Genomic DNA, 57267 nt, shown 5'->3' with positions numbered 1-57267 from the left:
CCCGGCCCGTCGGCTCGTAGAACGACCCCTTCACCTGCGCGGAGGCCGCCAGCGCCAGCGCGAAATCCTCCGCCAGCTGCGGGTCCACCGGCTCGGGCGCCGTCCAGAACCGCGCGAGCGGCCCCTGATGGGTCAGGCCCGGCATGTCATAGACCGCCGCCCCCAGCGCCAGCGTCGGGCGCAGCGCCCGGATGGCGTGCAGGCCCACGGTGGAGTTGACCGAGACCACCCCCTCCGCCTGCGCGATCAGCGCGTCCAGCGCGCCGCCGTCGATATGATCGACCCGGTCGCCCAGCCCGTGCGCCGCCGCCGCGCGGGCCACGGCGCGGGGCCAGTTCTCCAGCCCGTTGTCGAGCGGGTGCAGCTTGAACAGCAGCCGCTGCGCCGGCCCGGCATGGCGGGCGAAGGAGGCGACGATCTGGTCGATGGCCTCGCGCAGGCTGTCATAGGGGGCGTTGTCGCGAAGCTGGTAGTCCGATTCCACCTGCAGCGCGACCAGGTGGAACGGGGCCTCCCCGGACAGGTAACGCGCCTCGACCTTCTCCGCATGCCGGTCGCGGGCGCCGACCCGCAGCAGCTTGGGGATCCAGCCCACATAGTCGGTCAGCGCATGGTAGCGCTTGTCCATCTGGTAGAAGGGATAAGGCCAGCAGAACAAGGCGTTGGCCAGGTTGAACAGCAGCTCGTCGCGGGCCTCGCGCACAAAGCTGTGGCCGTGGCGGGTCTCCAGCTCGGCGTCGGTCTCCTGCGCGCGGGCCGCCGCGGCGATGGCGCGGATCGCGTCCGGGTCGTCCGGAAAATGCGAGAACGCCCCCATCCCGCGCCGCTCCAGCGTCAGCCAGTCGGGACGCAGATAGCCGAACTCGACCGCGTGGCAGGGGATGCCGAGCCGGTCGGCCTCCTCCGCCGCGATGACGTGATAGGGCAGGCGGTCGGCGTAATAGAGCACGTCTGTGATCCGCTCACGCTCCAGATGCGCGGCGATCCAGGCCCGCCAGCCCGACAGCGTGCCGCGGTAGTCGGCGGCCCCGGGGCGGCGCCACATCAGCCGGTCGGCGGTGGACAGGTTCACCCGCAGCGTGGCATGGCCCTGCGCCTCGAACTCGGCCGCAAGCTCGGTCCAGAACACCGTCGGCGGGCCCTGCAGGAACAACGCGCGGCGCGGCGCGCGCGGGGGCGTGCCGTCGGGCGGCCCGTCGGAGGGGCCTTCGGCGATCTGCGTCTCGGCCTGGCTGCCCACGGCGGCTGGTCCTCTCACGATGCGGATGATCGACAGGCGGGCTAGGCTGGGGGCCGGAGCATGTCAACCCGCCCCCCCGATCGCCCCCCCATCGCCTCTCCGGCCGCGGCCCCGGCTCGCGCCTGCGGCGGAGATTGTGTAGACCGGACGGGCGCCCGACCGCCGCTCCATCCGGACCCTGTATCCACCGTGACCCGCTTGCCCTCGCCCGCCCCGCAGACCCGCCCCGCGCGGCGGTTCCTGATGCTGCACGGGCCGTCCTCGCTGTTCTTCCCCCGCCTCGCCGCGGCGCTGGAGGCGCGGGGGGCCGAGGCGCATCGCATCCACCTTTGCCCCGGCGACGCGCTCTACTGGGGCCGCCGCCCCCGCGGCCGGTCCTATCGCGGCGACGCGGCGGGCTGGCCGGCGTTCCTGGCCGACATGATGGCGCGCGAGGGGATCACCGACCTCGCCCTGCTCGGCGACAACCGCCCCCGCCACCGGGAGGCCGTGGCCCTCGCGCGCGCCACCGGCGTCCGGGTCCACCATGTCGAGCTTGGCCTCGTGCGTCCCGACTGGCTGACCATCGAGCCCAACGGCGCCGGCCCCGCCCTGCCGCTGCCCGAGACGCCGGAGGCCATGGCCGCGCTGGCCCGCGCCGAGCCGCCCGAGGAACGTCGCCTCTTCCCCCCCAGCTTTCCCGAATACGCGGCGCTGGACGTGGTCTGGAACCTCTCCAACCTGCTGGTCTCCTGGGCGACGCATCCGCATTACGAACGTCACGCCACCTGGCACCCGACCGCCGAATGGGCGGGGTTCCTGTGGAAGCTGGTCCGCGCCCGGCGCGACCGGGCCCATGCGGCGGCGGTGTGGGAGGCGTGGGGCGCAGGCGACGCGCCGCTGTTCCTGCTGCCCCTGCAACTGCGCACCGATTTCCAGATCCGCGTCCACGGTCCCGACCCCGACCTGCGGGTGACCATGGCCGGCGTGATCCGCGACTTCGCCCGCAACGCCCCGCCCGAGGCCCGGCTGCTGGTCAAGGAGCATCCGGGCGACAACGGCATGACCCCCTGGCGCCGCCTGCTGCGCGCCGAGGCCGCCCGGCACGGGGTCGAGCCGCGGGTCGAGGTGATCGACGGCGGCGATCTCAACGCCATGCTGGACCGGGCCGCGGGGGTGGTGACGGTGAATTCCACCGTCGGCCTCTCCGCCCTGCGCCGCGGCGTGCCGGTCAAGGCGCTGGGCCGGGCCGTCTTCGCGCGGGAGGGGATGACCGACCCGCAGCCGCTCCGCGGGTTCTGGCGCGCGCCCATGGCCCCGGACGCGGCCCGGGTGGCGGACCTGCTGGGCGCGCTGGGCTGGGCCACGCAGGTCCGCGGCGGGTTCGAAGGCGCCGGCGTCACCGCCGGCGCCGCCGCCATGGCGGAACGGATGCTCGCCCCCGCCCGCCTGCCGGGGGAGGCGAGCCGGGCGGCCTGGCCCCGCCTCAGCGGCAAAGCTCGAACGTCATGTTGACCGAGGCCGAGAGCGTCTGCTCCCCCTCCGCGATCGGCATGTCCTCCATGGCCGAGGCGGCGCGGGCGAACATCGGGCGCGGCATCCCGCCCCCGCCGCCGTCCGACATCTCCAGCACTTCGCCCAGCCGCAGCCCCGCGGCCTCGGCCATGGCTGCGGCCCGGTCCATGGCGTCGCGCACCGCGCCGGCGCGGGCCTCCTCCATCAGCGCGTCGGGCTCCGAGACGTCGAGGCTGATGCCCGAAACCTCGGTCGCCCCCGCCGCCGCCGCCGCGTTGACCACCGCCCCGAAGCGCGAGACGTCGACCAGCGACACCCGCAGCCCGTTCGCCGCGCGCCAGGCCACGACCTTGGGGGCCTGGCCCTTCTGGGCGGGCTCGCGGACCGGGTGGAGCGAAACCTCCGAGGTCTGCACGTTCGCGCCCTCGATCCCCTCGGCCTTCAGCGCGTCGAGCATGGCCTGGGCCTGGGCGGCGGTCCCGCTCAGCGCCTCGGCGGGGGACGCGGCCTCGGTCTCGGTGCGCAGGTTCACCCGCAGCAGGTCCGGGGCGGCCGAGGCCTCCCCCTGGCCGGTGACCGACAGCCGCCCCGCGCAGGCCGACGCGGTGTTGGCGGCGGCGTTGGAGCCGGAGCCGTTCTGGGCGACGGCGAAGCCCGGCGCGGCGACGGCCGTCAGAGCGATCGCGGCGGCAAGCGGGCGGAGGAACGGGCGGGGCATGGATCGTCTCCTGCGAAGGATCTCGGAGCGGCGCAGCTAAGCCCCGATCCGCCCGGCCGCGCGGCGGCGGCGAGGCGATTTCGGGGCGCGGTCAGAGTGGCCCTCAACATGCCCCTCCTCCGCCCGCCGCGAAACCCCCGGAACGCGAACCGCCGCGCCCCGGGGGGGGCGCGGCGGTTGTCCGTCTTCAGGCGGCAAGAGCCGATCCGGCCCGGCGCCCGATCCCCCCTGCCGGAGGTCGTCAGCCGGTCATGCCGTCCCAGAAGGATTTGACGCGGCTGAAGAAATCCGAATGGCCGGGCGAGTTGTCCTTGCCCGCCTCCTCGAATTCCTTGAGCAGCTCCTTCTGGCGCGCGGTCAGGTTGACCGGGGTCTCCACCGCCAGTTCCAGGTAGAGGTCGCCGCGACGCCCGCCGCGCAGGCTGGGCATGCCCTTTTCGCGCAGGCGCAGCTGCTTGCCGGCCTGCACGCCGGCGGGAACCTTCACCCGCGACCGGCCGCCGTCGATCAGCGGCGCCTCGATCTCACCGCCAAGCGCGGCGGCGGTCATCGGCACCGGGATGCGGCAATGCAGGTCCACGCCCTCGCGCTCGAAGATGCTGTGGGCCTCGACCTCGATGAAGATGTAGAGATCGCCGTTCGGCCCCCCCATCACCCCGGCCTCGCCCTCGCCGGCCAGGCGGATGCGGGTTCCGGTCTCCACCCCCGCGGGGATGTTGACGGTAAGCCGGCGCTCCTTCGTCACGCGGGTCGCGCCGTTGCAGGTCTTGCACGGGTTCTTCACCACCTGGCCACGGCCGGCGCAGGTCGGGCAGGTCCGCTCGATGGTGAAAAAGCCCTGCTGCGCCCGCACCTTGCCCATGCCCGAACAGGTCGGGCAGGCGGCCGGCTGGGCGCCGCCCTCGGCGCCGGTGCCCGAACAGGCCTCGCACTGGACCGAGCCGGGGACGGTGATCGTCTCCTGCTTGCCCTGGAAGGCCTCCTCCAGCGTCACGCGCAGGTTGTAGCGCAGGTCCGACCCCCGCGAGGCCCCGCCGCGCCGGCGCTGGCCGCCGCGCTGGCCGCCCATGAACTCGCCGAACAGGTCCTCGAACACGTCCGAGAAGGCCGAGCCGAAGTTGGGATCGCCCTGGCCGCCATGGCCCGGACGGAAGCCGCCGCCGCCCCCCGGTCCGCCGTTCTCGAAGGCGGCGTGGCCGAACTGGTCGTAGGCCGCCTTCTTCTGCGGGTCCTTCAGGCAGTCATAGGCCTCGTTGACCAGCTTGAACTTGCCCTCGGCCTCCGGGTCATCCCGATTGCGGTCGGGATGGGTGGCCTTGGCCTGGGTGCGGTAGGCCTTCTTGATCTCTTCCTCGGAGGCGCCCTTGGCGATGCCGAGGACCTCGTAGAAATCGCGTTTCGACATGCGTCGCGTCACTCCCGTTTGGCCCGGCCCGTGTCGCGGGTCAGCGTCGCGTCCTGCGGAGGTGCCCGCCGGAGGTTCGGAAGGAGGGCCTGTCGACCGTCCCCCCGGCTCATTGCGGGGTCAACCGCCGCGCGGTCGCATTCGCCGCCCAGGGGCGGGGCGCGCCGGAAAAGGACCGGGGCCGGTCGCGACGCGGCCCCGCCCCCCGGATCGGGAGACGGGGCCGCGCATCCGCGACCGGTCCGGTCCGGACCGGCCGTCAGCGTCAGCCGGCCTTGCGGCCGTCGTCCTTCTCTTCGGTGAATTCGGCGTCGACGACGTCGTCCTCACCTTCGGCCTTGGCCGGACCGCCTTCGGGCGCTTCGGCGTCGGTCGGGCCTTCGGCCTCGGCCTGGGCCTTGTAGATCGCCTCGCCGAGCTTCATCGACGCTTCGGTCAGGGCCTGGGTCTTGGCCTTGATGTCCTCGGCGTCGGCTTCCTCGGCCTCGATCGAGGCCTTCAGCGCGGCGACCGCGGCGGTGATCTCGGCCTTCACCTCTTCGCCGGCCTTGTCGCCATGCTCTTCCAGCGACTTCTCGGCGCCGTGGATCAGGCTTTCGGCGTGGTTCTTCGCCTCGACCACTTCGCGGCGCTGCTTGTCGGCCTCGGCATTGGCCTCGGCGTCCTTGACCATCTGCTCGATGTCGTCATCCGACAGACCGCCCGAGGCCTGGATGGTGATCTTCTGCTCCTTGCCGGTCGCCTTGTCCTTGGCGCCGACCGACACGATGCCGTTGGCGTCGATGTCGAAGCTGACCTCGATCTGCGGCATCCCGCGGGGCGCCGGGGCGATCCCTTCGAGGTTGAACTGGCCGAGGGACTTGTTGTCCCGCGCCATCTCGCGCTCGCCCTGGAAGACGTTGATCGTCACCGCGGTCTGGTTGTCGTCGGCGGTGGAGAACACCTGGCTCTTCTTGGTCGGGATCGTGGTGTTGCGGTCGATCAGCCGGGTGAACACGCCGCCCAGCGTCTCGATCCCCAGGCTCAGGGGCGTCACGTCCAGCAGCACCACGTCCTTGACGTCGCCCTGCAGCACGCCGGCCTGGATGGCGGCGCCCATGGCCACGACCTCATCGGGGTTCACGCCCTTGTGGGGCTCCTTCCCGAAGAACTTGGTGACCTCTTCCATGACCTTGGGCATGCGGGTCATGCCGCCGACCAGCACCACTTCGTCGATCTCGGCCTTGGAGACGCCGGCGTCCTTCAGCGCGTCCGCGCAGGGCTTGAGCGTGCGGGCGATCAGGTCGCCCACGATCGACTCCAGCTTCGAGCGGCTCAGCTTCAGCACCAGGTGCAGCGGCTGCCGGGTCTCGGGGTCCATCGAGATGAAGGGCTGGTTGACCTCGGTCTGGGACGAGGACGACAGCTCGATCTTGGCCTTCTCGGCGGCTTCCTTCAGGCGCTGAAGCGCCAGGCGGTCCTTGGTCAGGTCCACGCCGGACTGCTTCTTGAACTCCTCGGCGAGGTATTCGACGATGCGCATGTCGAAGTCTTCGCCGCCCAGGAAGGTGTCGCCGTTGGTCGACTTCACCTCGAACAGGCCGTCGTCGATCTCGAGGATCGAGATGTCGAAGGTGCCGCCGCCGAGGTCATAGACCGCGATGGTCTTGCCCTCGGTCTTGTCCAGCCCGTAGGCCAGCGCGGCCGCGGTCGGCTCGTTGATGATGCGCAGCACTTCCAGGCCGGCGATCTTGCCGGCGTCCTTGGTGGCCTGACGCTGGGAGTCGTTGAAATAGGCCGGAACGGTGATCACGGCCTGGGTCACGGTCTCGCCCAGGTAGGACTCGGCCGTCTCCTTCATCTTCTGAAGGATGTAGGCGCTGACCTGGCTGGGCGAATACTTCTCGCCGCGGGCTTCCACCCAGGCGTCGCCGTTCTTGCCCTCGACGATGTGGTAGGGGACCATCCCCTTGTCCTTCTCCACCGCCTTGTCGGTGTACCGGCGCCCGATCAGGCGCTTGACGGCGAAGAGGGTGTTTTCCGGATTGGTGACCGCCTGGCGCTTGGCCGGCTGGCCGACGAGCCGCTCATCTTCGGTGAAGGCGACCATGGAGGGCGTGGTGCGCGCGCCCTCGGAGTTCTCGATGACCTTGGAACTGGTCCCATCCATGATGGCGACGCAGGAGTTCGTGGTCCCGAGGTCGATGCCAATGACTTTCGACATGCGTGTGTCTTCCTTTCGTTCGGCGATCCGCGAGGCCGGGTCCGTAAGCGGCCCCCGCCCTCCATCCCAAGGCGATGCGTCAGGCCGGGCCTTTCGCGTCGCTCGGGCGGGATATAGGCGCCGGGGGCGTGGGCTGCAAGCGATCCGGGCGCCGCTAAGGGTGATGGCGCGCAATGCGCCGCAGGTTTCTTCGAGGTTTTCGCAGGGGGAGCGGCGATGCGGCCGCCGGGCGGGGAAACGGGCGGGTCAGGGCGGCGCCGGCGTCCCCCCGCCCACCCCGTCGCCCAGCCCGTCGCCCATCCCGCCGCCGACCCCGGCGCGGACCTCGGCCAGCGTCGGAACCTCCAGCGCGCAGACCCGGGCCGCGGCCCGGTCGAGCATCGAGCCGTCCTCCGCCGAAGGGCCCGGCCCCGGCGACTCCGGCCGGAGCGCGGGATCCGGCCCCATGGCCTCGTCCAGCGCCCGCAGGTCCTCCATGGTGGCGCAGGCGTCGCGCAGGTCCATGGCGGTGAAGCCGACCACCGCCGCGGCGCCGAGCCAGGGCACGCTCTCGGCCAGCACGGCGCCGGCGTTGCGCGCCGCCCCCCGCGTCACCCGGGCCGAGACCCGCCGCGTCGCCGCGCGCACCGCCGCCCGCCGGGGCGCCGCCGCCGCCGCGCTCGCCGCCGCGCTCCGGGCCGCCACCGTGCCGACCCCCACCGCCGCCAGCGCCCCGTTGGCGGCCGCCGCCACGCCCGAAATCGTCAAGGTCGCCACGTTGAGTCCCAGCATCGCGAGGAACACGATCAGGGTGGAGAATCGCACGACGATGCGGAATACGCGGAACAACAGGGTCAAGGACGGGCTCCTTTCCGGCGCGCCGAGCGCGGCGCGGGCGTGGGGCGCAACATGGGGACGCGCATGACGGATGCAACCGCCGCCCGGCCGGCGCCGCTGGTGCTAAACGGGGCCGAGATCTGGAAATCCTGGCTCGACCGCCCGGCGCAGGAGGCGATGGTGGCGGACATCCGCGCCGTGGCCGAAGCCGCCCCCTTTCAGCGCTTCACCACCGTTGGGGGCAAGCCGATGTCGGTGCGCATGACCGCCGCCGGGCGGCTCGGCTGGGTGATCGAGCGGGGCCGCTACCGCTACGCCGACCGCCACCCCGAAGGCGGGGCCTGGCCGCCGATCCCGGCGTCGGTGCTCGCGGTCTGGCGCGCCGTCTCCGACTGGCCCGCGGACCCGGATTGCTGCCTGGTGAACTGGTATGGCGAGCGTGCGCGCATGGGCCTGCACCAGGACAAGGACGAGGGCGAGTTCGACGCCCCCGTGGTCTCGATCTCGCTGGGCGACCCGGCGACCTTCCGCGTCGGCGGGGTGCAACGCGGCGACCCCACCCGCTCCACGAAACTGGAGAGCGGGGACGTGGCCCGGCTCGCGGGCCCCGCGCGGCTCGCCTATCACGGGGTGGACCGGATCGCCTTCGGAGGCTCCACCCTGCTGCCGTCGGGCGGGCGCATCAACCTGACCCTGCGGGTGGTGCGGCCCTAGCCCCGGCCCCTACAGCGGCGCGCGCCCCGGATCGTAGGCGTAGACCGCATCGTTGATCCCCTGCGCCCGGTCCGGCAGCAGTTTCGAGAACAGGCCCAAAGCCGTCGCCTTCACCATCTGCTCGGGCGCCCAGCGGGAATGGAACCGCTTGCCGGTGCGCGCCGCGGCGGCCTGAAGCCAGGTCGCCCGCGGCTTGCGCGCCGCCTCCCAGGCCGTGAGGCCGGAGGTCAGCTCATGGCTCTGCAATGCGCGCGCCAGCACCACCGCATCCTCCAGCGCCAGCGCCGCGCCTTGCGCGAGGAAGGGCAGGGTCGGGTGCGCCGCGTCGCCTGTCACCGCGACGCGCCCCTCGCTCCACCGGCCCAGGGGGGCGTGGCGGAACAGGCCCCATTGATAGGTCTGGTCCACCGCGGCGAAGAGCTGCCCGACCTCCTCATGCCAGCCGTGGAAGCTCGCGCGCAGGGCGTCCGGGTCGCCGGGGGCGGACCAGCCCTCGGCGGTCCAGGCCTCGCGCTCCTCGATGGCGACGAAGTTCAGCATCCGCCCCTCGCGCAGCGGATAGGTCACCAGGTGCCGCCGCGGCCCCATCCAGACCGTCGCCCGCGGGGCCAGAAGGCCCGCCGGCAGCCGGTCGGCCGGCACGGTCCCGCGCCAGGCGACGAATCCCGAATAGCGCGGCCGCCCGCGATTGGTCAGCGCCTCGCGCACCACCGACCGGACGCCGTCCGCGCCGATCGCCAGGTCGGCCTCGATCCGCCCCGCATCCGTGTGCAGGGCGGCGCCGCCGCGGATGTCGCCGGCGCGCTCCACATGGATGCCGGTGCGGATCTCGGCCCCCGCCTCGCGGGCGGCGCGCTCCAGAATCGCCAGCAGGTCGGCGCGGTGGATATGCAGGTAAGGCGCGCCCCAGCGGGTCTCCGCCGCCCGACCGAGCGCGAGGCGGTAGACCTGCCGGCCCGAGCGGTGCAGCCGCAGCACCACCGCCTCGGGGCGCGAGGCGACGGCCTGCACCGCCTCCGCCACGCCGAGAAATTCCAGCGCGCGCATGGCGTTGGGCGAAAGCTGGAGCCCCGCTCCCACCTCGCCCAGCGCCGGGGCGCGTTCGATGACCGTGGCGCCGTGCCCGGCCCGGCCCAATGCGGTGGCCATGGCCAGCCCGCCGATGCCGGCCCCGGCCAGCGCCAGTTGCAGCCTGCGCCCCATGCGCGGGCCCCCCCTTCGTATTCGCTGCGCGACGCGGCCGGACGAGGCCCGCGCGTCGTGGTCCCCAATGCGGCGGCCGGCCCTTCGATCCGGGCGCGCGCCGCCGTCGCCGCCCTGCCGCGCCGTCGACCGCGCGCGCGGCCGGACCGGGGCGGGCGATCCTTCGTGAACCAACGATAACCGGAGGGGCGCGCGGCGAACAGGGGATGCGGCGAAGGAAACAGCGCCCGTGCCCGCCCCATCCCGCCCCGTGCCTGCCGCGTGCCTGCGCCGTTCCCGCCCCCTGTCCCGCCCCCCTTTCCCGCACCGACCCCACCCCGCGTCGCCTGCGCCGCGTTGACCCGGGCGGCCCGGCGCGGCTATCACGCGCTTGGCGGCCCCGTGGCTCAACTGGATAGAGCAGCCCCCTCCTAAGGGGCAGGTTACAGGTTCGAATCCTGTCGGGGTCACCACCCTCCTCCCGCCGACGCCGCGTTGATGCGGGCCTCGCGCCCCCAGCCCCAGACTTCCCGCCCCCCAGCCCCGACGCTTCGGTTCGGCTGGACCTGGAATGATGCGGAGCGCGCGAAACGCGGCGCCGGCGCCGCCGGGCGCCCGCTCCGACGCGCCGCGCGGGCGAGACCGGGCCCGGGGTGGAACGTTGGGCGCGCGGCTCCCGTCCGTTGCGCGAGGCGGTGGGGGAGGAGGCCGCGCGTTCGCCGTCCCGCCCCTGGCCCGGTCTCGCCCGCGCGGCGGTCGACCGGGGCGCGGGCGGCGCCGGGCGCGGGCTGCGGACCGCCGTCGCCACGAAAAAGGCCCCGCCCCGGGGTCGCCGGGACGGGGCCTTGCATCGTCTCAGGTCAGGCGCCCCCGCGAAGGGAGGCGCCGTCCGGCGCGACTCAGGCGGCCTTCTTGCGCTTCTTCACCCCGGCCCACAGCTTCTTGTTGGTCAGGTAGAGCAGCACCGCCAGCAGCGCCACGAACAGGAAGTTCCGCGCGCCCGCCCCCTTGCGGTCGGCCAGCTTGGGCTCGGCCGTCCACATCAGGAAGGCCGACACGTCCTTGGCCATCTGGTCCACCGTCGCCGGCGTCCCGTCGGCATATTCGACGATATCCGCCGACAGCGGCGCCGCCATCGAGATCCAGCCGCCTGGGAAGGTGTGGTTCCCGTAGAGCGTGGCGCCGGCCAACGACTGCTCCTCGCCGGTATAGCCGGTGAGCAGCGAGTAGATGTATTCCGGCCCGCCGATGCCGTTGACCATCTGGCTCAGACCGGTGCCGTTCGGCCCGTGGAAGCCGGCCCGGGCCTTGGCCATCAGGCTCAGGTCCGGCGCGCCCAGCGAGGTGTTGGCCGGGAACTTGTCCGAGGCCTTCGCCGTGCGGGTGTCGCCCGGCAGGGCGCCGTCGGAATCGTCGGCCACCTCGTAGAGCGCCGCGATGGCGTTCACCTGGTCCGGATCGTAACCCGGCCCGGTGTTCTCGCCGAGGCTGCGGAACGACACGAACTTCATGCCGTGACAGGCCGAGCAGACCTCGTTGTAGACCTGCAGGCCGCGCTGCAGCTGGTGCTGGTCGAAGGTCCCCAGGGGCCCTTCGAACGAGAAGCTCACGTCGGTGACGTGGCCCTCCGCCCCTGCCGCGAAGCTCGCGGCAGGGAGGGAGACGGCCAGCGCCGCGACGGCGAGGATGTTGCGGATGCGCATGGTCATCTTCTCCTTCGCCCCGCTCATTCGGCCGGGGTCGCGGCGGCGTCGCCGGACTTGGCGTATTTGGCGGCCACGATCCGATCGAAGTCTTCCTCGATCGTCGCCGGGATCGGCTTCGGCGTCTCGACCAGGCCGAGCACCGGCAGGATCACCAGGAAGTAGCCGAACCAGTAGATCGTGCCGATCAGCGAGATGGTCGGGATCATGCCCTCGGCCGGCTGGCCGCCGCACCACATGAGCACGAAGAAATTCAGCACGAAGATCCAGAACCAGATCTTGAACTTCGGCCGGTAGCGGCCCGAGCGCACCTTGGACGTGTCCAGCCACGGGGCGAACAGCAGCACCGCGATCGACCCGAACATGGCGAGCACGCCGCCCAGCTTGGAGTCGATGAACCAGATGTCGAAGGTGATGGCGCGCAGGATCGCGTAGAACGGCAGGAAGTACCATTCGGGCACGATATGGGCCGGGGTCGAGAGCGCGTTGGCCTCGATGTAGTTGTCGGGATGGCCCAGCCAGTTCGGCATGTAGAAGACCAGCACGACGAAGACCAGGAGGATCACCGCCAGGGCGAACAGGTCCTTGATCACGTAGTAGGGCCAGAAGGGCACGGTGTCCTTCTTGGCTTCCTCGATCGAGCCGCGGCGGACCTCGACGCCCGTCGGGTTGTTGTTGCCCGTCGAGTGGAAGGCCCAGATATGCACCGCCACCAGGCCCACGATCACGAAGGGCAGCAGGTAGTGCAGCGAGAAGAACCGGTTCAGCGTCGGGTTGTCGACGGCGAAGCCGCCCCAGAGCCAGTTCACGATGGGCTCGCCGACCAGCGGCAGCGCCGAGAACAGGTTGGTGATCACGGTGGCGCCCCAGAAGGACATCTGGCCCCAGGGCAGCACGTAGCCCATGAACGCCGTCGCCATCATGGCCAGGTAGATCAGCACGCCGATGATCCAGGTGATCTCGCGCGGGGCCTTGTAGGACCCGTAGTAGAGACCGCGGAAGATGTGGAAATACACGGCGATGAAGAACAGCGAGGCGCCGTTCATGTGCACGTAGCGGATCAGCCAGCCGCCGTTCACATCACGCATGATGTGCTCGACCGAGGCGAAGGCCAGCGACGTGTGCGGGGTGTAATGCATGACCAGCACGATGCCGGTCACGATCTGGATCACCAGGCAGACGGTGAGGATGATGCCCCAGATCCACATCCAGTTCAGATTCTTGGGCGTGGGGATCATCAGGGTGTCGTAGATCATTCCGCCGATGGGAAGGCGGGAATGCAGCCACTTCTCGAAACCGGAGTTCGGCTCGTAGGGCTCGTGCGGGATGCCGGCCATGCTCGTCTCCTCAGCCCAGCTTGATCTTGCCGTCGGCCATCACGGCCACCGGGACGGGCAGGTTGGTCGGCGCGGGACCCTTCCGGATCCGGCCCGCGGTGTCGTAGTGCGACCCGTGGCAGGGGCAGAACCAGCCGTCGAAATCGCCGGCCTCGCCCAGCGGCACGCAGCCCAGATGGGTGCAGACGCCCAGCATCACCAGCCACTCGCCGGCGTCGTCGAGGGTGCGGTCCTCGTCCGTCGCGGGCGCGTCGCCGGGCAGGTTGTCATTGCGGGCGATGGGATCCTTGAGATCCGAGAGCGGCACGTCGCGGCCCTCCGAAATCTCCTGTTCCGACCGGCGCCGGATGAACACGGGCTTGCCGCGCCATTTCACGGTCAGCTGCGAGCCGACCTCCACCGCGCTCACGTCCACCTCGATGGAGGCGAGCGCCAGCACGTCGGCGCTGGGGTTCATCTGGTCGACCAGGGGCCAGACCGCCGCGCCGGCCCCGACGGCGCCGGCGGCGGCCGTCGCGACGTAGAGGAAATCCCGGCGGGTCGGTTCGGCGTCCGATTCTGCGTGGGCCACGAGGCTGTCCCCCTTCGCGTGTTCGTCGCGTCCCCCGCCGTTCTCGCGGACGCCCGGCTGGCGCCTAGATCAGGCTGGCGGGACGAAATGCCGACGGTCCTCCCCGGAATGGGAAAGACCGATCCGGAGCCCGATTACCGCCCGCCAAGTTCAAGGTCCAGAGACAGGTAGACGCAGAGTCGCCGCATTTGGGTTTTTTCTCACGGCATTGACCCGGATGCATCGCCGCCGCCCGGGCGGTGGTCCGGCCGCTCGATTCGCCCGGCCCGTCGCGGAACGGCGCGCCGTCAGTCGGCGACCGGGGCGGAGGCGGGCGCCCCGTCCGCCGGGGGCCCGAACACCACGTCATGCATGATGCGGCCGGGCAGCAGGGTGAAGGCGCCGGGGATGACCAGCGCCAGCGTCGCCAGCAGGATCATCGCGCGCCGGTGCCCCGCGACGTCGCCCCGCCGGATCGCGCGCAGCCCGATGAACAGCGACCCGAACACCACCGGAACCAGCAGGTGAATCGGGCTGAAATATCCCCAGGTCCCGATGGTGGAGATGCCCAGCGCGCTCACCGCCGTCCAGGCCATCAGCGCGACGAAGATCCAGCCCAGGACCCGGTGCCGCCGCCCGCCCTTGCGCGCCAGAAGCTGCGCGATCGCCAGCCCCAGCGCGGCGATCGCGGCCAGCGCGTGCGACGGGATCGGCGATCCGGCGGCGAGCAGGATCTCGGGATGCGGGTCGATCAGCGTCATGCGGGCAGGGCCATGCGGACGGTTTCCGTTGCGGACGCGGGGGCGACGCACCCTCGGCCGAAACCGCCCGCCGGGCTATCCGGCAGGGCGTCACAGCCCGGCCGCCGCCCGCCGCCCGCCTATTCGGCCGCGTCCAGTCCCAGGAACCCGCCCGACTGCCGCGCCCAGAGGTCGGCGTAACGCCCGCCCCGCGCGATCAGGGCCTCATGCGTCCCCTCCTCGGCGATGCGGCCGTCCTCCATCACCACGATCCGGTCCATGCGGGCGATGGTCGACAGCCGGTGCGCGATGGCGACCACCGTGCGGCCCTCCATCAGCCGCTCCAGCGCCGCCTGCACTTCGGCCTCGGTCTCCGAATCCAGCGCGCTGGTCGCCTCGTCCAGCATCAGGATCGGCGCGTCCTTCAGGATCGCCCGCGCGATCGCCACCCGCTGGCGCTGCCCGCCCGACAGCTTCACGCCGCGTTCGCCCAGCCGGGCCTGATACCCGGCGCGGCCGCGGAAATCCTCCAGCTCCATGATGAACTCATGGGCCGAGGCCTGGCGGGCGGCCTCCATCGCCGCCGCCTCCCCCGCGTCGGGGCGCCCATAGAGGATGTTGTCCATCGCCGAGCGGTTGAACATCGCCGTGTCCTGCGTGACGAAGGCGATCTGCCGGCGCAGGTCGTCCTGCGCGAGCCCGCGGATATCCGCCCCGTCCAGCGCGATCCGCCCCTGCTCCACGTCGTAGAGCCGCAGCGCCAGCTTCATGGCGGTGGACTTGCCGGCCCCGGATCGCCCGACCAGCGCCACCTTCTCCCCGGGCTTCACGGTCAGGTCGAAACGGTCCAGCCCGCCGGCATGTTCGTCGTCCTCGTCGTCGCGGCCGTACTGGAAGGTGACGTTCTCGAAGGCCAGCCGCCCCTCGGCGCGCGCCAACGGGGCGGCGTCGGGCGCGTCGATCAGCGTATGCGGCGGGGTCAGGGTGCGGATCCCGTCCTCCACCACGCCGGCATTGGCGAACATGCCCATGGCGGTGAAGCTGATCCAGCCCGACATCTGCCCGATGCGCAGCGCCAGCAGCCCGGCCAGCGCCACCGCGCCGGGGCTGCCCGTGCCCGCCGACCACAGCCACAGCGCCGTGCCCAGCAGCGCCAGCGGCAGCGCGCCGGCCAGCACCGCGATCACCGTGCGATAGGTCCAGGCGAGCCGCCCGAAGGCGATCTTGGCCTCGCGCAGCCGGCCCAGCGCCTCCTGCGCGTGGTCCTCCTCCCGCCCCGCATGGGCGAAGAGCTTCACGGTTTCCATATGCGAGATCGTGTCGACCAGCTGCCCCGACAGCGCCGACTGCGCGTCCGCCCGTTCCCGCGCCCTGGCCCGCAGGCGGGGCAGCATCCACGCCACCCAGGCCAGGTAGACCACCAGCCAGGCCAGCAGCGCGATGGTCAGCCGCCAGTCCGCCGCCCCCAGCGCCACCAGCGCCGCCACCATCGAGGCCAGCGCGAAGCTCACCGCCTGCACGACCTCGGAGGCCAGCTCGGTCAGCGCCGTCCCCGTCTGCAGCTGCTTGGCCGAGATGCGCCCGGCGAAATCGTCCTCGAAATACTTCATCGGCTGGCCGAGCGTGTGCCGGTGCAGCCGGAACACGGTCAGCTGGAACATCCCCGGCTGCAACGAGAACTGCATGAGCCCGGAGGAGATCGCCACGCAGACCGGCCGCACCGCGAACACCGCGATGGCGGCGAGCGTCAGCAGCAACCCGTGTTCGCCCAGGAAGGCGGCGCGGGCGCCGGGCTCGGTCAGGGTCGGGCCGGCCTCGGCGATCAGGTCGACCGCCCAGGACACCGCCCAGGCCACGCCGACCTCGGCCCAGGCCAGCGCGATATTGGCCAGCATGGCGAGCATGAACACCGGCCCGGCCCCGCGCAAGGCCCAGCGGCAGAAGGCGTAAAAGCCCGTGGGCGGCGGCCCCTCCGCGGGGGCGGAGGGGTCGAAAAGATCGGCGGCCCGGCGGGTCCAGTCGCGGCCCGAGACGTCCTTTTCGGGCGCATCGGGGCGGGACTGGCGGGCGGTTGGATGGGTCACGAGCGGGCCTCCTGCGGCGTCTGGCCTGGGGGAGATAGGGTCTCGACCCGGCTTGAGGTCAAGGGCGCCGGTCGAATTGTCCTCCCGGCGCGCCTCGGGGGCGGGCCTGGCGGGGGCGGGGAAAGCGCCCCGTTCCGCTCCCCCCGTCCCGCCCCCGTCCCGCCCCCGTCCCGCCCCCGCTCCCCCCGTCCCGCCCCCGTCCCGCCCCCGCGCCCCCCGTTCAGCCGCCCCCGTTCAGCCGGCTCCGGGCGGCGCGCCTCGGCGTCGGGGTCGTCTCCATCGCGCCGGTCTCGATATTGCGCTTGATGTTGGCGAGCGCGATCTCCGCCTCCGCGTCCACCCCCGCTATCTGGGCGTCCGAGATCGGCCTGGGCCGGGCCGGGTTGGTGACGGTGCGGGTGAAGCGGGTCAGCCCGCCGACCCGCGCCACGTCGTAGCGCACGATGATCGGGCCGAGGAAATCCGCGCCGGTCTCGCCGATCCACATCTCGGCGGGGCGGTGATCGGTGACCCGCCAGCGCAGAACCGCGGGCCCGGTGCGGGTGCGCCATTCCTCGCGGAACACGTCGCCGGTCACCAGCGGCCGGTCGGGGCTGTCGAGTTCATGCGAGGCGGCCAGCCAGCGCGGCCAGGAATTGGGGTTGGACACGTAGTCGAGCACCACCGCCGGCGCGGCGTCGATGTCGACCGAGTGGCTGCGCTGGAAACTGTGGGTTTGGGTCTGGGTCTGGTCGTCGGTCATCCGGGCTCTCCCATTCTGTTCGAACCGGCGGTCTTGGCGCCTCCGGTCGGGCAGGATGGGCGCGGCGCCGCGGCGGAGGCAAGCCGCACGCCCCCGCCCCGCCTGCCTCCCTTCCCGCACGGGAAGGGAGGCCGGCGGAGAAAAGGGGTCCCCGGCCGCCTCGCTCCGCCCCGCCTATCGCGCCGCCGTCTCCGCCGGGTCCACCGCCAGGAACCCGCCCGACTGCCGCGCCCAGAACCCGGCGTAGAGGCCGCCGGCGGCGAGCAGTTCGTCATGGGTCCCGGTCTCCGCGATCCGGCCGGCGTCCAGCACCACGATCCGGTCCAGCCGCGCGATGGTGGACAGGCGGTGAGCGATGGCGATCACCGTCTTGCCCTCCATCATCCCGTAAAGCGCGTCCTGGATCGCCGCCTCGACCTCCGAATCCAGCGCCGAGGTCGCCTCGTCCAGCACCAGGATCGGCGCGTCCTTCAGCACCACGCGGGCCAGCGCGATCCGCTGACGCTGCCCGCCCGACAGCTTCACCCCCCGTTCGCCCACATGCGCCTCGTAGCCCGTGCGTCCCTGGGGGTCTTCCAGCGCGGGGATGAACTCCGCCGCCCGCACCCGCTCCGCCGCCGCGGCCATCTCCGCGTCCGAGGCGTCGGGCCGCCCGTAAAGGATGTTGTCGCGGACCGAGCGGTGCAGCAGCGACGTGTCCTGCGTCACCATCCCGATCGCGGTGCGCAGGCTGTCCTGGGTCACCTCGCGCACCGACTGGCCGTCGATCAGGATCCGCCCCTCCTCCATCTCATGGAAGCGCAGCAGCAGGTTCACCAGGCTCGACTTCCCGGCGCCCGAGCGGCCGACCAGCCCCACCCGCTCCCCCGGCCGGATCACCAGGTCCAGCCCGTCGAGCCCGCCGGTCTTCTTGCCGTAGCTGTGGCGCAGCCCCTCGAAGCGGATCTCCCCGCCCGAGACCTGCAAGGGCTTCGCCCCCTTCGCGTCGGTGATCTCGTGCGGGCGGGAGATCGTGGTCATGCCTTCCCGGATGATCCCGGCGAACTGGAACAGCTGCGAGGTCACCCACATGATCCAGCCCATCATCGCCGACAGCCGGATGGTCAGCGCCGTCGCGGCCGACACCGCCCCCGCCGTCGTCGCGCCCCCGGACCACAGGTAAACCGCCGTCCCCACCGTGCCCACGATCAGCGCGCCGCCCGCCACCGCCAGGCAGATCGACATGAGGGTCTGCAGCCGCATCTCCTCGCCGTCCCGCTCCCGCAGGTCGGCGATGGCCTCCTGCGCCAGGTCCAGCTCCTTCTCCGCATGGGCGAACAGCTTCACCGTCTCGATGTTGGAATAGCCGTCCACGATCTTGCCGGTCAGCGCCGAGCGCCCCTCCGACGACCGCTTCGCCGCCTCCGCCATCTTCGGGATCAGCAGCCGCAGCACCACGCCGTAGAACACCAACCACAGCGCGATGGGGATGGCGAGCCGCGCGTCCGCGTCGCTCAGCACCAGCACCGCGCCGACCACATAGGCGGAGAAATAGGCGATCGCCTCCAGCGCGCCATAGGCCGAATCCTCCACCGCCGGCGCCGTCTGCACGATGCGGTTGGCGATGCGCCCGGCGAAGTCGTTCTGGAAGAAGCCCACCGACTGTCCCAGCACATGCCGATGCGTGCGCCAGCGCACCAGCGCGATGGCGTTGACCCCGACCACCAGGTTCAGCGTCGCCATCTGCACCGCGATCGCCACCGGCCGCGCCAGCAGCACCAGCAGCGCCACGCCCGCCAGTTCCAGCCCGTGTCGGGACCACAGCGCCTCGGGCCCCTCGGCGTTGCGCGCCAGCAGGTCCACGATGCGCCCAGCGTAATAGATCATCCCGGTTTCCACCGCCGCCACCACCAGCCCCATGAAGGCGGCGAACACCATCGGCCGCTTCAGGGGCGCGAGATACATGCGCATGAAGGGCCAGTAGCGGTCCGGCGGCGTGCGCGCCGGGTAGGGCGCGAACGGGTCGAAAAGGTCTTTCAGGCGGCCGAGCATGACCAGCCCTCCATGTCTTTGCGGGCGAAGACCCCGCGCCGCCCGGATCGAGGGGGGCGCGCAGGCGGAAGGGTCGGGCGCGGTCCGCGGGCCTGGCCGGTCGAGGGCGGGGACGCGGGCGCGGAGGATGAAATGCGAGCTGGTCGCGCGTCGGGCGCCGGCGTCGCGCGGGGGCGAGGCCGGGGACGCAGAAAGAAGTGAACGCCGCCGCCGCGCGCGGTCGATGCCGGGCGGACCCTGACGGGCGACTCGGCTCCCACGCGCTTGCGCGAACCTAAGGGGAAATCGTAAGGGATCAACATCCAAAAGGAGGCCCCCGAAGGGGAGGCCCGGAAGGAGGACCAGCGTGGACGTGACCCCGGCGCCCGTGGGCGAACCCGAAAAGACTCGCGCGGCGGACTGGTTCTTCGCGCTGCGCGACCGCATCTGCGCCGCGTTCGAGGCGCTCGAGGACGCGCAGACCACCGGCCCCCACGCCGCCCTCCCCCCCGGCCGGTTCGAGCGGACCGACACCCGGCGCGCCGGCGAGGGAGACGCCGATCAGGGCGGCGGCGTCATGGCGGTGATGCGCGGCGGGCGGGTGTTCGAGAAAGTCGGCGTCAACGTCTCCACGGTCTACGGCGTGCTCGGCGCGCAGGCGCAGCGCAGCCTCACCGCGCGGCGTGAGATCGAGGGGCTGGCGGAGGATCCCCGCTTCTGGGCCTCCGGCATCTCCCTCGTCGCTCACATGCGCTCCCCCAAATGCCCGGCGGTCCACATGAACACCCGCATGTTCTGGACCCCGACGGCGTGGTGGTTCGGCGGCGGCGCCGACCTCAACCCGATGCGTGAGGAACCCGAGGACACCGAATTCTTCCACGGCGTGCTCAAGACCGCCTGCGACCGCCACGACCCGACCTATTACCCGCGCTACAAGGCCTGGGCGGACGAATACTTCTGGAACCGCCACCGCAAGGAGCCCCGCGGCGTCGGCGGCGTGTTCTGCGACGACCATTGCACCGGCGACTGGGAGGCGGATTTCGCCTTCATCCAGGATCTCGGCCGCGCCTTCCTCGACGCGTATCTCCCGATCACCGAGCGTCGGACCACCGAAAGCTGGACCACGGAGGACCGGGAGCACCAGCTTTTCCGCCGCGGCCGCTACGCCGAGTTCAACCTGGTCTACGACCGCGGCACCCGCTTCGGGCTGGAGACGGGGCACAATCCCGACGCCGTGCTGATGTCGCTGCCGCCCGAAGCGAAGTGGCCCTGAACGGAGCGGTCCCGACCGATTCCCCCGCGACATCCCGTGCGGCATCTCCGGCGGCGCCCGACCCCGCCGGAGCCGCCGCCTGACCGGTCCCGCACCCGCCGATGTCTCGATTGACCCTAAGTAACTCGGCTTGGTTTTCGCCGTTTGATGGCTGGACTTTCCAAATAGTGAAAAGATAGTCAGTATCCAGCTGATTTTTCATGCGGCCTGCTTTACGCGGGCCGGATGGCTCCGACTCAGGCGCGCGCCCGGCGCGCGTCGAGGACGAGCGCCGCCGACCGGCGCGGCCGGCGAATGCGGCGAAGCGGTTGTTTGGGTTGCAGGGGGCGCGGGGGCGCCGCCGGATGTGGGGGGACGGCATGCCGAAAAAGGTCACGGTCAAGGTCAAGGGCTACCTCAACGGCTGGGGCGGCATGGATGACCGGAACCCCGTCGAATGGGGCGGCGACTGGGCGCTTGCGCCGCTGCTCTCGGGCGAGCTTCTGCCCCGTTCCGGCCGCCGCAAGCTGGTGCTGGTCGACGACAGCTCCGGCATGAAGGCCGTGATCAAGGGCTGGTTCCGCTATGACGCCGCCGGCGACGTGGTCGGCGGCACGGTCCAGAAGATCTCCTATTCCTACGCCCATAACGGCATCGGCGCGGTCCAGGTCTGGAGCGGGCTGAAATGGAAGGTCCCCGAGATCAACGCGATTCTCGACAAGGTCGACGACCGCGACGACGACGCGCCCTTCTACAACTTCCTGTCCCGGCAGGCCTGGACCTACGACCTCGGCCGCGGCGGCGGGACCGTGGTCGGCTCGAACAAGGCCGAGAAGTTCAACGGCGGCGGCGGCCACGACACCGTCCATGGGCTCGGCGGCAAGGACAAGCTCTTCGGCAAGGGCGGCGAAGACGACCTGTTCGGCGAGGGCGGGCGCGACTCGCTCTACGGCAATGGCGGCGGCGATGAGCTCTATGGCGGCGCCGGGAACGACCTGCTCAAGGGCGGGTCTGGAGACGACCATCTCGAAGGCGGCGACCACAACGATCGGCTCTACGGCCAGGGCGGCGCCGATGTGCTGAACGGCGGTGCCGGCGACGACCGGCTGTGGGGCGGGGCGGGCGATGACCAGCTCTACGACCGCTCCGGCGACAACACCTTCTGGGGCGGGGCCGGGAACGACTTCATCCAGGGCGGCGACGGCGTGGACCTGATCCATGGCGGCGACGGCGATGACGAGATCATCTCCTCCGGCATTTCCGAGAACGGCGGCGACGACACCGTCTACGGCGACGCCGGCGACGACTACATCCGCACCAACGACTCCGTGGACACTGCCGACTACGTGGACGGCGGCGCCGATGACGACCGGATCGACACCTATGGCGGCCGCGACATCCTGATCGGCGGCGCCGGCGACGACACGCTCAACGGCGGCGACGGGCGCGACAGCCTGCATGGCGGGTCCGGCGACGACTGGCTCTACGGCGACGGCCAGGGCGCGGCGGAGCGCGACGTCTTCATCATGACCGGCGCCGACGAGGGCCGGGACATGTCCGACCTCGACATCGAGATCACGCAGGTCGCCGGCGATCCGTTCTATACCGGCGAAGGCCCCTATAACGGGGTGTGGTCGGCGACGATGGACGACGCGCTGATGATCTCGTCCGGCTCCACCGCCCAGGCGACGATCGGCGAGAGCTTCGACGGCGACGGTCTCCTCGCCCTTCAGATCGTCGTGCGCAACGCCGGCGGAGCGGTCACCGGGCGGATCGAGGCCTTCGGCGCCCGCGTTCCCTTCGACGCCGAGAATCACGACGTGGTGCGCGGCGTGGTGCTCGACGCGGTGCAGGACGCGCTCGACTTCAACATCCTCTACGACGACATGGCCTTTCTCTGAGCCCGGACGGGGGGCGGCGGGCGAGGCGGGGGCTCCGCTCTCCCGCGCCCCCCGGCTCACCCCGCCGCACCCCGTCGCGGCGGAGGTCTCTGGACGCGGCGCGCGGATCCTCTAGGCTCCGCGCGCCATGACCGATCCCGCCCCCGCGCCCTTTCCGACCGCCGCCGCCGCGCCCTCGATCGAGGATTTCGACCGCATGGCCGAGGCGGCCTTCGCGGCGCTGCCCGACTGGGTGCGCGCCGCCGCCGGCCGCATCGCCGTGCGGGTGGAGGACTTCGCCCCCGACGACCTGCTGGCCGAGCTGGGCATCGAGGACCCGTTCGAGCTCACCGGCCTTTATGACGGCGTGCCGCTGATCGACCGCCGGGCCGATGACCTTCCCGGCCCCCCGGACGCGATCCGGCTGTTCCGCCGGGCCATCCTCGAGGAATGGATCGACCGCGGCGACGTGGCGTTGGAGGCGCTGGTGGCGCATGTGCTGGTGCACGAGCTGGCGCATCATTTCGGCTGGTCCGACGACGACATCGCCGCCATCGACCCCTGGTGGGAATAGGCGCCTCCCCCGCGGGAACAGGCGCCCCCGGCGGAGGAAACGCCGCTCAGCCGATCGGGGGCAGGCGGGCGCTGCGGGAGGCCGTGCGCTCCAGCCCCAACTGGCGCTCGCGCCAGATGATCAGGATGCCGCCGCAGGTCACCAGCCCGGCCCCGGCCAGCACCAGCAGCGTCGGGACCTCGCCGAACACGAACCAGCCCACCGCCACCGCCAGGATCATCGAGGTGTATTCGAACGGCGCGATCACCCCCGCCTCGGCGTAGCGATAGGCGGCGGTCAGCATGATCTGCCCGACCCCGCCCGCCAGCCCGCCGGTGACCAGCAGCGCCAGCTGCCAGGGCGTCGGCACGATCCAGCCGAAGGGCAGGGTCAGCAGCGCCAGAACCGTGCTCGCCGTGGTGAACCAGAACACGATGGCGGCCGTGGTCTCCACCTTGCTCAGCCCGCGCACCTGGGTCTGCGCCAGCCCCATCATCACCGCCGCGCCCAGCGCGATCAGCGCCCCCAGCGCGTGGTCGGCCGGGGCCATGTCGTTCGCGCCCGCCGCGTCGCCCACGTCTCCGACCCCGCCCAGCAGGCTCAGCCGCGGCCACATCACCAGCAGCACGCCGGCGAAGCCGATCGCCACCGAGGTCATGCGGTAAAGCCGGATGCGCTCGCCCAGCAGCAGGGCTGCGAACAGCGTGATGAACAGGGGCGCCGCGTAGGTGATCGCCACCACCTCGGTCAGCGGCAGCAGCGACAGCGAGACGAACATCATCGACATCGCCCCGGTCCCGGCGAGCGAGCGCAGGGCGTGGCCTCCGGGCCGCTTCGTGGCCAGCGCGCGCGGGAAGTCGCCGCGGATCATCAGCCAGATCACGATCGGCGGCAGCGCCAGCAGCGAGCGGAAGAACACCACCTCGCCCGGCGGCACCTCCCCGTCCAGCGCCTTGACCGAGGCCGACAGCGCCATCAGCACCGCCACCGAAGCGACCTTCAGCGCGATGCCGGTGAGCGGGTTGGGCTCGGCCGACGCATCGGTCTTCTTGTGCGGGGCGGCGGGGCCGTCGGGGGCCTTGCGCTGGGTCATGCTCGGTCAGGTCTCCTTATTGATCGCAGGCTATGCCGGGCGCCCCTCCGGGTCGATGACGCGGGGAGCCGCACTTCCCCGCCGCAGTCTCCCGCCTCCGGCCCCCGCCCGCCGCAGTCTCCCGCCTCCGGCCCCCGCCCGCCTCCGGCCCCCGCCCGCCTCTGGCCCCCGCGCCGTGCCCCCGGCTCAAGCCGACGTCACGCGCCGCGCCGCAGGCGCGCGTCGGGGGGCCTTCGTCCCGATCTCCGGCGGGAGGCGGCGTCCCCCGCCGCGCCATGGCTTGAACCGCTCCGACCCGCCCCGCGCGCGCCTCCTTCGCGGCCCGCCCCCGCCAATTCCCGAGTCTTTCGCTTGGCATACGCCCGGTGCACGCCCGGCGCACGCAAGGCACCCCCCCGATTCCGGCCTCCCGCGGCCCCCTCTCCGCTGGCCCCCCCTCGCCACCCGGCGCCCGGCCCGCCCGCCGCGGCGGGCGCCCCGGCGCGACCGACGCGCGGGGGATCGCCGCGGCTCCCCCGGATGCCGCCCCGCGCCCGCCCCGCCCCCCCCCACGCGCGGGAAGGCCCGTCCCGACCCCCCGTGCGAAAAGGCCGGTGGCGCCCGGCCCGCGCCCGCGTTATCCAAACCGGACCGCGCGAAGGAGGCGCCTGCCCGTGACCGTCAAGCCCCACCCGACCCTGATCCCGCAGCCCGGCATTCTCGACATCGCCGCCTATGTGGGCGGCGAGAGCGCGATCCCCGGCGCCAACCGGGTCATCAAGCTGTCCTCCAACGAGAACCCGCTCGGCCCCTCGCCCCGCGCGACCGAGGCGATGACCGGGGCGCTGGGCAAGCTCGCCGCCTATCCCGATGGCGGCCACGCCGCCCTGCGCCGCGCTATCGGAGAGGTCCAGGGCCTTGATCCCGCGCGTATTCTCTGCGGCAACGGCTCGGACGAATGTCTCGCCCTGATCGCCCAGGCCTATGCCGGGCCGGGCGACGAGGTGATCCATACCGAGCACGGCTTCGGTCTCTACAAGATCAACGCCCAGATGGTCGGCGCGACCCCCGTCCAGGTCGGCGAGACCGACCTGACCACGGATGTGGACAAGATCCTCGCCGCCTGCAACGAGCGCACGCGGATCGTCTTCATCGCCAATCCCAACAACCCCACCGGCACCCTTGTCGGGCGGGCGGAGCTGGCGCGGCTGGCCGAGAACCTGCCCCCCCGCGCCCTTCTGGTGATCGACGGCGCCTATGCGGAATTCGTCCGCGGCGCCGATTTCGACGCCGGGATCGGCCTGGTCGAATCCCGCGAAAACGTCGTGGTCACGCGCACCTACTCCAAGATCCACGGGCTCGCGGCCCTGCGCATCGGCTGGATGTACGGCCCCGATCACGTCATCGACGCGCTCAACCGTTTCCGCCCGCCCTTCAACCTCAACGCCCTGGCGCTGGCCGCCGGCGAAGCCGCCATGCGCGACGTGGATTACGTCGAACGCTGCTCGGTCCTCAACGAGGTCTGGCGGGACTGGCTCTCCCGGCGGCTGACCGAGGCCGGAGCCCCCTGCACCATGTCCCACGCCAATTTCCTGCTGGCCGATTTCGGCACGCGGGAACGGGCCGAGGCCGCCGACGCCTTCCTCAAGGCCCGCGGGCTGATCGTGCGCCGCACCGCCTCCTACGGGTTGCCGGAACGGCTGAGGATCTCCATCGGGGACGAGGAAGGTTGCCGCGCCGTCGCCGCTTCGGTCGCCGAGTTCATGACGCGGGAGGGCGCGTCCGCATGACCGACACGGCCGCTTCCGCGCCTCTCTACAACCGCGTGGCGCTGATCGGCATGGGGCTGATCGGCGGCTCGTTCAGCCTGGCCGCTCGCCGCGCGGGCCTGGTCGGCCACGTCGCCGGCCATGCCCGCACGGAGGCGACCCGCGCCCGCGCGCTCGAACTGGGTTTGTGCGACAGCGTCCACGCCTCCGCGGCCGAGGCCGCGGCGGACGCCGATCTCGTGCTGCTCTGCGTGCCCATGCGCGCCATGGCCCCGGTGGCCGAGGAGATCGCGCCGGCGCTGAAACCCGGCGCCACCGTCTCCGATGTCGGCTCCGCCAAGGGCGCGGTGTTCGAGGCCGTCGCCCCCCATATCCCCGAGGGCGTCCACCTGATCCCCGGCCACCCGCTGGCGGGCACCGAGCATTCCGGCCCCGACGCCGGCTTCGCCGAACTGTTCGAGAACCGCTGGGTGATCCTGACCCCCAACGCCGAAACGGACCCGGAGGCGCTCGCCCGTCTGCGCGCGGCGTGGGAGGGCTGCGGCGCCAATGTCGATGAGATGGACCCCGCCCATCACGACCTGGTGCTGGCCGTCACCTCCCACGTTCCCCACGCCATCGCCTACACGATGGTCGGCGTGGCCGACGACATGCGCCGGGTGACGCAATCCGAGGTCATCAAGTATTCCGCCGCCGGTTTCCGGGACTTCACCCGGATCGCGGCCTCGGACCCGACCATGTGGCGCGACGTGTTCCTGACCAACAAGGACGCGACGCTGGAGATCCTGGGCCGCTTCACCGAGGAGCTCTTCGCCCTGCAGCGCGCCATCCGCATCGGCGACGGCGACCACCTGCACGCCTATTTCACCCGCACGCGGGCGATCCGGCGCGGGATCATCGAGGCCGGGCAGGACACCGCCGCCCCGGATTTCGGGCGCACGCCCCCCAAGCCGGGAACCCCCAAAGCGTGACGCCGGCCGCCGTCGCCCGCGCCGCGGCGGCGGCGGCGTTCGCATGGCGCGCCTGTTTCGCGTGGCGGAGATCTGGCGCGACACCCCTGACGCGCCGCACGGGCGCGATGCCCCTGACGCGCCGCACGGGCGCGATGCCCCTGACGCGCCGCACGGGCGCGATGCCCCTGACGCGCCGCTCGGGCGCGATGCCCCTGACGCGCCGCTCGGGCGCGATGCCCCTGACGCGCCGCCCGGGGGCGGCGCTCGCCGTCGCCCTGCTGCTCTGCGTCGCGCCCGACGGCCTGGCCCGCGCCCAGCCGACGACCGCCGCCGCGCCGCCATCGCGCCCGGCGCTCGACCTGCCGGCGCACACGCCGGAAGCGAACCCCGAGGCGCACGCGCCGGAAGCGAACCCTGCGGGGGCGCTGTATGCGGCGCCGGAGCATGGCCTGGCCGAAGACGCGCCCGAGCCGCCCTCGATCACCGAGCCCGGCCAGCATGGCGAGGACGGACCCGACCCCTCTTCCGCCGCCCCCTCTTCCGCCGACGCCGCGCCGGAGAACCTCGCGGACCACCCGGCCGAGCGCGACCCCGCGGCGACCGTGGCCCCGACGCCGCGCCCGGCCCCGCCGACCGGCCTTCGCGCCGCCCAGGCGGGGCGGGAGACAAGGCCCCCCGCGCCCCGCGCCTCGGCCGGCATCCTGCCCGCCATCGCGCCGCCGCCGCGCCCCGCGCCGCCCTCCGCCCGCCCGGCGCCGGACCCCGGACCCCGCAGCGCCTCCGTCGCGCCTCCGCCGCCGGCGCTCACGCCGTCGCCGCCGCCGGATCCGCGCGCCTCGGACAAGGGGCTGTGCGGCGACTGGCGCCTGAAGGGAGAGATCATTCCGGCGGTCGAGGGGCCCGGTCTCTGCGGCATTCCCCAGCCGGTGCGGGTCACCGAAGTCCTCGGCGTGCGCCTCCAGCCCGCCGCCCGGCTCAACTGCCGCGCCGCGCGCACGCTCGCCTCATGGATGGAGCGCGGCCCGGTCCGCATGGCCCCGCGGGCGCTGGGCGCGCCGCTGGCGGCGATGCGCATCGGCGGGACCTACAGCTGCCGGACGCGCAACTCGGTGAAGGGCGCGAAACTGTCGGAGCATTCGGTGGGCAACGCCATCGACGTCATGGCCTTCCGGCTGCGCGACGGGCGCGAGATCTCGCCCCTGCGCGGCTGGCGCAAGGGCGAGGCCGGCGCGTTCCTGCTGCAGGCCTGGCGGGCGGCCTGCGGCCCGTTCGGCACCGTGCTCGGCCCCGACAGCGACGAGCATCATCGCGACCACTTCCACCTGGACATCGCCGCCCATTCCAACGGCCCCTACTGCCGCTGACGGGGGTAGTGTCTCAGTTTGAAAATCGGGCGGGGAAGGGGCGGGCGCGCGCCCTAGAACCGCGGCGCGTCGCCCAGCGGGATCGGGCCGAGGAACATGCGCCCGCCGGAAAAGCGCAACGGCGCCTCCAGCCCCTTGCCGTCGGAGGTGAGGTTGGACATCAGCGAAAGCCCCGCCTCCAGCGCCCCGGCCAGGTCGGCGGGCACGGCGCCGGCGGCCACCGCGGCCTCCAGCAGCCGGCGCCAGTCCTCGGCCCGCACGTCGATGGCGCCCGCGGGCACGCCGGCCTCGTCCACTTCCAGCCGGCCCGAGAAATCCAGCCCCAGCGGCCCCCAGCGCAGGCGGCTGTCGCGCAGCACCACGGTTTCCGGGCGCAGGTCGCCCTCCTCCACCGCCGCCCGGTCCAGCGGCCGGCGCAGCACCGCGGTGGCGTCGAGGCGCAGCGTCTCCATCGTCGCGGGCAGATCGGCGGCGAGCTTCGGGCCAAGCAGGGCCCGCCAGGCCTCGGGCGGGCGCAGGGCCTTGATCTCCAGTACGCCGTCATAGGCGTTGGGGCGGCCGCGGACCTCCTGCGAATCGCGGATCGAAAGCTGGCCGTCCTCCATCCCCGCGCTCCAGCCGAGGCCGGAGGTCAGCTCCAGCTCCCGCGCCTTCAGGATCCCGCGTCGCAGCGCCAGCGAGCTGTCGGGGGCGAAGTCGGCGGAGGCGCGAAGCTCCTCCGCATGGGCCTCCACGGTTTCGCCGGGAACCGAGATGCGGTGGGTTCCGGGCCATTCCGCGATGACCTTGTTCGGCGCGTAGGCGAGCATGAAGGTCTTGAACACCGGCGCCGACCAGGCCCAGCCGGCGGCGGGGTCGGCGAGGCTGAGGCCGGTGGCGGTCATGTCGAAGCGGTTGGGAAAGCCGGAGACGCCGATATCGGCCTCCGCGGCCCAGCCCTCGGCCCGGCGCTCGGCCAGCCAGTTTTCCAGCGCGGTCTGCTGCGCGGTGGCGCCGAACCACCACCAGCCGCCCCAGGCGGCGATGGCGATGGCCACGATGCCGACGATGATCGATCCGATCCGCATGAAATCCCCTTGCGCCCCCTGGCTGCGCGCCGGCCCGCTCTCGCGCCCGCGCCTGAGGCGCGATATAGCGGCGACGGGGCCGGGTTGCGACCCGGTTGCGGCCGCGAGAAGGCGATCGACGAGGCGAGGAGGCCGGAATGACGGGCGAAAGCGGACGGGAACCGGCGGAAGACGCGCCGCTCTGGGTGTTCGGCTACGGCTCGTTGATCTGGAACCCCGGCTTCCCCTTCGCGGAGACGCGGCCGGGGCGGCTTCCCGGCTATCGCCGCGCCTTCTGCCTGCGCTCGATCCGCTATCGGGGCACGCCGGAAGCGCCGGGGCTGGTGCTGGCGCTCGACCCGGCGCCGGAGGCCGACTGCCGCGGGCTGCTCTACCGCGTGGCGCCGGGGGCGGAGGCCGAGACCCGCGCCTATCTGCGCCACCGGGAGATGTCGAACCTGAGCTATCACGAGGTCATGGCGAGGGTGGAGCTGGACGGCGCCGACCCGATGGCGCCGCCGGAGGACCGGGCGGTGCCGGCCCTGTGCTATGTGATGAACGTGAGCCACGAGAACTACGCCCCGATGCCGCTGGAGGCGCAGGCGGAGATCATCGCCGGGGCGGCGGGGCCCGCGGGGCCGAACCGGGACTACCTGCACAACACCGTGGCCCATCTGCGCGAGCTGGGCCTGCCGGACGCGGAGCTGGAAAGGCTGGACCGGATGGTCCGGGCGCGGCAGGCTCCGCCCGCGCCCGCGCCCGAAACCGGTCCCGAAGGGGCCTGACCCATCCCGAACAGGGCGCGCCTGGCAGGAGGAACGCCCCATGATCGTCGTCGCAGGATATATCGACATCGACCCCGCAGGCATGGACCGCGCCGCGCCGCTGGTGGCCAGGGTGCTGGAGGCGACGCGGGCCGAGGCGGGCTGCGTGCTCTACGTCATCAGCCGCTCGATCGACGTGCCGGGCCGCCTGCATATCCATGAGGAATGGGAGAGCCTCGAAGCGCTGGCCGCCCATGGCGAGGCCCCGCATCTGGCGGCGTTCCGGGCGGAGCTGGGCGAGATCGGGGTGAAGGGCCGCAAGGTCTGGCGGCGCGAGGCGGGCGAGGCGACGACGCTCTGAGCGCCCGTCTGTCCTGAACCCGCCCCCCCCTGATCCGCTGTCGCGCGGCGCCCCGACGGAGGGAGCCGCGCGACGACCGTCCCGCGCGCGGCGGGGTTCCAACCGCGCGGCGGGGCGCCGGGGACGCCCGGCGGCGCCGTTTCCGGACACCGCCGGGGCGCGGCTCAGATGCGCGAGAGCAGGTCGGCCTTCTTGGCCTGGAACTCGTCCTCGGAGAGGATGCCCTTGTCGCGAAGCTCGGCCAGCTTGCCGATCATCGAGAACAGCTCGTCCGTGCTCATGCCCCCTGTGGTCTGGCCCGTGCTCTGGCCCGTGCTGTGGCCCGAACCCTGGCCGCCCGGCTGAGGCGCGGGGGCGGGCTGGAACTGCGGCTCGGGCGCCGGCGCGGGCGGGGGCGGCGCGAAGGCCAGCGGCGTCTCGGGCGGGGACCAGGGCTCGGGCGCCGGGGGCGGCGGCGGAGCCATGTCGCGCCCGTCGACCGAGACCATCGGCAGATCCGCCACCCGCACCACGCCGAACTGACTGGAGAAGGTCAGCGACTGGTCATAGCCCTGCTGCTGCGAGAACCCCCAGACCTCGTGGTCGCCGAGATCGTAGACCGTCACCTGCCCGCCCAGCCGGATCGCCAGCCGGCGCGCCTGCGGAAACACCGCATAGCTCATGTCGTTCTGCGACCCGGTGGAGGACGGCTGTCCCAGCCCCTGCGGCCACCAGCTGTTGAACCCGCCCTGCTGCTGGCCGCCGGAGACGAAGAGGCTCGACCCGCCGCCCTGGCTCTGACCCTGCCAGGACCCCGGCGGCGGCGGCGGCGCGTAGACCTGCACGCCGCGCAGGTGGTTGGCGCATTCCGTGCACATCTGGTCGACGGTCATCTTGAGACCGTTGTTGAACATGTCGCCGATCATGATCATGCCGCCCTGCGACCACTGCCCCATGCCGCCGAGTTCGGGATGCGAGAACTGCGCCTGGGTCAGGCCGCCGGCGTTGACCGCGCCGAGCAGGGTGAGCACGGCGTCCTGGCTGACGCCGTAGCGGGCCGACATGTCGGCGACGATGCGCTGTCCGTCGTCGGTGAGTAGGGTCATGGCTCGGTATCCGGGTTCCTGTCCGACAGCGTGCCGGACCTTTCGCCGCGCCCCTAGCACGGTCCGGGGGCAGGGCGAAACCGCCGCAGCGGAAGGCGGCGGGGCGCGCCGCGTCGGGGGCGGGGGAAAACGCCTGAATTGTCTCGAAAACATCGCTGCATCGGCTTGTGCGGGTTCCTCGGCGCCGCTTCGGCGACAAAACGGGGGCGGAGCGGCCCTGAGCGAAACCCGGCTATGCAGGCCGAGAGCGACGACGCCGGGGCATTGGGCCGGAATGGGCTGGGGCGGAGCCGAGGCGGGGCCGCGCAGATTCGCCCGATCCCGCCACGCCCGCGGCCCGGCTCCCTCCGCGAAGGGGCGTCGGTCCCCGCCCGGCGGCGGGACCGGAAGAACAGGCCGGCGAATCCTCGACTTCTATTCGCGGGCCAGCGACTCCAGCCCCGCATCCAGCGCGTCCAGCGCCGCCCGGCCCTCGGGCGAGCCGCCATGCGCAACGGCCCTCAGGGCCAGGCTGCGCTCCAGTTCCGGGCGCCGCTCCAGCCCCGGGGGCAGGCGGAACGAGCCTTTCAGGGCCTCGGCCAGCGCGGCGGCGGGGAGCGAGGCGAAATCGGCTTCGCCCTGCGCCAGCATCTCGAGGCAGGCCGCATCGTCGGGAGGGGCGAGACGGCGGGCCCGGGGCGGCGCGAGACCCAGCGCCGCGAGATCCGCGTCCGGCCGCCCCTCGGCCCGGCAGATCCGCGCGTCGGGGGGCGGCGGGGCGTTGAGGGGAACGGCGTCGGCGCGGGCGAACCAGGCCATGCGCATCACCGCCAGCGGGCGGGAGGCGTCGTGGCGGGCGCAGAGCGCGGCGTCCCGGGGCGACAACCGCGAGAGCGCGGCGCAGTCGGGCCACCAGACCGGGTAGGCCAGCAGCGCCCGGCCGCCGGGCGCCAGCGCCGCAAGCGGATCGGCCGGGGGCGCGGCGGGCGCGCCTCCGCTCCCCGCGGCGGAGGGGAGCGGGGCGAGCGGGGGCTCGCCCGCCGGGGTCTGCTCTTGCGGCGCTTCTTCCGCAGCCTCGTCGCCCCCGTTTCCGGTCTGATCGACGGCGGAAGCCCCGGCCCCGGTCTTGGCGTCGACCTCCCCGACCGTGAGCAGCGCCCTTCCCGGGACCGCGTCCGCCAGTGCGGCGCGGGCGAGCGCGATGGCGTCCCGGACCATCGCCGCCGGCGCGCCGGGGCCGGGGGGCAGTTCCAGCACCGGCAGCGGCGCGTCCGCGGGGCCCGGCTCGGGAGGCGGGGCCAGCGGCGTGGGACGCGAGGCCGGGGGCGGGGCCGGGGCGTCGTCGGGGTCTTCGGGGCGGGCCCGCGGCGGCAGGGCGCCGGCGGGGTCGACCGGCGGTTCGGATGTGGGCGCGGGCGCTGCGTCATCCCGCTCCCGCTCCGGTTCGGGCGTCGCGGGGGCGGCGGGATCGGAGGGCGCCTCGGTCTCGGCCTCGGCCTCCGCCTTGCAGGGCAGACGCAGGCTCTGGCCGATGCCGATGCGGTCGGGGCTGGTCAGCCGGTCGCGATTGGCGTCGAACAGCGCCTCCACCGCCACGCCCGCCTCCCTGGCGATGCCGCTCAGGGTCTGGCCGGCGCGCACCGTGACCTCTGCGCAGCCGTCCTTCGCCTGCGCCTGCGCCTGGCCCGCGCCGGGCGGACCTGCGCAGAGGGCGACCAGCAGCAGGGCCGCGGGGACCGCCGAAACCGCGCCGTGAAACGGCGTCCGCGCAGGGGGGCGGCGCGAGGCCGGGCTTCGGGTCAAGGGCTCGGCCTCATCGGGGCGCGGGTCTCCTGGCTGGCGGGGGGCGCTGACGGGGGCGCTGCCGGGGGCGCTGGCGGGGGGCGGGCGCGGGAGCCCCCGGCTCATCCCGTCACGCGAAGGGCTTCGAGCCCGTGGAAATGATAGGCGTCACGATAGGTCGCGGGCGCGGCGAGGCAAAGCCCCGGGCGCTGCGCGAACAGCACGCGCAGGCCGATCCGCAGCTCCATCCGCGCCAGCGGCGCGCCGACGCAGAAATGGATGCCGGCCCCGAAGGACACGTGCCGCGCCGCGTTGGCGCGGGCGGGATCGAGCCGGTCGGGGTCCGGGAAGGCCTCCGCGTCGCGATTGGCGGAGCCGAGCAGCAGGCCGATGGTCTCGCCCAGCCGGAAGGTCACCGCCTCCGCGCCCTCGCCGACGGTCGCGTCGCCGCCCGCCGGCTCTCCCAGCGCGAAGCGGGTGAACATGTGCAGCGGCGCGTCGAAGCGCAGGGTCTCGTCGGCGGCGGTCTCGGCGGCCGCGTCGGAGGCGGGATTGGCGAAGACCGCCGGGTCCAGCCGCCCGGTCAGCGCCAGATGCACGGCGTTGCCCAGCGCGTGGGCGGTGGCCTCGTGACCGGCGTTGAGCAGCAGGATGCAGGTGGAGACCAGCTCATCCTCGCTCAGCCGTCCGCCCCCGTTCGCGGCGTCGTCCTCGGCGGCGATCAGGGCGTCGATCAGCGCGCCCCCCGGCGCGGCGCGGCGGCGGGCGATCAGGGCGCGCATCCAGTCGGCGAAGGCGGCCGCGGCGGCGGCGGCGCGGTCCTCGTCCTCGCGCGTTCGGCCGGCCTGATACATGCCGACCATGTCGTGGGACCAGGCGAGCATCCGCGGCCCCTCCGCCTCCGGCGCGCCGAGCATATGGGCGATGACCGCCATCGGCAGCGGCTCGGCGAAGGCGGGGACCAGGTCGAAGGGGGCGTCGGGGCCCGCGGGCATGGCGTCGACCAGGCGGCGGGCCTCCGCCTCGATCCGGGGCGCGAGCCCGGCGATGGCGCGGGAGGTGAAGGCCCGGTTGACCAGCCGGCGCAGGCGGGTGTGGGCGGGGGGCTCGCGCTCCAGCAGGGAATGCGCCTCGACGGCGTGGAAGGGCGCGAGCCGGTCGGGGATCGGATCCCAGCCCAGCGCCTCGCGGGAGGCGAGATGGGTGACCTCGCGCCCGAAGCGGCGGTCGCGCAGGAGGGCGGAGACCTGGGCGTGGCGGGTGAAGACGGCGTGGCCGTAGTCCTCCCAGAACACCGCGGGGCCCAGCGCGCGCATGCGGGCGTAGGTCGGGTTGGGATCCTGGACGAAGGCGGGATCGGTGGGGGACTGGCGGAACCGGGGCAGGTCCTCGGGGCGCATGGCGGGCTCCGGCGGCTGGGGGGCTGCGTCATTTGCCCGGCGGGGGCGGGCGGGCGCAAGGGGGCGGGCGCGCGGGGCCCGAGGGACGGCGAAGGCGTCGCGCGTCGGTGGCCGCGCGACCACCGTCGCGATGCTGGCGACGGGGCGCCCGCGCGGCCGCCGGGCCTTTGCGCTTGCGTCGAGGTCGCGGGGGGGCGGGCGACGGCGAGGGGCGGGAGATGATGCGGGCGCGGCGTCCCGGACGGGCTCCCAACCCTCGACGATGGCCAGGCGGCTGGCTCGCGACCCTGGCGCGGCCTGCCGGCCTGTCGCGCTCCGCCCCGGCGCGGGCGATGGCGGGCGGGCGGCTGGCCGGTTTCGACTTCTGCGAAGGGGGGCGGGGGCGCGTGCCTTCGTCGGGGGCCTCGGGCCGAGGGCCGAGGCGGGGCGTGGGGATGGGCGGAGAGGCTTGGGGGAAGGGGGGGCGCTCTCGCCGCGCTCTCGCGAGCGTGAGCGGAAGCGCGAAGGGACTTCCCGATTCGGTTTCTGCGGATAGGCTTTCGGGATGCGACCCGCGCCGTCGCTACGTCAGTCAGACGCTTGCCCGGAGATCCGCCGATGCCCGCGACCGCGCCGCTTTCGCCTCGCCGTCCGTCCCGCCCGCCCTGGCGGCTCGCGCCACGGCCCGCGCGGCCCCGGCCCGGCCCGGCCGCCGCGCCGGGGCGGGCCGGTGCGCTCCTGCGCAGCCTGCGGGCGTTGCCGGGGCGGGGCCGGCGCGCCGGGCCGGGCCTCGCGCTCCGGATCGCCGCCGGGCTCGCGGGGGTAGCCTTCGCGGGGCCGGCCGCGGCGTCGGTCTGCCAGTCGGTCGCGGGGATCCTGCCCGACGCCCGCCTGGTGCGCTTCGCCCAGGCTGAGGGGACGTCCGGCAAGGCCACCCTGCGCTATGTCGGCCATTCCACCTACCTGATCGAGACCGGCGGCGGCGTCACCATCGCCACCGACTATTCCGGCTGGTCCGGCCCGGTCGCCATCCCCGACGTGGTCACCATGAACCACGCGCACGAGACCCACTGGACCGCCGCGCCGGACCCCGCCATCCCCCACGCGCTCAAGGGATGGGGAGAGCCGGGCGAGCCTCCGGCGGCGCATTGGGTGCAGGTCGGCGACGCGCTGGTGCGCAACGTGACCACGGATATCCGCGGCTGGGGCGGAGGCGTGGAGAAGGACGGCAACTCGATCTTCATCTTCGAGATCGGGGACCTGTGCATCGGCCATCTCGGTCACCTGCATCACACGCTCGGCCCGGATCACTACGCGGCGATCGGGCGGCTCGACGTGGTGATGGCGCCGGTGGACGGCGGGGCGACGCTGAACCTGCCGGACATGATGGCGATCCTGAAGCGGGTGCGGGCCTCGGTCGTGCTGCCGATGCATTATTGGGGCTACAGCTCGCTCGACGCGTTCCTTGACGGCATGTCGGGCGCGTTCCGGGTGGTGCGGGCCGACATCCCGTCGCTGACGATCACGCCCCGGACCCTGCCGACCGAGCCGACGGTCTTCGTGCTTCCGCAGGGCGGCTGACGGAGGGGGCCGGGCCCCTCCCCCCCCGCGCGCCACGGCGCGTGACCCCGCCCCGCGTGCCAGCGCGAAGCCCGAGCGAAGCGAGGCTCCCTCCCGCCCGGCCCCGCCCCGCCCCCGCAGGGGCGTCAGATCACCGCCAGCAGCGCCTCGGCCACCCGGTCGGCCTGGGCGGCGTTCATGCCGGCCACGTTGATGCGCCCGCCGGCCACCACATAGATCCCGAAGTCCTCGCGCAGCCGGTCCACCTGCGGCGCCGAGAGGCCGAGCAGCGAGAACATGCCCCGCAGGTCGCCCACATGGCTCAGGTCCTGGCCGCCGGGGCGGGCGGCCAGCGCCTCGGCCAGCGCGCTCCGGTTGCCGGCGATGCGCAGGCGCATGCCCTCCAGCTCCGCCGCCCAGTCGGCCCTGAGCGCGGGGTCGGAGAGCACTTCGCGCACCAGCGCCCCGCCGTGATCGGGGGGCATCGAGTGGATGTTGCGGTTGATCCCCTCCAGCGTCGCCTGCACCACGGCGCGGCGGGCGGGGTCGTCTACGGTGGCGAAGACCGCCCCGGCCCGGTCGCGGTAGAGCCCGAAATTCTTCGAGCACGACACCGCCGCCAGCGCCTCGGGCGCGGCCGCCATCATGCCCCGCATGCCGGCGCAGTCGGCCTCCCAGCCCTCGCCGAAGCCGGCATAGGCCATGTCGATCAGGGGCAGCCAGCCGCGCCGCGCGCAGATCTCGGCCAGCGTCGCCCATTGCGCCGGCGTCGGGTCCATGCCGGTGGGGTTGTGGCAGCAGCCATGCAGAAGGACCACGTCGCCGGGGCCCAGTTCCTCCAGCCGCGCGGCCATGGCGTCGAAGTCGAGCGCGCGCATCGCCCGGTCCGCATACGGGTATTCGGCCACCGCCAGGCCCACGCCGCGGAACACGGCCGGATGGTTGGGCCAGGTGGGGGCGGGTATGTGGACGACCGTCTCCGGCCGGGCGGCGCGCAGCAGGCGGGCCAGCACGAACAGCGCGCCCGAGCCGCCGGTGGCCTGACAGGCCGCGGCGCGGGACTGCAGGTCGGCGCCCAGGGTCTCGGTCCCCAGCAGCCGGCAGAACTCCAGGTCGCCGGCGAGGCCGACATAGGTCTTGGTGGTCTGCGTCTCCGCCATCCGCCGCTCCGCCGCCGCGACGGCGCGGAACACCGGGGTCGCGCCGGTCTCGTCGCGATAGACGCCGGGGCCGAGATCCACCAGGTCGGGCCTGGGATCGGCGCGGAACCGGGCCATCAGGGCCAGGATCGGGTCGGTTTCGGGCGGGGGCAGGGCCTCGAACATCGGGCGGCCTTTCGGGAGTTTCGCTTGCGGGCGCGCCGCACAAAGCGCGATCGCCGCCCGATACGCAAGAGGGCGCCCTTCCGGGAAGGCGATTATATACCTTGCAAACACGCTTCCAATTCAGCCCTTAAGCCCCTAGCGTGTAGGCAACTTGAAAGGGGGCGCATATGCCAGTTTCGGATTCAGATCGGCGTGCAGCCGAGTCGATCTCGGCGGGAGAATATGGGGCGACTCGCATCGTGGCGAGCAAGGACGGTTCTTGTGCGCGCATTGCCTTTGGACGCAACGGCATCAACGGGCCGGTCTTCTACGGGGCGCTCTTGCTGTCGCCGGAAGCTTTAAAATCTCTGAAAGAGCAACTAGCTGAAATAGGGTAAGCTGTATGCGCGCCAATCTCGGCCCCGGGCACGCGCCGCCGCAGTTGTCTGTCGTGGGCGGGAACAAAAGTGGAGCGGCGGGAAGACCGCCGGATGATCCGATGGAAGCGAGAGTCGCCAAACTGGAAACTACGATAGGGTATATCGAGCGCGATGTGTCCGAGATGCGCTCGGACATGAAGGACGTTCGCGACCGCTTGGGCCGGTTGGAGACGAACGTCTCTCACCTTCCAAGCAAAGGCTTTATCTGGACGGCGGTTCTCCTTGCGCTGGCAGTCGTCGGCGCTCTTACCGCTCTTCAGGGACAGATCCAGGCCCTTCTTGGGACGGCTCCTTAGGAGCCACTGCCCCGTCCTTCATCTTCCGCAGTGCGTCCTTCAGCTTGTCCTCGTCAAGGTCCACGCCGAGTTCGCGGGCGGCTTCCTCGAAGCGTTTTCGTTGACTCTCTGGCGCACCGGTGAATTGTTTCTCGGTCATGTTGCCAAACTCCTTGAGCACGATCTATGCGGATGAATCCGACGACAAGCAACGGTTTGTCTTGGCGTTCGTCTCGATCCCAACCGCTAGCATATCACTGCCCAGCAGCGAGTGGGATGCGGAGGGACTAAATGACGACTGGTCAGCATATTTTGAGAAAGCCCGCACATGGCGGAAAGCTCTGAAAGAAGCACATGGCATTCCCCTTTCAAAGGAGTTGAAAGGGTCGAAGCTTGCAACAGGGCGAAACAGGTATGATCGAGGGAGGGGCGCGCTTTATGGGAATCGCGCCTGGAAGGCATACCGGGATGCTTTGCAAGGATTAAGCTTTCTCCCTGACCACAGTATTTTTTCTGTCTATGCAACTAGAGACGCGAATCTATATGGACGCCGAAAGCTTGAGGCGTCCCTTTACGCAGCCTTTCAGCGCATTGAGAGACAGAACAAGGCGGATCGCAGACGGAGCATGTTATTTTTCGATGAGGGTCATGGAGAGTATAGAACGCTCTATCGAAAAGCCTGCGTTCACCTCCCCACCGGCTCCCGCTTGGGAGCTTGGTCATCTGGCAGCTTGTCCAAAAATATTCCAATGGTTAGCACCATTGAAGACGCAAACTTCAAGGATTCGAAGAAATCGCACTTTATACAGATTGCCGACCTCATCGCGTATGCGACTTTGCTGAAAGCCCGCCATGAGGGCGACGCCCTGTCTGAGCGCGAGAGCCGGAACGAACTATACAAGTTGCACGACGCTATCCCGCGAAACGTGCTTAACGCGCGAGTCGTCACCAGCGGAACTGACGGGATTGTTCGCCTAAAGTAGAACGCCCCCCGCTATCCGAGGGGCGTCCATTGAGCAGGTGCTCTCCAGCCCATTCAGGTGGTCGCGACCAGCAATTCCAAGATAGTGTTTGATCTCGATTCTGTCAACAGAATCAATCTGCTTTAGGCCATTTCCGAGTCAGGTCCATGATATTTCAGGCGCTTTCCTTTCGTACCAGTCAGTGCGTTGACTGCGCGGCCATGATCCCCAACCCCAAGCGCGCTCCGATTGTTGTAACGGAACTCGAACTCCGCGACGTAGCGGTGCAGGTGGCGCTTGCCGCAGTGCTGATAGACGCCCTTCATGCCGCGCTTGAAGATCGAGAAGTAGCCTTCAATCGTGTTCGTGTGGGTGTCGCCGCGGCCATACTCACCCTTGCCGTGAGAGACGAACTGATGATCCGCGAACTCCGCGCCGATGCGGGTATACATCGCCGCCTCATCCGTCATCAGGCGGGCCTCACGGGCGACGTTCTCACCGACGAACTGCTCAATGGTCGCGCGCTTGATATCGTCAACGACGATGGAGCGGGCGCGGCCCGTCTCGCGGTCAACGAGGCTCAGAACCTTCATCTTGTGGTGATAGGCGCGCTTCTTGGGCTTGCCCGGCTCACGGCCAATGAAGGTCTCGTCAGCCTCAACCGCGCCGCCGTTGCCGCCGAACGGGGCCAGCTCACCGGAGCGCATCGCCTCACGGATACGATGCTCCATGAACCAAGCCGTCTTGTAGGTCACGCCCAGCACGCGGTGCAGCTGGTGGCTGCTGATGCCCTTCTTGCTGGACGTCATCAGGACCACAGCCTGAAGCCACAGGTTCAGCTTGACCTTGGAAGCCTCGAACACGGTGCCGACCTTGACGGTGAACTGCTTCTTGCAGTCGCCGCAGCGGTGCAGGCCCAGGCGGATGCGCTTCTCCGGGTTCGCCTTCACCTTGGAGATGCGATCCGTGCCGCCGCAGTGCGGGCAGGTCGCGCCGTTGGGCCACATCACCCCCTCAAGGAAGGCGTAGGCGGCTTCCTCGTCGTGCAGGTAGGGGGCGCTGAGGTTGGACACGGTCATTCTCCTATCGTCTTGATCCTATATAGGATCTTCTGACCGTGTTTGCAAGGTATATAATCGCCTCCGGGAAAGCCCCCGCGCGCCTGCGCGCGAGACCCCGAGCGCAGCGAGGCTCCCTCTCTCCCTCCCTCTCCCTTCCCTGAAAGGAAAAGCGGCCTTCGGGACAGCCCGCTCAGCCGTCCAGGCGCCGGAACCCGGTGGGCGGGCCGTATTCGCCGGCGGCGATGCGGTCGATGGCGCCGGCCAGGGGCTCGATCGCGCAGGCCATGTGGTGGGCGTTGGCGTGCAGCAGCCGCGCGCCGTCCAGCATCACCCCGACATGGCCCTTCCAGAACACCAGGTCGCCGCGGCGCAGACCCGCCTGCGCGACCTCGGTCCCGCAGGCCGACTGCATGTCCGAATCCCGCGGGCACGCGAAGCCCGCCGCCCAGCGCGCCGCCTGCACCAGCCCCGAACAGTCGATCCCCAGCGCCGAGCCGCCGCCCCACAGATAGGGCGCGCCGACGAAGCGTTCGGCCGCGTCCACCCAGTCGGGGACCGTGGACGCCGCTTCGGCGACATGCTGGGCGGGCGCGCAGCCATGGCGGGTGACCAGCCACGCGCCCTCCACCGTCCCGCTCAGCAGCGCGTTCATCGGCAGGGGCGTCAGCGGCGCGGTCTTCAGGTCCGGTCCGGGATAGAGATGCGACAGCGGCGCCGTCACCCGATGCGTCGCCGGGCCGTTGGCGGCCTCCAGCGCCTCGGCCGGCACGTAGCCCACATAGCCGTCCCGCGGCGCCTGCCCCCAGGCGAGCCCGCCGGCGCTCTCGTAGACTTCGAACTCCGCGCCGTAGACCAGCTCCGAGGCCAGTCCCTTCGCCCCGGGGCGCGCGCGCAGCGGAGCCACCCCCAGCGCCACCCGCATCCGGACGGGCGAGGCGTAGCGCGCGGCCTCGACCTCTCCCCGCAGCCGTTCGGCGGCGAGGTCGGGGCGCGCGGGCGTAAGGCGAGGGTCGGTCCCCGGCGCGGCGCCGGCTCTGAGCGCGGCCATCAGGCGGCTCCCGTCCCGTAGCGGGCCGAGAGCACCGCCCAGCAGGCCCGGATCGCCTGCGCCTCGCCGCCCCTCGGCCGGCCCGGGCGGGCGGCGGGGGTCCAGCCGTAGACGTCGAAATGGGCGAAGGCGCCGGCCTTCTCCACGAAGCGGCGCAGGAACAGCGCGGCGGTGATCGACCCGGCCATGCCCCCCGAGGGCGCATTGTCCAGATCGGCGATGGCGGGCTCGATCTGGGCCTCGTAGCCGTCCCAGAACGGCATCCGCCAGATCGGGTCGCGCACGGCGGCCGAGGCTTCGGCCAGCGCCCCGGCGAGCGCGTCGTCGTCGGTGTAGAAGGGCGGCAGCTCCGGCCCCAGCGCCACGCGGGCGGCGCCGGTCAGGGTGGCGAAGCACAGCATCAGCCCGGGCGCGTCCTCGTCCCCGCGGGCCAGCGCGTCGGCCAGCACCAGCCGGCCTTCGGCGTCGGTGTTGTTGATCTCCACCGTCAGCCCCTTGCGCGAGGTCAGCACGTCGGAGGGCCGGAAGGACGAGGCCGAGACCGCGTTCTCCACCGCCGGGATCAGCACCCGCAGCCGCGCCTTCAGCCCCGAGGCCATGGCGATCCGCGCCAGCCCCAGCGCCTGGGCGGCGCCGCCCATGTCCTTCTTCATCAGGCCCATGGAGGCCCCGGGCTTCAGGTTCAGCCCGCCGGTGTCGAAGGCGACCCCCTTGCCGACCAGGGTCACGGCGGGGGCGTCCTTCGGCCCCCAGTCCAGCGCGATGATCCGCGGCTCGCGCCCCGGCGCGGCGGCGCGGCCGACCGCGTGGATCATCGGGTAGTTCGCCTCCAGCAGCGCGTCGCCGGCGATCACCTCGACCGTCGCGCCATGGTCGGCCGCGAGCGCGCGTGCGGCGGCCTCGATCTCGGCCGGACCCATGTCCTCGGCCGGGGTGTCGATCAGGGCGCGGGTCAGGGCGACGCCGTCGGCGATGCGATGGGTTTCGTCGGCGTCCACGCCGGCGGGCGCGATCAGCCGCGCGGGGGCCAGCTTGGCGGACTTGTAGCGGGTGAAGCGCAGGCGGCCGATCAGCCAGGCCAGCGCCGATTCCGTCCCCGCCCCGGGCGCCGCGGAGGCGTCGAGCGCGAAGGTCCCCGCCGGCAGGCTCTCCGCGGCCCGGCCGAGATCAAGGCGTGAGCGGGCCCGCGCCTTGGCGTCCCCCCAGCCGAACAGCACGGCGGAAAGCGTCCCGTCGGGCGCCGGCAGCAGGCAGGTCTGGCCGAGCCGGCCCTTGAAGTCGGTGGCCCGCGCCCAGGCGCGCTGGGCCTCGGGCAGGGCCTCCAGCGCGGCGTCGAGCCCGTCCGAGGGGACCAGGCGCAGGGGGATGGCCGCGTCGGCCTCCGCAGGGTCGGCCAGGCGCTCGGCCATCGGCAGCGCGGGGCGTTCGGGGTCGGTCATCGTCATGGCCTTTCGCGGCGGGTGGAGGGGTCAACCTAGCGCCGCCCGCGGTCGGCGCAAGCGGGGCCGCGAAAGGGCCTCGCCGAGCGGCCCGCGGGGGGGGGCGCGTCGGCGCGCCGGGTGGCGAAACCGGCGTCGGCGCGCCATGTTGGGGGCAGACCTATCCGAAACCCGTCGCCCGCGCCGCGCACGCGGCCCGCGACAACGCCAGGAGCGCCGGCATGCAGAGCCGCAATCCGTTTTTCGACGACCTCTCCCGCCTGATGACCAGCGCCGCGGGCGTCGCCCAGGGCGCGCGCACCGAGGCCGAGACAGCCTTTCGCGGCTGGATCGAGCGCTGGATGGCCGACAACGACTTCGTCACCCGCGAGGAATTCGACGCGGTTCGCGACATGGCCGCGAAGGCGCGCGAGGAGAACGACGCGCTGACCGCCCGCATCGCCGCGCTCGAAGCCAGGCTCTGATCGCCTGACGGCCGGTCCGGCCTTCGCGCCGGATCGGCCGCACGCGTCCCCCACGCTTCCCCGGTGACGGGCAAGGCGCGGGCCGTCCATGCGAAAAGACCGGCCTCCCTTGCGAGAGCCGGCCTGGCGTCTTGAATTTTATAGAGAACCGTTGGAGCGGGCGAGGCGATTCGAACGCCCGACCCTAACCTTGGCAAGGTTATGCTCTACCCCTGAGCTACGCCCGCATCCTTCGGTGAGCGGTGGATTACATAGATTCGCGGGGCGGTGCAAGAGGTCCGAAACGCCAAATTCGCGCACCTCCGAAACTTCGTTGCGGCAACCTCGCGCCGCGCGGCCCGGAGCGGCTGCGCGACGCTGCGGAGCCCGTGCGCGCCGGCGATGGCGCAGGTCGATCGTTCTGGGGCCTGAACGTCGAACGCCGCCTCGCGGTCGGCGAGGCGGCGTTCGAAAGTCGGAATGTTCCGGTCGGTCTTGTGGGGGCGGTCTTGTGGGGGCGGTCTTGCGGGGTCGGTCTTGTGGGGTCGGGCGCGCGGCGTCGGGCGGGGCCCGGTGAGGATCAGCGCCCGGAGGTCACTGACCGGTGCGGCTCAGCACGACGCGCACGGTGCGCAGCAGGATCCCGAGATCCAGCGCGAAGGACAGGTCGCGGGCGTAGCCGGTGTCATAGGCCGCGCGGGCGGCGAAGCCGGAACCGTTGCGCTCGCCGACCTGCCAGGGGCCGGTGAGACCCGGACGCAGGCTGTAATAGCTGACGCCGCGATACAGGCTGATCTGGTTCGGCGTGAACGGACGCGGGCCCACGAAGGACATTTCGCCGGTCAGGATGTTCCAGAGCTGCGGCAGCTCGTCGAGCGAGGTCGAACGCATGAACCGCCCGGTGGCCGTGATGCGCGGATCGTTGCGCAGCTTCTGGTCGCGGTCCCATTCGATTCGCGCGGCGGGATGCGCTTCGAGATAGTCTTCGAGCCGCTTGTCGGCGTCGACCACCATGGAGCGGATTTTCCAGCAGCGGAACAGGCGCCCGCCGCGCCCGACGCGGGGCTGGGCGTAGAGCGCGGGGCCGCCGTCGAGCCGCGCCATGAGGGCGAGCATCACCACAAGCGGCGCCGCCACCGGCGCCACAAGAACGAGAATGAGCAGATCCAGCAAGCGTTTGCCACGCGCCGCGTACCAGCCTGCCGAGCTGCGGCCACTCATGGCCGCCGCCGGCTCCGCGGACGCGCCCTCGGACGCATGTTGTAATGTTGCATCGTGAATCATGCCGAGCAAACCCCCGAAAACCCCACCGAGGAATGTATCGCGCCGGGTTCGGCGCGGATAGCGTCAGTCTGAAATCCCCACGATTCCACCTGAACCATTCCTTAACAATTTGTCTCACAAAATCCGGCCTGTCACAACCGGAATTCATGTTGTTAATGTAGAATCCGCGTCGAATGCGAGCGATAACGGGGTGGGTCGTGCGCCGCCTCGCGACAGTCTTCTGGCCCCGGAAAACGGCGGGCGACGGATGGGTTTCCGGCCTGCGGTCGCCGCCCCCGAGGTGCGGCGTTTACGTCACGCTTGAAGATTACACGCGGCGATGAGCGCCTTCGGATCGAGATTTGCTGTGGCGATCCGATCCATCATGGTCCAGAAACGCGTTCAAGCCAGATCCGAAGAGAGAGGGGCGACATCTTGCCAAGGTTTGCTTTTCTGGCGTTGGCCCTGGTCGCCGCGCTGACGATTTCCACCTCGACCGGCCTGCGGGCCCAGACCGAGCAGTCGGCCCAGAGCCAGGCGTCGTCCTCCGCCGCCACCGCGGCGGAGCTCGCCGCGTCCAGTCACGGCTCGGCCTATTACTCGGTGCGCCCGGGCGATACGCTTTCGGTCACCGTGCTCGAAGATCCCAACCTGAACCGCACGGTGCTGGTCCGGCCCGACGGCCGCATCTCCATGCCCATCGCCGGAACCGTGATGGCCGCCGGCAATTCGCCCGAGCAGGTCGAGGCCGCCCTGCGCCAGCGCCTCGCGCGCGGGTTCCAGATCACGCCGACGGTCACCGTCTCGGTCGCCGGTCTCGCCCCGATCCTCGGCAGCGAGCTGCTGGCCGAAGAAGAGGAAGAGCCCTACGCCTATTACCTGGTCGGCGCCTTCAACAATGTCGGGCGGATCGAGACGCAGGAAGAACTCACCCTGCTGACCGCCATCGCGCTGGCGGGCGGGCCGACCGCCTTCGCGGCCAAGGACCGGATCATGCTGCGCCGCAAGGACGAGGCCGGGGTCGAGACCGTTCACATGTTCGACTACGAGCGCTTCGAGGAGGGGCTGCCGCTGGAGGGGGACATCGCGATCCTGCCCGGCGACGTGATCTTCGCCCCCGAGCGCGGCTTGTTCGACTGAGCCGGCGCGCGGACGTTTCCTCCGCTGCTGCACGGGACCGCTCCATGACCAGGCGCAACGATGACAGGACCGGCACGGCCCTCCGCCGCCCGAGGCGGGCGGCGCTCGCCGGCGCGACCGCCCTGGGCGGCGCCGGGCTGCTGGCCGTGGCCGCCTATGCCGGCGACCAGACGCTGACCGGCTCGATCACCGAGCAGGTGGTGGCCGACACCAATTATCAGCTCAATCCCGGCGATGACGGCACCATCGGCTCGGAGACCGAGCTGGTCCTGAACTACGCCAACGCCGGGCCGACCGACTCGCTGACGCTGCGCGGGGCGATGCGCTACTCGGCCTATACCGGCGACGCCAACGACAACATCGCGGGTCTGTTCCCCAACGTCTCCGGCGCCTACCAGCGTCAGCGCACCGATCGGGGGTTCGATCTGGGCTTCTCGCTGTCGGTCAAGCCGGTCGAATTCAGTTCGACCAGCTTCGTGCTGCTGCCCGTCGATCCCGACGATCCCGATATCGACCCCGACGACGAGCCGGAGGTCGGGCTGGTGCAGCGCGATGACGAGACGTTGCGCGCCATATACGCGGTGAACGGCGGCTACACCTACCGGGTGAATTCCCATGAGAGCCTGAGCTTCAACGCCTCGGCCCGGCGGACCGATTATCTCGACGACACGGGCGGTCGCTACACCCCGTCCAACGTTCTGGATTTCAGCACCGGCTGGTCGCGCCAGCTGCGCGCGTCCTGGACCACGGGCGTGACCGCGGGCATCACCAACATCGTCACCGACGACGACGCCGAGCGCGACACGACCACCGTGTACGCGACGCCGCAGCTGGGCTATCAGCCCACGCCGACCCAGACCTTCGACTTTTCGCTGGGTCCGAGCCTGAGCTTCCTGCGCGGGGGCGGCCGCGACGACGAGATCACGCCGGGCATCCGCGCCTCGATTGGGGCCTCCTACGTGACCGGGCCGACCTCGTTCTCCGCCAGCGCCTCCAATTCCACCCAGCCGTCGGACGAGGGCGTGTCCAGCAACTTCGCCAGCCTGCGGGCCTCGGTGTCGCGGCGGCTGGACGCGACGCAATCGCTGACCGCCGGGGCGCGGGCCAGCCTGCAGACCCCGCTCGACGAGGACGATGGCGACGGCGAGATCCGGCGGGTGAGCCTCAACGGCGGCTACAAGATCGAGATCAACGACCGGGTCTCCGGCCGCGCCGGGGTGGGCTGGGCCTATACCGACGACAGCGGCGGCACGGAATCCGCCTACAGCGCCAGCGGCGGGCTGTCCTACCTGCTGACCGAGGAGACCTCGGCCAATCTCGGCTACGTGTTCCGGGTCGAGGATTCGACGGGGGAGGCGACGTCGCACCGGGTGACGCTGTCATTGCGCCGCAATTTCACGCTGCTGCCCTGAGCCCGCGAAGCCGAGGCTCCAGCCCGATCTCCTCCCGATCCCGCTTCGAAGCCGGTCGGGCCGGGACGATCCCGGCGCGGCGCGGCGTCGCGCATCGGACGAGAACTACCTGTGAAGAAGATGAACAGAGGCGGGCGCGCCCAACGAATACGAGGGTTCGGCCGCGCCGTTCATATTCCGGACCGCGGCATGGTGAGGCGGATCGCCAAGGTTGAGCCTTGATAACATTACTTCGACTTGGAATCCGGGGGGCAGTCACGATACACCTCTAAGCGTTCATCAGGCCGATTCGCTGCGCTCAGGCGACAGCCGCCGGTCTTGATGGGGCTTCGCGGGGCGCGGGCGCGCCCGGGCGGACGGAAACGCAGCGCAGCTGTGGGGGTTGCGCCAAGGGCCCGAGGTGATGGGCCCAGGGGATGAGATTGCTATGAAATTCCGCGCTCACGCGTATACGGCCGTGTTCCTCGCGCTCGCAGCCTTCGGGCTCGCGGCCTGCGATTCCGGGGAGGAGCGCGCGCAGGAGCACTACGACAGCGGGATGGCCCTGCTCCAGGAAGGCGAGCCTGACAAGGCCCAGCTGGAGTTCCGGAACGCCGTCAAGCTCGACCCGGCCCATGTGGCGGCGCGCTACGAGCTCGGGCTCTACCTGAAGTCCAAGAACGACATCCGCGGCGCGCTGGGGCAATTCCGTTCGGCCGCGGAGCTCGACCCCAATCACATCGGGGCGCGGATCGAGCTCGCGGAGATCATGCTGGTCGCCAACCAGCTCGACGAGGCCGAGCGCTTCGTGCTCGCCGCCTTCGCGCTGGACCCCGAAAATCCGCGCGTGCTCGGCATCAAGGCCTCCGTCGACTACAAGCGCGGCAACCGCGAGGAGGCCGTCAAGGTCGCCCGCGAGGTGATCGAGAGGATCCCCGAGAACATCACCACCCGTCTGGTGCTGGTGGCCGATCGCGTGGATTCCGGCGACAACGAAGGCGCGCTGAAGCTGCTGGACGAGGGGCTCGCCTACAAGGAGTCCGATCTCAGCCTGAACGTGGTTCGGCTCGGGGTGCTGGAACAGCTCGAGCGCGCCGACGACATCGGTCCCCAGCTCGAGCGGCTGGTGGAGCATTACCCGCGCACCGACCAGTTCCGCGAGGCGCTGGCGCGCTGGTACGTCTTCAAGAACCAGTATGACAACGCCGAGGCGCAGTATCGCGCCATCGCCGACAACAACCCCCGCGACTACCAGCGCGCGCTGGACGTGGCCCGTTTCGTCAACGCCCTGCACGGCCCCGAGCGCGCCCGCGAGGAGCTGGAGCGCCTGGCGTCGAGCGACAACCCGCTGGTGGAATACGAGCTGGCCATCGCCACGCTCGACCTGCGGGAGGGCGACGAGGCCGCGGCGATCGAGCGGCTCGACCGGCTGGCGGCGGAACGCACCGGCGCCGACCAGAACCGCGCCCGGCTGGAGCGCGCCAAGCTGCACATCAAGGACGAGGAGTTCGAGGCCGCGGACGTTCTGCTGGACGCGGTGATCGCCTCGGACACCAAGAACGCCGACGCGCTGCGCCTGCGCGCCTCGCGCTTCCTGGCCGCGGACGAGAACGACGCCGCGATCCGCGACCTGCGGGCGGCGCTGGACGTGGCGCCCAAGGACGTCCAGATCATGCTGACGCTGGCCGCGGCCTACGACCGCAACGGTCAGCGCGAGCTGGCGCTGGAGCGGCTGGCCCAGGCCATGCAGGAATCGGATTTCGACCTGCCGATCACCCTGCGCTACGCCGAGGCGCTGATCCGCGCCCAGAAGCCGGAAGTCGCCGAGAGCGTGATGAACGACGCGCTCAAGAGGCGGGGCGAGAGCCGCGACCTGCTGGTGGCGCTGGCCCAGCTCAAGCTGCGCCGGCAGGCCTGGGCCGAGGCCGAGCGCATCGCCAATCGCCTGAAGGTCATCGACCCCAAGGACGCGGTCGCCGACCGCCTTCTGGCCGCCGCGGCGCTGGGGCAGCGCAAGTTCGACGAGAGCGCCGACATCCTCGAGACCGTGGTCGACACGGAGGGAGGCGACGCGTCCAACGGCGTCATCGCGCTGGTGCGCGCGCTGCTGGCCGGCGGCGACGTCGATCGGGCCTACACCTACCTGACCGAGCGGCTGGAGACCAAGCCCGAGGACGTGACCGCGCTGGTGCTGCGCGCCTCGATCCTGTCGGGGCGTGGCGACATGGAGGCGGCCGAGACCGATCTGCTGAAGGCCATCGAGATCGAGCCCGGCAACGCCGCGGCCTATGCCAGCCTGGCGCGGATCTACAATTCGATGGGCAAGGCGTCGCAGGTCACGGAAACCCTTCAGAAGGGTCTGACGCTCAATGACCGGGACGTGTCGCTGCGGCTGACCCAGGCCATGCAGCTGGAATACGAAGGGCAGTTCGATGACGCGATCGAGGTGTATGAGGACCTGTACAAGCAGCGTCCGTCCTCGACCGTCATCGCCAACAACTTCGCCAGCCTTCTGGCGGATCACCGGGCCTCGGACCCGGAGCAGCTGTCGCGCGCGTTCAATATCGCCAAGCGTTTCCGCGGCTCCGACCAGCCCTACCTGACGGACACCTACGGATGGCTCCTGCACCTCACCGGATCGTCGGCGGAAGCGCTGCCCCTGCTGCGGCGGGCGGCGGAGCAGCTGCCGACCAACCCGCTGGTGCAGTATCATCTGGGCGTCGTGCTGGCCGCCAATGGCGAGTTCAGCCAGGCGCGCAATCGCATCGACCGGGCGATGACCCTGTCGGAGCAGGTGAATTTCTCTCATGCCGACCGCGCCAGGGAAGTGCTCAAGCGTATCGACGCGCTGGAGGCCGACCGTGCGCGCAAGGCCGAGGAAGGGAAGGCGCAGCAGTGATCGGCGAACTTGCGATCCATACCACGCTCCGCGGCGGGCGGGATCGGGGGCGCCATGCGTGATCTGACCCGGCTTTACGACGACTTCTTCGGGCTGAGGGAGCGGCCGTTCTCGCTGCTCCCCGACCCCGATTTCCTGTTCTGGTCGGGCCCGCACCAGAAGGCCTACACCATGCTGGAATACGGCATGGCCACCCATGCGCCGATCACCATGATCACCGGTGAAATCGGGTCGGGCAAGACGACGCTGGTGCGCAAGCTGCTCAACGACATCCCGGCCGATTTCTCGATCGGGCTGATCTCCAACGCCCAGGGCGACCGGGGGGAGCTGCTGCACTGGGTGCTGATGTCGCTCGGCCAGCCGGTGGAGCCGGGGCTGGGCTATGTGGCGCTGTTCCGCCAGTTCCAGGATTTCCTGATCGACGAATACGCCGCCGGCCGGCGCACCGCGCTGATCTTCGACGAAGCCCAGAACCTCTCGCCCCTGGCGCTGGAGGAACTGCGGATGTTCTCGAACATCAACGCCGACAAGGACCAGCTGCTGCAGCTGATCCTGGTCGGCCAGCCGGAACTGCGGGAGCTGGTGCGCCAGCCCGTCCTGCAGCAGTTCGCGCAGCGCATCGCCTCGGATTTCCACCTGCGCGCCTTCACGGCCGAGGAGACCGACGCCTACATCATCCATCGCCTGACCCATGCCGGGGCGCAGCGCGAGGTGATCGACGTGACGGCGCGGGCGATGATCCACGTCGCCGGGCGCGGCATTCCGCGGCTGATCAACCAGCTCTGCGACTACGCGCTGGTCTACGCCTATTCGGAGGAGCGGCCGGTGGTCGATTCCAGCCTCGTGCGCGAGGTGCTGGAGGATCGGCGTCATTCGGGCATGTTCCGCGTGGACGAGGCGATGGCCATGTCCGACTCGGCGTCCGGGCCCCTGAACGCGCCCGCGCCCGCCGCGGACCCCGCCCTCGCGACCGGGGCGCAGACCCCGGCGCCGCCTTCGTCGAGCCTGCCGCACGACGCCCCGGAGGGCGACGGCGACGAGCAGAATGTGTTCTACGGCGTATGGGACCGACAGGTCTGACCCGCCTTTCGCAAGAAAGCGTTGTGACGCGACATGCCTAGTGAACTCGACCCCCGATTCCTGCTTTCGGTCCTTCTGCGCCGCTTCCCGGTGTTCCTGCTGACCGCGGTGGTGATCTTCTCGGGCTTCGCCGCGGCCGCGGTGCTGATCCCCGCGTCCTACACGTCCTCGGCGAAGATCCTCGTGGAATCCCAGCAGATTCCGACCGCGCTTGTGCAGTCCACCGTGACCAGCCAGGCGACGGAACGGCTGCGCGTGATCCAGCAGCGGCTGCTGACCCGCGACAATCTTCTGGAGATCGCGGCCGAGTACAACGTGTTCCGCGACCGCCGGGACATGTCGCCTTCCGAGATCGTCGACGAGATGCGCCGGCAGTCCTCCTTCAAGGCCGACGGTCTTTCCAGCGGCCGGCGGGGCGAGACCGCCATGGCGATGGTGTTCACGGTGTCCTTCACCGCGTCCAACGGCTCCGTCGCGGCGCGGGTGGCGGGCGAGTACATGACCCGCATTCTCGAAGACAATCTCAAGCTGCGCACCGCGCGCGCCGCCGACACCTACGAGTTCTTCGAGCAGGAGACCCAGCGCCTGGGCGGCGAGCTGACCGCGATCGAGGCCGAGATCGTCGATTTCAAGCGCGCCAATCGCGACACCCTGCCCGAGACCCTCGATTTCCGCACCAACCAGCTGCAGCGCGCCCAGCAGCAGCTTCAGCTTCTGGACCGGGAGGTCGCCAACCTGCAGGAGCGTCGCAAGAACCTGCTGCAGATTCTGGATAACCCCGCCTCGCTGGCCGACGCGGAGCGCCCGCTCACCGACTCCGAGCGGATCAAGAAGGAGATGGCGCGCGAGCTGGAGCTGCGCTCGGCCCTGCTGTCCGAGCAGCACCCCGAGATCCGCGCCCTGCGCACCCGCATCGCTGCCCTGGACGAGGCGATCGAGCAGGAGCGCGCCGATCTCGAGCAGCAGCTCTCCGACAGCTCCTCCCAGCTGGTGGAGGACGAGCTCAGCCGGGTTCGCCAGCAGATCGAGGAGGTGGACACCCGCCTCTCGCAGATCGCCGACGAGACGACGCAGCTCGAACGTCAGGAAGCGTCCCTGCAGCGCTCCATCGGCGAGACGCCCAACACCCAGATGGCCCTGACCGCCCTGCAGCGGAACTACGGCAACCTGCAGCAGCAATACACCGACGCCCGCAGCAAGCTGGCGGTCTCCGCGACCGGCGAGCAGCTGGAGCTCAAGCAGCAGGCCGAGCGCTTCGAGGTCATCGACGAGGCCACGGTTCCCGACGCGCCGACCAAGCCCAACCGGGTCATGATCCTGCTGTTGGGCATCGGCGCGGGCGGCGGCGGCGGACTGGCGCTGATCATCGTGCTGGAGTTCCTCAACAAGGCGATCCGGCGGCCCTCCGACATCATCAACACGCTGGACATGCAGCCGCTGGCGGTGATCCCCTACATCTACACCGACGACGAGCTGCGCCGCAGGATCCGGGCGAAGTGGTCGATGATCGTGCTCGGCGTCGGCGGCGCCATCCTCGCGCTCGTGTTGCTGCACACCTATTATCTGCCGCTCGACATGATCGCGCGGAAGGTGATGGTCGCCACCCAGCTCGACGCGCTGCTGGAACTGGTGCGCAGCCGGCTGAAGTTCTGAGGTCCGAGCCCGGGTCCCGCGCGCGTCGCGGGACCCGGCATTGAAAGGCGCAAGTCATGGAACGCATCAAGGCGGCGATCAACAGGGCCAAGGAAGCGCGGGACGGCGGCGTCGGGCTCGCCGATCCGCGCCCGCCCGCCCGCGCCGAGCTGAGCGAGAGCAACACCCCGGCCGGCTGGCTGGCGCTGCAGCAGCTCGAACCCGATGAGGAGGTGCTGACCCGCAACCGCGTGGTCACCTTCTCCAAGGACGACCCGGCGCATGTGCCCTTCGACATCCTGCGCACCAAGATCCTGCGCATGATGGAGGCCAACAACTGGAGGACCCTCGCGATCACCTCGCCGACCATGTCCTGCGGCAAGACCATGATCGCGACCAACCTGGCCTTCAGCTTCTCGCGCCAGCGCAACACCCGCTGCATCCTGGCCGATGTCGATTTGAAGCGGCCCCAGGTGCGCAAGAACATCGGGCTCGAAAGCCAGCTGTCCATGGGCGACTACCTGATGGGCGGCGTGCGGCCGGAGGAGTTCTTCATCCGCCTCGGCGAGAACCTCGCCATCGGCCCGACGGCGCAGAGCTTCCGGCACTCGGCCGAGCTGCTCCAGCATCCGGACGCCAAGAAGGCGCTGGATGACATGCACCGGGTTCTGCAGCCGGATATCGTGATCTACGACCTGCCGCCGCTGCTGGCCTCGGACGACGCCATGTCCTTCATGGCCTATGCGGATTGCGCGCTGCTGATCGCGGCTTCGGGCATCACTTCGGTCCGGAACCTCGAGGATTGCGAGCGTCAGTTGTCCGAGATCATCCCGCTCGCCGGCGTGATCCTCAACAAGTACGACCTGCGCTCCGAGTCCTATTCCTACTACGAATACGACTATATGTGATCCCGACCCCGCCCGCTGGCCCGCCCGCCGACAGGGCGTGGGGGGGCGGGGAAGCCGACAGCGAAACGCCCGCGCCGGGGGACCGGGGCGGGCGTTCTCTTATGCGCGAAGCCTCCGCGGCTGGGGGTTCGGGGGGCATCCCCCGGCCCGCTCCGCCGGGCGCGTCAGGCGGCGTCGGCGATCGCGGGCGGGGTCTCGTCCAGCCCCAGGCCCGGGGCGGCGGCGCGGATCGCGGCCCACATGTTGGCGCGGAACGTCGCCTCGCCGAAGCGGCCGGCATGGGCGGCCATCCGGGCCGGGTCCAGGCCGGGCTCCAGCTCCGACTCGAATCGCTCGATGCAGGCGGCCAGCGCCTCGGCGGTCTGTTCGTGGAACAGCAGCCCCGTGTCGCCGTCCACCACCGTGTCCAGCGCCCCGCCGCGTCCATAGGCCAGCACCGGGCGTCCGCAGGCCATGGCCTCCAGCGGCACGATCCCGAAATCCTCGACGCCGGGGAACAGCAGCGCGCGCGCCCCCTGGTAGAGCGCCCGCATCTTCTCGTCCGGCACCCGGCCCAGGAACTCGGTCCCCGCCGGCGCCATGGCCTTCAGCCGCTCGGTCTCGGGCCCCGATCCCACCACCTGCAGCCGCCGCCCCAGCCGGGCGCAGGCCTCGATCGCCAGGTCGGCGCGCTTGTAGGGCACCAGCTCGGACAGGAAGAGATAGGGCGCGTCGGGCCCCGGCGCGGGGGCCGGCTGGTAGGCTTCCAGGTCCACCGGCGGATGCACCACCACCGAGTCCCGCCGCCAGCAGCGCTGGATCCGCTGCGCCACGAAGGAGGAGTTGGCGACGTACTGGTCCACCCGGTTCGATGAGATCACGTCCCAGGTGCGCAGCTTCGGCGCCAGCCAGGAGAACGCCAGCTTCATCGGCAGGGACAGCCCGTCGCGATAGGCGTGGTACTGGTCCCAGATATAGCGCATCGGCGAATGGCAGTAGCAGACATGCGCCGTGTCCGGCGGCGGGATCACGCCCTTGGCCGGCCCGCTTTCGGAACTGATGACCAGGTCGTAGCCGGTCAGGTCCAGGCTCTCCAGCGCGCGGGGCATCAGCGCGAGATACTTCTGGTAGTGCTTCTTCGCCCCGGGGAGGCGGCCGATGAAGGTCTCGGTGATCCGGTGGCGGCGCAGCAGGGGGCTCAGCTTCGCCGGGTCGGCGACATGGGTGTAGATGTCGGCGTCGGGGAACATCATGCAGAGCTGTTCGAGCACCCGCTCGCCCCCCCGCATTCCGACCAGCCAATAGTGGATGATGGCGACGCGCATCCGCGAAAACTCCCCTCGGACATGACGACGCCGGGACCATGGCCCCGGCGGCGCTGACATTTCAGACGTGGTGAGGGCCGGGCCGCGCGGGCCCGGCGCGGCCGCTCACTTGCCGGTCGGCTGAACCACCACCAGCGCGGTGCGCAGGATGATCCACAGATCGAGCCCGGCGGCCATGCGGCGCAGATATTCCACATCCATCGACACGCGATGGGCGTAGGACACCTCGTTGCGCCCCGAGACCTGCCACAGCCCGGTGATGCCGGGACGCAGCGAGCAATAGACCGAGCGGGCCGAGCCGTAGCACTCGTTCAGCTCGTCCTCGGGGACCGGCCGCGGGCCGACGAAGCTCATCTCGCCGCGCAGCACGTTCCACAGCTGCGGCAGCTCGTCGAGCGAGGTCTTGCGGATCAGCCGCCCGACCCGCGTGATCCGCGGATCGTCGTTGAGCTTCCGGGTCGCGCGCCATTCCATGGCGGCGGCCGGGTTCTCGGCGAGATGCTTTTCCAGCCGGGCCTGGCTGTCGAGCACCATCGAGCGGATTTTCCAGCAGCGGAACTTGCGCCCGCCGCGTCCGATCCGGGTATGGCCGAAGAAGGGCTTGCCGCCGTCCTTGGCCCAGACCAGGGCCGCGAGGCCCAGGATCACGGGCGCCAGAACCGGGACCAGCGCGATGGCCAGAACCAGATCGAGCAGCCGCTTGCCGCCGTTTTCGTATACGACCCGAAAGATTGACGGCCCGGACGCCGGCGTTATCGCGTCCGCAGCATAAAACTGTCCGTCAGGCTGCAAATGCTTCATGCTCACCCCGTATCCGCAGGCTCGATGAGAAGCCCGAAACACACTCGAACGCGCCGATTCCGGCGCGTCCGTATCCCACACGCAGCCGAGTATCCTGCAAATTGCACGGAACTCAACGGAAATGTCGGCTTTAACCCTGATGACGGACATGCGGTCGCATGCGCACAATCAATTGGTAAGCTTCTTCGTGGTGGAATTTCGCCTTAACGACAAGCGGATGGGATGCTAAGGGACGGAAACGGCGGCGCTCCGCCGTTATGTTGCGTCGCCGTAAAAAGGGGAACGGTTCATGAGGGTGAATATCCTGCTCGCCGCGCTTGCGCTTGGAGGTTGCGGGCTGGTGTACACATCGCCCGACGTCTACGAATCCGGAGACGTGAGGAGCGGGGCGGATTCGGCAACCTCCGATGTGCAGGTCATTCCCCTGACGTTCGAGACCGCGGCCGAGGCCAATCTCGACGCCTATGTGCCCGCCCGACTGCCCGACGTGTTCCGCCCGGCGCCGCAGAGCGCGCCGGGTTCGGTCGGAGTCGGCTCCACCGCCATGCCGAGACTGCCCGACGCGACCTACGATCCCGCCGGCGCCGTGGACGCCACGGCCGAGACCCTGCCTCCGACCGCGACCGCGTTGCAGCCGCCGGCGGAGGCCCAGCAGGTCAACCTGCCCGAGGCGCAGGAGCCCGCGCCCTACCGCATCGGCGTGGCCGACACGCTTCTGGTCTCCGCCAACACGCAGGGCGCGACGCTGGAGGACGTGCCCAGCCTGCTGAACGCCCAGACCTCGCGCCAGGGCTATATCGTGCAGGATGACGGCGCGATCGCCATTCCCGACGTGGGCCGCATCCGCGTCGCCGGCTCGACGCTGGAGGAGGCGGAGGACGCCATCTTCCAGGCGCTGGTCAGCAACGGCATCGACCCGTCCTTCAGCCTCGAAATCTCCGAATTCAATTCGCAGCGCGTGTCGGTCGGCGGCGCCGTGGCCAACCCGAACGTGGCCCCGATCACGCTCAAGCCCCTGTATCTGTCCGAGGCGCTGCAGCTCGCCGGCGGCGTGCAGGCGCAGGATCTGGACTACACCGTGGTCCGCCTGTTCCGCGACGGCCAGGTCTACCAGGCGCCGCTGCGCGCCATCTATGGCGACGACGCGCTGCGCGACGTGCTGCTCAAGGATGGCGACGCGCTGTTCGTGGACACCGACTATGACCTGACTCAGGCGCGCGCCTATTTCACCGAGCAGCTTCAGCTGCGCGACTTCGAACTGCGCGAGCGGGAATTCGCCTTCCGCCAGCGGCAGGCCGAGATCGACGACGTGCGCTTCGGCATCACCATCGCCCAGTTCGAGCTGCAGAAGGCGCAGCTTCGCCAGCAGCTCGCGCAGATGCGCATCCAGGCCAGCCAGTTCGAGATCGCCCGCAACGCCGAGGCCCGTTCGATCTCGGCGGAGCAGCGCTCCACCTTCAAGGACCGGCTGGAGCTGGGCGCCGTGCAGCGCGACTATGTCTACGTGGCCGGCGAGGTGCGTTCGCCCCGCCGCACGGCGCTGCCCTTCGAGACCCGGCGCACGCTGGCCGACATGCTGTTCGAGAACGGCGGCGTGAACATGCAGTATGGCGACTACGGCGAGATCTACGTGCTGCGCCGGCATTCGACCCCGGCGACCAGCCTGGCGGGCGGGATCAGCGCCTATCATCTCAACGCCTCCAACGTGGCCAACCTGACCACCGCGGCGATGTTCGAGATGCGGCCCAACGACGTGATCTTCGTCGCCGAACAGCCGGTCACCACCTGGAGCCGGGTCGTCAACCAGCTGACCCCGAGCCTGCTGAGCCAGGCCGCCTCGGTCGGCAACGTCGCCAACTGATCGGGAAGGGCCGGCGGGTCTGGCCCGCCGGTCCCTTCAGATGCAGGCGACATGAAAACGGCCGCGCCCTCCCCGGGCGCGGCCGTTTCCTGTCTCGCGGGACGGCGCAGGCCCCGTAGGGCGGGTGCGAACCCGCCGCCTCCGCCGGCCGCGGCCTTCGGCGGTGTCAGGTGTCAGGTGTCAGGTGTCAGGGGGGCAGGGGGTCAGGTGGTCAGGAATGCCGGCTCGGCCCCCGTCTCCAGCCGCACGGCCGAGAGCACGCCGGAATGGTAGGCGCCG

General features: G+C 71.3%; 47 protein-coding genes and 2 tRNA genes (2 of these 49 cut by a window edge). 21 read left to right on the top strand and 28 right to left on the bottom strand.

Annotation, left to right across the window (positions count from 1 at the left end):
• Window positions 1-1240, bottom strand: partial view of a capsule polysaccharide biogenesis protein gene (locus BLV24_RS08450; RefSeq protein ID WP_092680718.1) — the 5' portion only. It extends 125 nt beyond the left edge of the window; the window shows 1240 of its 1365 coding nt (coding positions 1-1240); its start codon is at window positions 1238-1240; the stop codon falls past the left edge of the window.
• Between the two features lie 189 nt (window positions 1241-1429).
• Between BLV24_RS08450 and BLV24_RS08445 the strand changes: the two genes are divergently transcribed.
• Window positions 1430-2734, top strand: a complete 1305-nt coding sequence (locus tag BLV24_RS08445) for a capsular biosynthesis protein (RefSeq protein ID WP_176954685.1) — start codon at window positions 1430-1432, stop codon at window positions 2732-2734.
• Here the strand turns inward: BLV24_RS08445 and BLV24_RS08440 are convergent.
• The 4 genes from BLV24_RS08440 to BLV24_RS08425 form a co-directional block, all read right to left on the bottom strand.
• Window positions 2706-3452 carry an SIMPL domain-containing protein gene (locus tag BLV24_RS08440; protein ID WP_092680716.1) on the bottom strand — a complete coding sequence of 249 codons (747 nt, stop codon included), beginning with the start codon at window positions 3450-3452 and terminating at the stop codon, window positions 2706-2708. The two genes, BLV24_RS08445 and BLV24_RS08440, sit on opposite strands and share 29 nt — an antisense overlap.
• A gap of 241 nt (window positions 3453-3693) precedes the next feature.
• Complete coding sequence (dnaJ, locus tag BLV24_RS08435; protein ID WP_092680715.1) at window positions 3694-4857, bottom strand: molecular chaperone DnaJ; 1164 nt, start codon at window positions 4855-4857, stop codon at window positions 3694-3696.
• Window positions 4858-5122: 265 nt separating this feature from the next.
• The gene (dnaK, locus tag BLV24_RS08430; RefSeq protein WP_092680714.1) at window positions 5123-7060 is read right to left on the bottom strand and encodes a molecular chaperone DnaK; all 1938 of its coding nucleotides are present in this window, start codon (window positions 7058-7060) and stop codon (window positions 5123-5125) included.
• A 246-nt stretch (window positions 7061-7306) separates the two neighbouring features.
• Window positions 7307-7897: a hypothetical protein gene (locus BLV24_RS08425; protein WP_092680713.1), complete on the bottom strand. Its 591-nt coding sequence runs from the start codon at window positions 7895-7897 to the stop codon at window positions 7307-7309.
• Window positions 7898-7960: 63 nt separating this feature from the next.
• On the opposite strand from BLV24_RS08425, the gene BLV24_RS08420 reads away from it, so the two are divergent.
• Window positions 7961-8590, top strand: coding sequence for an alpha-ketoglutarate-dependent dioxygenase AlkB family protein (locus BLV24_RS08420; RefSeq protein WP_092681020.1), 630 nt, complete (start codon window positions 7961-7963; stop codon window positions 8588-8590).
• A gap of 9 nt (window positions 8591-8599) precedes the next feature.
• On the opposite strand, the gene BLV24_RS08415 is transcribed toward BLV24_RS08420, so the two are convergent.
• Window positions 8600-9793: an FAD-dependent monooxygenase gene (locus BLV24_RS08415; protein ID WP_092680712.1), complete on the bottom strand. Its 1194-nt coding sequence runs from the start codon at window positions 9791-9793 to the stop codon at window positions 8600-8602.
• Between the two features lie 375 nt (window positions 9794-10168).
• Between BLV24_RS08415 and BLV24_RS08410 the strand changes: the two genes are divergently transcribed.
• Window positions 10169-10245, top strand: a tRNA-Arg gene (locus tag BLV24_RS08410).
• A 426-nt stretch (window positions 10246-10671) separates the two neighbouring features.
• Here BLV24_RS08410 and BLV24_RS08405 read toward each other — a convergent pair.
• From BLV24_RS08405 to BLV24_RS08375, 7 genes are all read right to left on the bottom strand, one after another.
• Window positions 10672-11481: a cytochrome c1 gene (locus BLV24_RS08405; RefSeq protein WP_092680711.1), complete on the bottom strand. Its 810-nt coding sequence runs from the start codon at window positions 11479-11481 to the stop codon at window positions 10672-10674.
• A 17-nt stretch (window positions 11482-11498) separates the two neighbouring features.
• Window positions 11499-12812 carry a cytochrome b gene (locus BLV24_RS08400; RefSeq protein ID WP_092680710.1) on the bottom strand — a complete coding sequence of 438 codons (1314 nt, stop codon included), beginning with the start codon at window positions 12810-12812 and terminating at the stop codon, window positions 11499-11501.
• A gap of 10 nt (window positions 12813-12822) precedes the next feature.
• The gene (gene petA / locus BLV24_RS08395) at window positions 12823-13383 is read right to left on the bottom strand and encodes a ubiquinol-cytochrome c reductase iron-sulfur subunit (protein WP_092680709.1); all 561 of its coding nucleotides are present in this window, start codon (window positions 13381-13383) and stop codon (window positions 12823-12825) included.
• A gap of 287 nt (window positions 13384-13670) precedes the next feature.
• Complete coding sequence (locus BLV24_RS08390; protein WP_092680708.1) at window positions 13671-14123, bottom strand: DUF2306 domain-containing protein; 453 nt, start codon at window positions 14121-14123, stop codon at window positions 13671-13673.
• Window positions 14124-14242: 119 nt separating this feature from the next.
• Window positions 14243-16186: an ABC transporter ATP-binding protein gene (locus BLV24_RS08385; RefSeq protein WP_245710461.1), complete on the bottom strand. Its 1944-nt coding sequence runs from the start codon at window positions 16184-16186 to the stop codon at window positions 14243-14245.
• A 220-nt stretch (window positions 16187-16406) separates the two neighbouring features.
• Entirely contained in the window at window positions 16407-16928 is a 522-nt protein-coding gene (locus BLV24_RS08380; RefSeq protein WP_092680707.1) for an SRPBCC family protein, read from the bottom strand.
• A 174-nt stretch (window positions 16929-17102) separates the two neighbouring features.
• The gene (locus tag BLV24_RS08375; RefSeq protein WP_092680706.1) at window positions 17103-18959 is read right to left on the bottom strand and encodes an ABC transporter ATP-binding protein; all 1857 of its coding nucleotides are present in this window, start codon (window positions 18957-18959) and stop codon (window positions 17103-17105) included.
• Between the two features lie 346 nt (window positions 18960-19305).
• Here BLV24_RS08375 and hemF point away from each other — a divergent pair, with 346 nt between their 5' ends.
• From hemF to BLV24_RS08360, 3 genes are all read left to right on the top strand, one after another.
• Window positions 19306-20211: an oxygen-dependent coproporphyrinogen oxidase gene (hemF, locus tag BLV24_RS08370; protein WP_245710460.1), complete on the top strand. Its 906-nt coding sequence runs from the start codon at window positions 19306-19308 to the stop codon at window positions 20209-20211.
• A gap of 359 nt (window positions 20212-20570) precedes the next feature.
• Complete coding sequence (locus BLV24_RS22800; RefSeq protein ID WP_176954684.1) at window positions 20571-22091, top strand: calcium-binding protein; 1521 nt, start codon at window positions 20571-20573, stop codon at window positions 22089-22091.
• Between the two features lie 127 nt (window positions 22092-22218).
• Window positions 22219-22644, top strand: coding sequence for a metallopeptidase family protein (locus BLV24_RS08360; RefSeq protein ID WP_092680704.1), 426 nt, complete (start codon window positions 22219-22221; stop codon window positions 22642-22644).
• 46 nt (window positions 22645-22690) lie between these two features.
• Here the strand turns inward: BLV24_RS08360 and BLV24_RS08355 are convergent, their stop codons facing one another.
• The gene (locus BLV24_RS08355) at window positions 22691-23716 is read right to left on the bottom strand and encodes a DMT family transporter (RefSeq protein ID WP_092680703.1); all 1026 of its coding nucleotides are present in this window, start codon (window positions 23714-23716) and stop codon (window positions 22691-22693) included.
• Between the two features lie 653 nt (window positions 23717-24369).
• Here BLV24_RS08355 and hisC point away from each other — a divergent pair.
• From hisC to BLV24_RS22795, 3 genes are all read left to right on the top strand, one after another.
• Window positions 24370-25485, top strand: a complete 1116-nt coding sequence (hisC, locus tag BLV24_RS08350) for a histidinol-phosphate transaminase (protein WP_245710459.1) — start codon at window positions 24370-24372, stop codon at window positions 25483-25485.
• Window positions 25482-26435 (top strand): prephenate/arogenate dehydrogenase family protein, encoded by a 954-nt coding sequence (locus tag BLV24_RS08345; protein WP_092680702.1) that lies wholly within the window; start codon window positions 25482-25484, stop codon window positions 26433-26435. Before hisC ends, BLV24_RS08345 begins: the two co-directional genes overlap by 4 nt.
• Before the next feature lie 161 nt (window positions 26436-26596).
• Window positions 26597-27781, top strand: coding sequence for an extensin family protein (locus tag BLV24_RS22795; protein ID WP_143040262.1), 1185 nt, complete (start codon window positions 26597-26599; stop codon window positions 27779-27781).
• A gap of 53 nt (window positions 27782-27834) precedes the next feature.
• Here BLV24_RS22795 and BLV24_RS08335 read toward each other — a convergent pair whose 3' ends face one another.
• Entirely contained in the window at window positions 27835-28848 is a 1014-nt protein-coding gene (locus tag BLV24_RS08335; RefSeq protein ID WP_092680700.1) for a DUF2125 domain-containing protein, read from the bottom strand.
• 137 nt (window positions 28849-28985) lie between these two features.
• Here BLV24_RS08335 and BLV24_RS08330 point away from each other — a divergent pair, with 137 nt between their 5' ends.
• Window positions 28986-29612: a gamma-glutamylcyclotransferase gene (locus tag BLV24_RS08330; RefSeq protein WP_092680699.1), complete on the top strand. Its 627-nt coding sequence runs from the start codon at window positions 28986-28988 to the stop codon at window positions 29610-29612.
• 40 nt (window positions 29613-29652) lie between these two features.
• Window positions 29653-29952, top strand: a complete 300-nt coding sequence (locus BLV24_RS08325; RefSeq protein ID WP_092680698.1) for a putative quinol monooxygenase — start codon at window positions 29653-29655, stop codon at window positions 29950-29952.
• A gap of 164 nt (window positions 29953-30116) precedes the next feature.
• On the opposite strand, the gene BLV24_RS08320 is transcribed toward BLV24_RS08325, so the two are convergent.
• The 3 genes from BLV24_RS08320 to BLV24_RS08310 form a co-directional block, all read right to left on the bottom strand.
• Window positions 30117-31037, bottom strand: coding sequence for an SHOCT domain-containing protein (locus tag BLV24_RS08320; protein WP_092680697.1), 921 nt, complete (start codon window positions 31035-31037; stop codon window positions 30117-30119).
• A 414-nt stretch (window positions 31038-31451) separates the two neighbouring features.
• Entirely contained in the window at window positions 31452-32819 is a 1368-nt protein-coding gene (locus BLV24_RS22790; protein WP_176954683.1) for a LysM peptidoglycan-binding domain-containing protein, read from the bottom strand.
• 101 nt (window positions 32820-32920) lie between these two features.
• Window positions 32921-34198 carry a cytochrome P450 gene (locus BLV24_RS08310; protein ID WP_092680695.1) on the bottom strand — a complete coding sequence of 426 codons (1278 nt, stop codon included), beginning with the start codon at window positions 34196-34198 and terminating at the stop codon, window positions 32921-32923.
• A 597-nt stretch (window positions 34199-34795) separates the two neighbouring features.
• Here BLV24_RS08310 and BLV24_RS08305 point away from each other — a divergent pair.
• Entirely contained in the window at window positions 34796-35758 is a 963-nt protein-coding gene (locus BLV24_RS08305) for an MBL fold metallo-hydrolase (RefSeq protein ID WP_092680694.1), read from the top strand.
• A 125-nt stretch (window positions 35759-35883) separates the two neighbouring features.
• Here BLV24_RS08305 and BLV24_RS08300 read toward each other — a convergent pair whose 3' ends face one another.
• On the bottom strand, window positions 35884-37062 hold the full coding sequence (locus BLV24_RS08300) for an amino acid aminotransferase (RefSeq protein ID WP_092680693.1): 1179 nt from the start codon (window positions 37060-37062) through the stop codon (window positions 35884-35886).
• A gap of 665 nt (window positions 37063-37727) precedes the next feature.
• The gene (locus tag BLV24_RS21525) at window positions 37728-37916 is read right to left on the bottom strand and encodes a hypothetical protein (RefSeq protein WP_143040261.1); all 189 of its coding nucleotides are present in this window, start codon (window positions 37914-37916) and stop codon (window positions 37728-37730) included.
• Between the two features lie 13 nt (window positions 37917-37929).
• Between BLV24_RS21525 and BLV24_RS08290 the strand changes: the two genes are divergently transcribed.
• Window positions 37930-38739 carry a DUF3800 domain-containing protein gene (locus BLV24_RS08290; protein WP_176954682.1) on the top strand — a complete coding sequence of 270 codons (810 nt, stop codon included), beginning with the start codon at window positions 37930-37932 and terminating at the stop codon, window positions 38737-38739.
• Window positions 38740-38861: 122 nt separating this feature from the next.
• On the opposite strand, the gene BLV24_RS08285 is transcribed toward BLV24_RS08290, so the two are convergent.
• The 3 genes from BLV24_RS08285 to BLV24_RS08275 form a co-directional block, all read right to left on the bottom strand.
• A complete protein-coding gene (locus tag BLV24_RS08285) occupies window positions 38862-39791 on the bottom strand; it encodes an IS1595 family transposase (protein WP_143040275.1) in 930 nt (309 codons plus the stop codon).
• A 178-nt stretch (window positions 39792-39969) separates the two neighbouring features.
• Complete coding sequence (locus BLV24_RS08280) at window positions 39970-40827, bottom strand: C40 family peptidase (protein ID WP_092680689.1); 858 nt, start codon at window positions 40825-40827, stop codon at window positions 39970-39972.
• On the bottom strand, window positions 40827-42266 hold the full coding sequence (locus BLV24_RS08275) for a leucyl aminopeptidase family protein (RefSeq protein WP_425426088.1): 1440 nt from the start codon (window positions 42264-42266) through the stop codon (window positions 40827-40829). Before BLV24_RS08275 ends, BLV24_RS08280 begins: the two co-directional genes overlap by 1 nt.
• Before the next feature lie 221 nt (window positions 42267-42487).
• Between BLV24_RS08275 and BLV24_RS08270 the strand changes: the two genes are divergently transcribed.
• Window positions 42488-42730 (top strand): accessory factor UbiK family protein, encoded by a 243-nt coding sequence (locus tag BLV24_RS08270; RefSeq protein ID WP_092680688.1) that lies wholly within the window; start codon window positions 42488-42490, stop codon window positions 42728-42730.
• Between the two features lie 152 nt (window positions 42731-42882).
• On the opposite strand, the gene BLV24_RS08265 is transcribed toward BLV24_RS08270, so the two are convergent.
• Window positions 42883-42957: transfer RNA gene (locus BLV24_RS08265), tRNA-Gly, on the bottom strand.
• 346 nt (window positions 42958-43303) lie between these two features.
• Window positions 43304-43882: a sugar transferase gene (locus tag BLV24_RS08260; protein WP_245710455.1), complete on the bottom strand. Its 579-nt coding sequence runs from the start codon at window positions 43880-43882 to the stop codon at window positions 43304-43306.
• 525 nt (window positions 43883-44407) lie between these two features.
• Between BLV24_RS08260 and BLV24_RS08255 the strand changes: the two genes are divergently transcribed.
• The 6 genes from BLV24_RS08255 to BLV24_RS08230 all read left to right on the top strand — a co-directional run bounded on the left by BLV24_RS08255 (window position 44408) and on the right by BLV24_RS08230 (window position 53022).
• Complete coding sequence (locus BLV24_RS08255) at window positions 44408-45112, top strand: polysaccharide biosynthesis/export family protein (protein WP_176954681.1); 705 nt, start codon at window positions 44408-44410, stop codon at window positions 45110-45112.
• Between the two features lie 44 nt (window positions 45113-45156).
• A complete protein-coding gene (locus BLV24_RS08250; RefSeq protein WP_092680686.1) occupies window positions 45157-46524 on the top strand; it encodes a hypothetical protein in 1368 nt (455 codons plus the stop codon).
• Window positions 46525-46951: 427 nt separating this feature from the next.
• Window positions 46952-49402: a tetratricopeptide repeat protein gene (locus BLV24_RS08245; RefSeq protein WP_176954680.1), complete on the top strand. Its 2451-nt coding sequence runs from the start codon at window positions 46952-46954 to the stop codon at window positions 49400-49402.
• A gap of 54 nt (window positions 49403-49456) precedes the next feature.
• A complete protein-coding gene (locus BLV24_RS08240) occupies window positions 49457-50482 on the top strand; it encodes an ExeA family protein (protein ID WP_143040258.1) in 1026 nt (341 codons plus the stop codon).
• A gap of 33 nt (window positions 50483-50515) precedes the next feature.
• Complete coding sequence (locus BLV24_RS08235; protein WP_092680684.1) at window positions 50516-52135, top strand: GumC family protein; 1620 nt, start codon at window positions 50516-50518, stop codon at window positions 52133-52135.
• Window positions 52136-52191: 56 nt separating this feature from the next.
• Window positions 52192-53022, top strand: coding sequence for a CpsD/CapB family tyrosine-protein kinase (locus BLV24_RS08230; protein ID WP_092680683.1), 831 nt, complete (start codon window positions 52192-52194; stop codon window positions 53020-53022).
• A gap of 164 nt (window positions 53023-53186) precedes the next feature.
• Here the strand turns inward: BLV24_RS08230 and BLV24_RS08225 are convergent, their stop codons facing one another.
• On the bottom strand, window positions 53187-54326 hold the full coding sequence (locus BLV24_RS08225) for a glycosyltransferase (RefSeq protein ID WP_092680682.1): 1140 nt from the start codon (window positions 54324-54326) through the stop codon (window positions 53187-53189).
• 105 nt (window positions 54327-54431) lie between these two features.
• A complete protein-coding gene (locus BLV24_RS08220; protein ID WP_092680681.1) occupies window positions 54432-55127 on the bottom strand; it encodes a sugar transferase in 696 nt (231 codons plus the stop codon).
• A gap of 289 nt (window positions 55128-55416) precedes the next feature.
• Here BLV24_RS08220 and BLV24_RS08215 point away from each other — a divergent pair, with 289 nt between their 5' ends.
• Complete coding sequence (locus tag BLV24_RS08215) at window positions 55417-56988, top strand: polysaccharide biosynthesis/export family protein (RefSeq protein WP_176954679.1); 1572 nt, start codon at window positions 55417-55419, stop codon at window positions 56986-56988.
• Between the two features lie 203 nt (window positions 56989-57191).
• Here BLV24_RS08215 and BLV24_RS08210 read toward each other — a convergent pair whose 3' ends face one another.
• Window positions 57192-57267, bottom strand: the end of a protein-coding gene (locus BLV24_RS08210; RefSeq protein WP_092680680.1) for a metallophosphoesterase. Its footprint extends 740 nt past the window's final position; only the last 76 of its 816 coding nucleotides appear in the window; the start codon falls outside the window, past its right edge; it ends in the stop codon at window positions 57192-57194.

The sequence above is a fragment of the Albimonas donghaensis genome (assembly GCF_900106695.1).
Lineage (GTDB): Bacteria > Pseudomonadota > Alphaproteobacteria > Rhodobacterales > Rhodobacteraceae > Albimonas > Albimonas donghaensis.
This window is presented reverse-complemented; position numbering and strand designations above follow the sequence as displayed.

Coding starts and splice junctions, on each gene's coding strand:
- BLV24_RS08440 (WP_092680716.1), bottom strand. CDS start 3,452: ATGCCCCGCCCGTTCCTCCGCCCGCTTGCCGCCGCGATCGCTCTGACG.
- dnaJ (WP_092680715.1), bottom strand. CDS start 4,857: ATGTCGAAACGCGATTTCTACGAGGTCCTCGGCATCGCCAAGGGCGCC.
- dnaK (WP_092680714.1), bottom strand. CDS start 7,060: ATGTCGAAAGTCATTGGCATCGACCTCGGGACCACGAACTCCTGCGTC.
- BLV24_RS08420 (WP_092681020.1), top strand. CDS start 7,961: ATGACGGATGCAACCGCCGCCCGGCCGGCGCCGCTGGTGCTAAACGGG.
- BLV24_RS08415 (WP_092680712.1), bottom strand. CDS start 9,793: ATGGGGCGCAGGCTGCAACTGGCGCTGGCCGGGGCCGGCATCGGCGGG.
- BLV24_RS08405 (WP_092680711.1), bottom strand. CDS start 11,481: ATGACCATGCGCATCCGCAACATCCTCGCCGTCGCGGCGCTGGCCGTC.
- BLV24_RS08400 (WP_092680710.1), bottom strand. CDS start 12,812: ATGGCCGGCATCCCGCACGAGCCCTACGAGCCGAACTCCGGTTTCGAG.
- BLV24_RS08390 (WP_092680708.1), bottom strand. CDS start 14,123: ATGACGCTGATCGACCCGCATCCCGAGATCCTGCTCGCCGCCGGATCG.
- BLV24_RS08380 (WP_092680707.1), bottom strand. CDS start 16,928: ATGACCGACGACCAGACCCAGACCCAAACCCACAGTTTCCAGCGCAGC.
- BLV24_RS08375 (WP_092680706.1), bottom strand. CDS start 18,959: ATGCTCGGCCGCCTGAAAGACCTTTTCGACCCGTTCGCGCCCTACCCG.
- BLV24_RS22800 (WP_176954684.1), top strand. CDS start 20,571: ATGCCGAAAAAGGTCACGGTCAAGGTCAAGGGCTACCTCAACGGCTGG.
- BLV24_RS08360 (WP_092680704.1), top strand. CDS start 22,219: ATGACCGATCCCGCCCCCGCGCCCTTTCCGACCGCCGCCGCCGCGCCC.
- BLV24_RS08355 (WP_092680703.1), bottom strand. CDS start 23,716: ATGACCCAGCGCAAGGCCCCCGACGGCCCCGCCGCCCCGCACAAGAAG.
- BLV24_RS08345 (WP_092680702.1), top strand. CDS start 25,482: ATGACCGACACGGCCGCTTCCGCGCCTCTCTACAACCGCGTGGCGCTG.
- BLV24_RS22795 (WP_143040262.1), top strand. CDS start 26,597: ATGCCCCTGACGCGCCGCTCGGGCGCGATGCCCCTGACGCGCCGCTCG.
- BLV24_RS08335 (WP_092680700.1), bottom strand. CDS start 28,848: ATGCGGATCGGATCGATCATCGTCGGCATCGTGGCCATCGCCATCGCC.
- BLV24_RS08330 (WP_092680699.1), top strand. CDS start 28,986: ATGACGGGCGAAAGCGGACGGGAACCGGCGGAAGACGCGCCGCTCTGG.
- BLV24_RS08325 (WP_092680698.1), top strand. CDS start 29,653: ATGATCGTCGTCGCAGGATATATCGACATCGACCCCGCAGGCATGGAC.
- BLV24_RS08320 (WP_092680697.1), bottom strand. CDS start 31,037: ATGACCCTACTCACCGACGACGGACAGCGCATCGTCGCCGACATGTCG.
- BLV24_RS08310 (WP_092680695.1), bottom strand. CDS start 34,198: ATGCGCCCCGAGGACCTGCCCCGGTTCCGCCAGTCCCCCACCGATCCC.
- BLV24_RS08305 (WP_092680694.1), top strand. CDS start 34,796: ATGCCCGCGACCGCGCCGCTTTCGCCTCGCCGTCCGTCCCGCCCGCCC.
- BLV24_RS08300 (WP_092680693.1), bottom strand. CDS start 37,062: ATGTTCGAGGCCCTGCCCCCGCCCGAAACCGACCCGATCCTGGCCCTG.
- BLV24_RS21525 (WP_143040261.1), bottom strand. CDS start 37,916: ATGACCGAGAAACAATTCACCGGTGCGCCAGAGAGTCAACGAAAACGC.
- BLV24_RS08280 (WP_092680689.1), bottom strand. CDS start 40,827: ATGGCCGCGCTCAGAGCCGGCGCCGCGCCGGGGACCGACCCTCGCCTT.
- BLV24_RS08275 (WP_425426088.1), bottom strand. CDS start 42,266: ATGACCGACCCCGAACGCCCCGCGCTGCCGATGGCCGAGCGCCTGGCC.
- BLV24_RS08270 (WP_092680688.1), top strand. CDS start 42,488: ATGCAGAGCCGCAATCCGTTTTTCGACGACCTCTCCCGCCTGATGACC.
- BLV24_RS08250 (WP_092680686.1), top strand. CDS start 45,157: ATGACCAGGCGCAACGATGACAGGACCGGCACGGCCCTCCGCCGCCCG.
- BLV24_RS08245 (WP_176954680.1), top strand. CDS start 46,952: ATGAAATTCCGCGCTCACGCGTATACGGCCGTGTTCCTCGCGCTCGCA.
- BLV24_RS08240 (WP_143040258.1), top strand. CDS start 49,457: ATGCGTGATCTGACCCGGCTTTACGACGACTTCTTCGGGCTGAGGGAG.
- BLV24_RS08235 (WP_092680684.1), top strand. CDS start 50,516: ATGCCTAGTGAACTCGACCCCCGATTCCTGCTTTCGGTCCTTCTGCGC.
- BLV24_RS08230 (WP_092680683.1), top strand. CDS start 52,192: ATGGAACGCATCAAGGCGGCGATCAACAGGGCCAAGGAAGCGCGGGAC.
- BLV24_RS08225 (WP_092680682.1), bottom strand. CDS start 54,326: ATGCGCGTCGCCATCATCCACTATTGGCTGGTCGGAATGCGGGGGGGC.
- BLV24_RS08220 (WP_092680681.1), bottom strand. CDS start 55,127: ATGAAGCATTTGCAGCCTGACGGACAGTTTTATGCTGCGGACGCGATA.
- BLV24_RS08215 (WP_176954679.1), top strand. CDS start 55,417: ATGAGGGTGAATATCCTGCTCGCCGCGCTTGCGCTTGGAGGTTGCGGG.